At 64.9% G+C, this 45,571-nt stretch carries 40 protein-coding genes; 23 read left to right on the top strand and 17 right to left on the bottom strand.

From position 1 onward, the window contains the following. The 3 genes from QW379_08225 to QW379_08215 form a co-directional block, all read left to right on the top strand. Positions 1-355: hypothetical protein (locus QW379_08225; GenBank protein ID MEM2870387.1), on the top strand; the 355-nt coding region annotated here is incomplete at its 5' end. Positions 356-415: 60 nt separating this feature from the next. Next, on the top strand, positions 416-667 hold the full coding sequence (locus tag QW379_08220; GenBank protein MEM2870386.1) for an antitoxin VapB family protein: 252 nt from the start codon (positions 416-418) through the stop codon (positions 665-667). After that, on the top strand, positions 664-1,062 hold the full coding sequence (locus QW379_08215; protein MEM2870385.1) for a PIN domain-containing protein: 399 nt from the start codon (positions 664-666) through the stop codon (positions 1,060-1,062). The genes QW379_08220 and QW379_08215 overlap by 4 nt, the downstream gene beginning before the upstream one ends. A 736-nt stretch (positions 1,063-1,798) precedes the next feature. Here QW379_08215 and QW379_08210 read toward each other — a convergent pair. After that, on the bottom strand, positions 1,799-3,028 hold the full coding sequence (locus tag QW379_08210) for an HD domain-containing protein (protein ID MEM2870384.1): 1,230 nt from the start codon (positions 3,026-3,028) through the stop codon (positions 1,799-1,801). A 4-nt stretch (positions 3,029-3,032) separates the two neighbouring features. After that, positions 3,033-3,563: a hypothetical protein gene (locus QW379_08205; protein MEM2870383.1), complete on the bottom strand. Its 531-nt coding sequence runs from the start codon at positions 3,561-3,563 to the stop codon at positions 3,033-3,035. A 155-nt stretch (positions 3,564-3,718) separates the two neighbouring features. Between QW379_08205 and QW379_08200 the strand changes: the two genes are divergently transcribed. The 7 genes from QW379_08200 to QW379_08170 all read left to right on the top strand — a co-directional run bounded on the left by QW379_08200 (position 3,719) and on the right by QW379_08170 (position 12,020). Then, positions 3,719-4,987 (top strand): 2-hydroxyacyl-CoA dehydratase family protein, encoded by a 1,269-nt coding sequence (locus QW379_08200; protein ID MEM2870382.1) that lies wholly within the window; start codon positions 3,719-3,721, stop codon positions 4,985-4,987. A 127-nt stretch (positions 4,988-5,114) separates the two neighbouring features. Then, positions 5,115-5,882, top strand: a complete 768-nt coding sequence (locus QW379_08195) for an acyl-CoA dehydratase activase (protein MEM2870381.1) — start codon at positions 5,115-5,117, stop codon at positions 5,880-5,882. A gap of 266 nt (positions 5,883-6,148) precedes the next feature. Beyond that, the gene (locus tag QW379_08190) at positions 6,149-7,984 is read left to right on the top strand and encodes an aldehyde ferredoxin oxidoreductase family protein (protein MEM2870380.1); all 1,836 of its coding nucleotides are present in this window, start codon (positions 6,149-6,151) and stop codon (positions 7,982-7,984) included. Beyond that, positions 7,981-8,430, top strand: coding sequence for a 4Fe-4S dicluster domain-containing protein (locus tag QW379_08185; protein ID MEM2870379.1), 450 nt, complete (start codon positions 7,981-7,983; stop codon positions 8,428-8,430). Before QW379_08190 ends, QW379_08185 begins: the two co-directional genes overlap by 4 nt. Before the next feature lie 64 nt (positions 8,431-8,494). Beyond that, positions 8,495-10,612 (top strand): heterodisulfide reductase-related iron-sulfur binding cluster, encoded by a 2,118-nt coding sequence (locus QW379_08180; protein MEM2870378.1) that lies wholly within the window; start codon positions 8,495-8,497, stop codon positions 10,610-10,612. A gap of 209 nt (positions 10,613-10,821) precedes the next feature. Next, complete coding sequence (locus tag QW379_08175) at positions 10,822-11,730, top strand: class I SAM-dependent methyltransferase (protein ID MEM2870377.1); 909 nt, start codon at positions 10,822-10,824, stop codon at positions 11,728-11,730. A gap of 80 nt (positions 11,731-11,810) precedes the next feature. After that, positions 11,811-12,020 carry a hypothetical protein gene (locus tag QW379_08170; protein ID MEM2870376.1) on the top strand — a complete coding sequence of 70 codons (210 nt, stop codon included), beginning with the start codon at positions 11,811-11,813 and terminating at the stop codon, positions 12,018-12,020. A gap of 83 nt (positions 12,021-12,103) precedes the next feature. Here the strand turns inward: QW379_08170 and QW379_08165 are convergent, their stop codons facing one another. The 3 genes from QW379_08165 to QW379_08155 form a co-directional block, all read right to left on the bottom strand. Beyond that, complete coding sequence (locus QW379_08165; GenBank protein ID MEM2870375.1) at positions 12,104-12,376, bottom strand: MoaD/ThiS family protein; 273 nt, start codon at positions 12,374-12,376, stop codon at positions 12,104-12,106. A gap of 159 nt (positions 12,377-12,535) precedes the next feature. Further along, positions 12,536-13,675, bottom strand: coding sequence for an acyl-CoA dehydrogenase family protein (locus QW379_08160; GenBank protein MEM2870374.1), 1,140 nt, complete (start codon positions 13,673-13,675; stop codon positions 12,536-12,538). Positions 13,676-13,802: 127 nt separating this feature from the next. Further along, a complete protein-coding gene (locus tag QW379_08155) occupies positions 13,803-17,936 on the bottom strand; it encodes a DUF4129 domain-containing protein (GenBank protein MEM2870373.1) in 4,134 nt (1,377 codons plus the stop codon). 210 nt (positions 17,937-18,146) lie between these two features. On the opposite strand from QW379_08155, the gene QW379_08150 reads away from it, so the two are divergent. Genes QW379_08150 through QW379_08140 form a run of 3 tightly spaced genes read left to right on the top strand, consistent with a single transcriptional unit; the run spans position 18,147 to position 21,759 of the window. Then, a complete protein-coding gene (locus tag QW379_08150) occupies positions 18,147-18,890 on the top strand; it encodes an ABC transporter ATP-binding protein (GenBank protein ID MEM2870372.1) in 744 nt (247 codons plus the stop codon). Further along, on the top strand, positions 18,890-20,194 hold the full coding sequence (locus QW379_08145) for an ABC transporter permease (protein MEM2870371.1): 1,305 nt from the start codon (positions 18,890-18,892) through the stop codon (positions 20,192-20,194). The genes QW379_08150 and QW379_08145 overlap by 1 nt, the downstream gene beginning before the upstream one ends. Positions 20,195-20,220: 26 nt before the next feature. Further along, positions 20,221-21,759: a phenylalanine--tRNA ligase subunit alpha gene (locus QW379_08140; GenBank protein ID MEM2870370.1), complete on the top strand. Its 1,539-nt coding sequence runs from the start codon at positions 20,221-20,223 to the stop codon at positions 21,757-21,759. A gap of 28 nt (positions 21,760-21,787) precedes the next feature. Here QW379_08140 and QW379_08135 read toward each other — a convergent pair whose 3' ends face one another. Beyond that, positions 21,788-22,090 carry a hypothetical protein gene (locus QW379_08135; protein ID MEM2870369.1) on the bottom strand — a complete coding sequence of 101 codons (303 nt, stop codon included), beginning with the start codon at positions 22,088-22,090 and terminating at the stop codon, positions 21,788-21,790. 142 nt (positions 22,091-22,232) lie between these two features. On the opposite strand from QW379_08135, the gene QW379_08130 reads away from it, so the two are divergent. The 5 genes from QW379_08130 (at position 22,233) to QW379_08110 (ending at position 25,674) form a co-directional block, all read left to right on the top strand. Then, positions 22,233-22,433, top strand: a complete 201-nt coding sequence (locus QW379_08130) for a hypothetical protein (GenBank protein MEM2870368.1) — start codon at positions 22,233-22,235, stop codon at positions 22,431-22,433. A gap of 190 nt (positions 22,434-22,623) precedes the next feature. Beyond that, a complete protein-coding gene (locus QW379_08125; GenBank protein MEM2870367.1) occupies positions 22,624-23,178 on the top strand; it encodes a tetratricopeptide repeat protein in 555 nt (184 codons plus the stop codon). Further along, on the top strand, positions 23,162-24,250 hold the full coding sequence (locus tag QW379_08120) for a radical SAM protein (GenBank protein ID MEM2870366.1): 1,089 nt from the start codon (positions 23,162-23,164) through the stop codon (positions 24,248-24,250). The genes QW379_08125 and QW379_08120 overlap by 17 nt, the downstream gene beginning before the upstream one ends. Beyond that, complete coding sequence (locus QW379_08115) at positions 24,240-24,443, top strand: hypothetical protein (GenBank protein MEM2870365.1); 204 nt, start codon at positions 24,240-24,242, stop codon at positions 24,441-24,443. The genes QW379_08120 and QW379_08115 overlap by 11 nt, the downstream gene beginning before the upstream one ends. A gap of 7 nt (positions 24,444-24,450) precedes the next feature. Then, positions 24,451-25,674 carry a glycosyltransferase family 4 protein gene (locus tag QW379_08110; protein ID MEM2870364.1) on the top strand — a complete coding sequence of 408 codons (1,224 nt, stop codon included), beginning with the start codon at positions 24,451-24,453 and terminating at the stop codon, positions 25,672-25,674. 69 nt (positions 25,675-25,743) lie between these two features. Here QW379_08110 and QW379_08105 read toward each other — a convergent pair whose 3' ends face one another. Together QW379_08105 and QW379_08100 are read right to left on the bottom strand one after the other, a co-directional pair. Next, positions 25,744-25,911, bottom strand: coding sequence for an orotate phosphoribosyltransferase (locus tag QW379_08105; protein MEM2870363.1), 168 nt, complete (start codon positions 25,909-25,911; stop codon positions 25,744-25,746). 9 nt (positions 25,912-25,920) lie between these two features. Then, a complete protein-coding gene (locus QW379_08100; protein MEM2870362.1) occupies positions 25,921-26,241 on the bottom strand; it encodes a hypothetical protein in 321 nt (106 codons plus the stop codon). Between the two features lie 120 nt (positions 26,242-26,361). On the opposite strand from QW379_08100, the gene QW379_08095 reads away from it, so the two are divergent. Then, entirely contained in the window at positions 26,362-26,685 is a 324-nt protein-coding gene (locus QW379_08095) for a DUF5611 family protein (protein ID MEM2870361.1), read from the top strand. 89 nt (positions 26,686-26,774) lie between these two features. Here QW379_08095 and QW379_08090 read toward each other — a convergent pair whose 3' ends face one another. From QW379_08090 to QW379_08075, 4 genes are all read right to left on the bottom strand, one after another. Continuing rightward, positions 26,775-28,058, bottom strand: a complete 1,284-nt coding sequence (locus tag QW379_08090) for a serpin family protein (GenBank protein MEM2870360.1) — start codon at positions 28,056-28,058, stop codon at positions 26,775-26,777. Positions 28,059-28,483: 425 nt separating this feature from the next. Next, positions 28,484-29,092: a DUF99 family protein gene (locus QW379_08085; protein ID MEM2870359.1), complete on the bottom strand. Its 609-nt coding sequence runs from the start codon at positions 29,090-29,092 to the stop codon at positions 28,484-28,486. A gap of 187 nt (positions 29,093-29,279) precedes the next feature. Further along, the gene (gene pth2 / locus QW379_08080) at positions 29,280-29,642 is read right to left on the bottom strand and encodes a peptidyl-tRNA hydrolase Pth2 (GenBank protein MEM2870358.1); all 363 of its coding nucleotides are present in this window, start codon (positions 29,640-29,642) and stop codon (positions 29,280-29,282) included. Positions 29,643-29,814: 172 nt separating this feature from the next. After that, on the bottom strand, positions 29,815-30,708 hold the full coding sequence (locus QW379_08075) for a DUF1616 domain-containing protein (protein MEM2870357.1): 894 nt from the start codon (positions 30,706-30,708) through the stop codon (positions 29,815-29,817). Positions 30,709-30,825: 117 nt separating this feature from the next. Between QW379_08075 and QW379_08070 the strand changes: the two genes are divergently transcribed. After that, the gene (locus QW379_08070; protein ID MEM2870356.1) at positions 30,826-35,103 is read left to right on the top strand and encodes a CARDB domain-containing protein; all 4,278 of its coding nucleotides are present in this window, start codon (positions 30,826-30,828) and stop codon (positions 35,101-35,103) included. A gap of 43 nt (positions 35,104-35,146) precedes the next feature. On the opposite strand, the gene rpiA is transcribed toward QW379_08070, so the two are convergent. Continuing rightward, positions 35,147-35,890 (bottom strand): ribose-5-phosphate isomerase RpiA, encoded by a 744-nt coding sequence (gene rpiA / locus QW379_08065; GenBank protein ID MEM2870355.1) that lies wholly within the window; start codon positions 35,888-35,890, stop codon positions 35,147-35,149. 212 nt (positions 35,891-36,102) lie between these two features. On the opposite strand from rpiA, the gene QW379_08060 reads away from it, so the two are divergent. From QW379_08060 to QW379_08050, 3 genes are all read left to right on the top strand, one after another. After that, complete coding sequence (locus QW379_08060; GenBank protein MEM2870354.1) at positions 36,103-38,721, top strand: hypothetical protein; 2,619 nt, start codon at positions 36,103-36,105, stop codon at positions 38,719-38,721. Positions 38,722-38,823: 102 nt separating this feature from the next. Then, positions 38,824-39,690 (top strand): C15orf41 family protein, encoded by an 867-nt coding sequence (locus QW379_08055; protein MEM2870353.1) that lies wholly within the window; start codon positions 38,824-38,826, stop codon positions 39,688-39,690. Next, positions 39,609-40,586 carry an HAD-IB family phosphatase gene (locus QW379_08050; GenBank protein ID MEM2870352.1) on the top strand — a complete coding sequence of 326 codons (978 nt, stop codon included), beginning with the start codon at positions 39,609-39,611 and terminating at the stop codon, positions 40,584-40,586. The genes QW379_08055 and QW379_08050 overlap by 82 nt, the downstream gene beginning before the upstream one ends. Here the strand turns inward: QW379_08050 and QW379_08045 are convergent. The 4 genes from QW379_08045 to QW379_08030 form a co-directional block, all read right to left on the bottom strand. Then, positions 40,469-41,881, bottom strand: a complete 1,413-nt coding sequence (locus QW379_08045) for an MFS transporter (GenBank protein MEM2870351.1) — start codon at positions 41,879-41,881, stop codon at positions 40,469-40,471. The genes QW379_08050 and QW379_08045 overlap by 118 nt on opposite strands. 167 nt (positions 41,882-42,048) lie before the next feature. Then, positions 42,049-43,086, bottom strand: coding sequence for a UbiA family prenyltransferase (locus QW379_08040; protein MEM2870350.1), 1,038 nt, complete (start codon positions 43,084-43,086; stop codon positions 42,049-42,051). Between the two features lie 122 nt (positions 43,087-43,208). Further along, positions 43,209-44,585 carry an NAD(P)/FAD-dependent oxidoreductase gene (locus tag QW379_08035; GenBank protein ID MEM2870349.1) on the bottom strand — a complete coding sequence of 459 codons (1,377 nt, stop codon included), beginning with the start codon at positions 44,583-44,585 and terminating at the stop codon, positions 43,209-43,211. A gap of 572 nt (positions 44,586-45,157) precedes the next feature. Then, a partial coding sequence (locus QW379_08030; protein MEM2870348.1) for a hypothetical protein occupies positions 45,158-45,571 on the bottom strand: 414 nt, incomplete at its 5' end.

The following is a 45,571-nucleotide window of genomic DNA, read 5'->3' as shown; positions in this document are numbered from 1 at the left end:
GGAGGGCATATCCACCGTCGCCCTCCCGTTCCTGGAGGAGGTCGCCGAGTGCGTCCCCGCGCCAGACCGGCATCCGGGGCCGGTATTTTCCTGTGGGGGCCTCTCGACGGAATGGGCCGCCACCGCCCTGCAAGCCTTTAACTCCCTCACATCATCCCCCGCCCCGGGGTCCGCGATGCCCGCCGCCCGCGTCGAAATAAAAGCCTCTGCCGAGCTCAAGAGGGCCATGGCCGCCCACTACGAGGAAATCCGCCGGGCGGCCGGGGAGGGGAGGGTGGCCCGGTGCACAAGCGCCGGCCCCGCGGAGATTCTCTGCGCGTTCGGCTTCAGGGTCCGCTTCCCCGAGTCGGCATGAACTGAAAAAATAATAAATATAGATATGTTTAAATAATTAAACACATCTAAACATACAATCATGGCATCCAGAACGATAACCGTCACGACCGAGGCCTACGAGGCCCTGAAGGCCGCCAAGGGCCCCAACGAGAGCTTCAGCGAGGCGATACTGAGGGTGTTCGGGAGGCGCTCGCCGAGGGAGTTCTTCGGGGCGCTCCCCGCCGGGACCGCGGACCGGTTGGAGAGGGCGGTTCGGGCCGGGAGAGCGCGGCACGCCGCCGAGAGGAAAAGAAGGATGCGCAGGGTCGCCGAAGGGCTCCGGGCGGGATGAGCGTGGCCATCCTCGAGACGACCTTCCTGATAGACATCCTGAGGGGCCGGGAGGCCGCCGGGGCCGTTCTTACCGAGCTGGAGAGGAGGTCGGAGCCCCTGTTCGTTTCCGCCCCTTCCGTGATGGAGCTCTGGCAGGGGGCGCTCGAATCTGGAGTTCCGGCAAAGGCGCGGGAGAAGGTGGATGAGTTTCTCTGCGCGATGCCCGTGCTCCCTCTCGACGGCGAGGCCGCGAGGAGGGCCGCCGAGGTGCTTCACGAGCTGGCGCGCGGGGGCGAGCCCATCGAGACAGAGGACGCCATGATCGCGGGCATCGCGATCGTCCGCGGACAGACGGTCGTCACCAGGGACGCGCACTTCGCCAGGGTACCGGGGCTGAGGGTTCTGAAATACTGAAGTTTTCCACGGGCACCGCGGTCATCTTCACCCGCCCCAGGATGGCAGTGCCCGAGCACGACCTCACCACGGAGGGCCATATGAGCCCGCTGGGTTTTGTGAGGGCCCCGCGAGCATGCAAACCATAGTCCCTATTCTCTCCCGTGATATCCCATAAATACCTGCTCTCGGAGAAATTACCCGGGGCCATGAGCAGGCTTTTATACAGAGATATCCGAGAAATCATCAGGCGCTCCGATAAAGGTGTAATATCCCGAAAGTAAATGCTCTCATAAAATCCGGGCGCTTCCAACCATTATGCTCGCCTCTTATCTTCCGGCTACCGGGCTTCATTGCGATGGCCAGTTGACAGGGAAGAAAATGAGTTCAGGGGAGCAAGGGCCGCGCATCCGAGCCGTGACCGGCGAGAAGAGCCATTGAAGACCCACCGACAGTCGCCGCCCCGGGGCGAAGCGCCCCGGCCCCCAGATGCCCGCCCATTCCGGCTCGCGCCCCCGAGGATCGGCCCGCGCAAGGGCGCCGACCTCTCTGTGGCTATGCGCGTCGGAGCCAACAGCACCGGCACCTTTGGCTGCTGGCACCGGGCCGACCTCTCTGTTGCTATGCCTGTCAGAGGTTCCCGGAAGAAGGCTGCCACACAAATCAACCCGTGCTCCCGGGAACCGGGATCACTCTGGATAGTGTAACTATGAGCGTCACATCCTGGGAGGTCCGGAGGTAAAGCCCCCGAAGAGCATCACAGCGCTGCCAGAACCTCCTCCGCAGCCCGTCTCACATCGTCCCGGAGTGCCGACGGACAGAAAACATAGAGGCGTTGCTGGGCAGTTTCGATGGGGCGGAAATCGACCACCTCATGGAGTTCCATGACGCGTTCCCCCGCCTTCACCAGTGGCTCTCCGACGGCGCCGTCGGGAGAGAGCGGGTTGTCGATTCGCATTAGATAACATATTATAGACTCGGGGCTCACCCCGGCTTTCTTAGATATCATTTCTTCGAGCTCGCGCGGCCTCTCCCTGAACCACTCCACCAGCCTTCTCCGCCTCCCGGCCTCCTCGATTTCCCTCGGCGCCCTGTCATACGCCCTCTTGAAAAGCTTTCTCTGGCCGATGCACTCGAATATCTCCCTGACCGGTCCACTGCCCCCGCTGATGCCCTCGCGCGCGATTTTCTCGTCATTGTACTCAAGAAATATGTCCAGAAAATCCTTTGAGGACGTATCAAACAGGCTCTCCGGAAACACGCCGCACTCCTTTCCGAGCGTTATTCCCCTGACCAGCATATTGTCTGTGATCGCCCGGACATGATGCTGATAGACCTGAAGGTGCATGAAATACCTTGCGAGGACGAAGCTCAGCAGCGCGTCCCTCCCCTTCGCGGAGGTGCAGAGATTGTCCTTGTAGCCGTCATGGTATCTCTCAAGAGTCCAGACCAGCCTGTGATAGTCGAAAAGGCCATACGCCACACCGGCGTGGTAGGCGTCGCGGAGCAGGTAATCGATTCTGTCGGCGTCAAGCGGGGACGAAAGTAGCTCATGGGATATGGATGTCCTGTCATCGAAGATATCCAGAATCTCATCGGGCTCGGTTCCGCAGCCGGCCAGCGCCTCTCTCACTTCTTCGTTCTCCTTTATTATTTTGTGAGTAATCTCTTCATGGGAGCCCCTTCTCAGGACATTATCAAAAACATGCGAGTAGGGCCCGTGACCTATGTCATGCAGCAGGGCCGCGATTCTCAATCTCTTCAGCTGGTCATCATCGAGTCCCAGCCTCTTCCCCATCTCCGAGGCCACATGCATCACCCCGAGAGAGTGCTCGAAGCGCGTGTGGACCAGCGAGGGATAGACCAGGTCAGCGCGGGCGAGCTGTTTTATGCCCCTGAGGCGCTGGAACGGTCGTGTGTCTATCAGTGAGATTTCATGGTCCAAGAGCTCGATATAACCATGAATCGGGTCCCGGAGAACTTTCATCGTATCATGGCTCTGTTGCCACAAGCTCCAGATCCTTGAGGTAATCTATCACTTTGAAGATGTCGGCCTCCTCGAGCTCCCATCCGAGCCGCCCGGCCCTCTCGCGTATTTTCTGTGGCACCATCGGCTCGTGGGAGCTATCAAGGATGAAGTGCACCTTTGCAGCGGTGGCCAGAAGCCGGGGGTTGAGGGAAAGACGCGAGACCGCGGACGACACGATGGCCCTGATGAGCTTCTTCTGTCCATTCCCGCCGGGAAGTACCTGACGGCCCTCCTCCGTGAGCCTGTAAACGTAGCCCACATTGCCGCTGGCGTACACAACGCCGGCCTGCTCTTCAAGGAAATTCAGGTCAACAAGACTGGCGACCTCGCTGGCGACCTCCTGCGAGTAAGGGCCGTAATAGTGGGCGCTGAACTCCGCATCCACAACACCTCGCCGGGAAGCGAAGTACATCAGCTTCTGGAGGGCTGTTCGGCCGACGTGGGCTGGCTCGCAGGCCTCGACCGCCAGAAGAATTCCATCGTCCAGTCTCATGCTTCGGTAATTTATTTGTTGGTACATATAAATAGCGCGAGGAGAGGAGGGCGAAAGTGGAGGAGCGCTCCATAATCATACCCGAACTTCTGCTCCGAGCCGCCCCCCGGCAAGCATTTAATCCCCTCACATCATTACCCGCTCCGGGGTCCGCGATGCCCGCCGCGCGCGTCGAAATAAAAGCCTCTGCCGAGCTCAAGAGGGTCATGGCCGCCTACTACGAGGAAATCCGCCAGGCGGCGGAGGAGGGCAAGGGGAAGGTGGCCTGGTGCACTAGCGTCGGCCCCGCGGAGATTCTTTACGCGCTGGGCTTCAGAGTCTACTTCCCCGAGAACCACGGCGCGATGCTCGGCGCGGCGAGGCTGAGCAGCTCCCTCATCCCCGCGGCCAATTCCATCGGCTACTCCCCGGACATCTGCTCCTACCTGACCTCGGACATCGGGGCCTACCTGAAGGGCGAGACGCCCCTCAAAAAGGCCTACGGCCTGAAATCCATTCCAAGGCCCGACGTGCTGGTCTACAATACAAACCAGTGCCGCGACGTCCAGGACTGGTTCTCGTTCTACCAGCGCGAGTTCAATGTGCCCCTCGTCGGCGTAAGCACGCCGCACCCCGTGCCAGAGCTCGGGGAGGCCCATGTCAGGGCGGTAGAGGCCCAGCTCGAGAGTCTCATCGAGCCCCTTGAAAAGGTCGCCGGCACGAAGCTCGACACGGCCGAGCTCAGGAAAGTCGTTGCGCTCTCGCGAGAGTGCAGCGACCTGTGGGGGAGGGTTCTGCGCACCGGGGCCCACATTCCCTCCCCCATCAGCTTCTTCGACGGCTGCATCCACATGGGCCCCGCGGTCGTGCTCAGGGGCAGGAAAGAGGCCGTGGAATACTACAAAATCCTCCTTGCCGAGCTCGAGGGGCGGATAAAGGACGGCGTCGCGGCCGTGCCGGGCGAGAGAATAAGGTTATACTGGGAGGGGATGCCGGTCTGGGGGAGGCTCAGGGACCTGTCGGAGCTCTGCATAAGCCTGAGGGCCTGCTTCGTCGTCTCGACATACTGCAACAGCTGGATATTCGACGAGCTCGACCCCTCGAGGCCCCTGGAAAGCATGGCGAGGGCCTACACGAAGCTCTTCATCAACCGGACAGAACAAATAAAGGAGGCCTATATCAGGGAGCTAGTGAGGGAATTCAAGGTCCACGGTGTTGTTTTCCACGACTCAAAGACCTGCCCCAACAACGCCAACTCTCGCTACGGGATGCCCCGGAGGCTCGCCGGGGCCGGGATACCGACCCTCACCTTCAACGGGGATCTCTGCGACCTGAGGCTCTACTCGGACGCGCAGGTCAGGACGAGTCTGGAGGCGTTCGTCGAGCAGCTCACGGGCTCAGCGGGGGCGCAGGAGGCCAAGGGCCGGGGACAGGAGCGGCCGTGAGCCCCCGCCGCGGTCGCCCGGGACGTGCGGTCCTGCGCGCGTGGAGGGGGCTCGGGACGGGTGGGGCCGGGAGGAAGAAGGCAATGGATGGAGCGTGGCGTGAAATGAAGACGCGGGGGTGGGGGAGTTGAGGGAGCTCTACCTCGGGGTGGACGTGGGCTCCTGGAGCACAAAGGCGGTTCTGATAGACGGGCAGCGCAGGCCCGTGGGAAAGGGCATAAGGAGGAGTGGGGTGGACCTCGCGAGGGCGACGGAGGAGTGCCGGGCCGAGGCTCTGGCGGCGGCGGGGGCGAGGGCGGAGGACATCAGGCGCGCGATAGCGACCGGCTTCGGCCGCGACGCGGTCGCCTTCGCCAACGGGTTCAGAACGGAGATATCCTGCCACGCGCGCGGCGCCTTCCACCACTTCCCGGGCGAGATGACGGTCGTGGACATCGGCGGCCAGGACAGCAAGGTGATTCGCGTGGGCGCGCAGGGCCGGCACATGAGCTTCAGAATGAACCGCAAGTGCGCCGCCGGCACGGGCGCCTTTCTCGAGGAGACCGCGATCAAGCTCTCCGTTCCCTCCGAAAAGCTGAGCGAGCTCGCGGCCCGCTCGACGAAAAGGATCCAGCTCGGCTCCTTCTGCACCGTCTTCACCTCTACAGAGATTCTGGGGCTGATTCGCAGGGGCGAGAGGGTCGAGGACATCGCGCGGGGCCTGCTCGCCTCCGTCGCCGCGCGCATAGTCGAGATGGAACCGCTCTCGGGGACCGTGGTCCTGACGGGAGGCGTCATCGCCCACCAGCCCTTCCTGAAGGAGATATTCGAACAGGACCACGGCCTCAGGGTTCTGGTCCCGCCGGACCCGCAGTTCATAGGCGCGCTGGGGGCGGCGCTCTACGCCGCGGATTGAGGGCCAGCCCGGACAAGGTACCGCTTTTCAACACCCGGTGGCGACGCCACGCGCCGCCGTTTGAGGGCCGGGCGCGGAGGAGGTCCCGCGCTTCAATGCCCGGCGTGGCCCTCCGCGCTGCGGACCGGGACCGGGCGGGGAGGAGGTTATTCGCATTCGCGGACCGCGCCCGGCTGCCAGCGGGGTAGATATCATACATGCCAGCGCCCCTCCCCTCAATATTTAAATATGGTCAGGATGTTGCCCGCCGGCGGGAGAGTGCTCGCTTGGTCCTTAGGAGAAAGCTCGCGATAGTGGACCTGAGCAAAGAGAAGGTGACCGTTCAGGATGTGCCCAACTCGCTGAGGAAGGCCCTCTTCGGCGGGAGGGGGATGAATGTATACTACCTCTACAAAATGCTCGGCGACAATGTTGACCCCCTCTCGCCCGACAACATCCTGATATTCGGCACGGGGTTGATGACCGGGACGCTCGCCCCCTGCTCCGGCCGCTTCAACACGACATCGAAGTCCCCGGAGTCCGGCTTCCTGGCCGACACGAACTGCGGGGGCTACTTCGCCCCGGAGCTGAAGTACGCGGGCTTCGAGAGGCTCATAATAAAAGGAAAGGCGAAGAAGCCCGTCATCCTCCACGTCACAGACAACAATATTGAGATAAAGGACGCGAAGGACTACTGGGGCCAGACGACAAACGAGGCCCAGAAGCGCATCAGGCAGGACCTCGGACCGGTCGAGATGGTCCTCTGCGGTCCGGCGGGCGAGAATCTTGTGCGCTTCGCCTGCGTCCGCACCGGTGTGAAGAACGCGGGCGGAAGGACCGGTCTGGGCTGCGTCATGGGCTCCAAGAACCTGAAGGCGGTCGCGGCCTACGGGACGCAGGGCCTGCAGGTCGCCCATCCGGACAGGATGATTCAGAAGGTTGAGGAGCTGAAGAACTACCTGATGAGCTCCAAAATCACGCCCATTCTCGGCTCCGTTGGCACGCTCCTGCTATACGAGGTCTCCAACGCCTTCGGCGGCATCAGGACGAAGAACAGCACCCTGAACGCCTGGAGGGACGACCACAACGCCGCCTTCGCCGAGCCATTCATCGAGAAGATGATCGCGTGCCAGGCCTGCCCGGTGCACTGCAGGCACAGGAACGTCTTCGGGGGCGAGGGCCCGGAGTACACGACCCTCGTGCTCCTGGGCGCGAACATCGGGATGGAGAAGTACGAGGAAATCATAAAGCTGGGGAATCTGGTCAACGACCTCGGACTGGACGTCTCCTCCACGGGCACCTATCTGGCCTGGGCGATAGACCTTTACCAGCAGGGAAAGCTGGATAAAAAGCTGACCGATGGCGAGGAGCTCCGCTGGGGAGACTACGAGCAAGCGGTTCGAATTATCAACAAAATCGCGCGCAGGGAGGGCTTCGGAAACATTCTCGCCGAGGGCAACAGGGCGGCGGCGAAGCTGGGCGACCCGAACAAGGACTATCTCATAGCGGTCAAGGACATCCCCCAGTCCGACCCGCATGACGTTCGCTACATGAAGGCTTTTGCGCTCGGCATCGCCACCGCGTCGCGCGGCGCGGACCACCTGCGCAGCCGGCCCACGCTCGAGATATTCTTCAAGCTCCCACTTGAGGTCAAAGAGAGGATATATGGGAAAGGAGTGACGGCCGACCCGACCTCGTACGATGGGAAGGCGCTCGTCGTCACGTGGTCCGAGAGAATATTCGCGACCATCGACTGCCTTGAGATGTGCAAGTTTATATGCCACGGATTCAACAGCCCACACTTCGTGGACTACTCGTGGATGAAGGAGCTGGTCTATTGCGTCACGGGCTGGGAGATGAGCGAGGCGGAGGTGAGCGAGGTCGGGCGCAGGACAGTTGACCTGGAGAGGCTCTTCAACTTCAAGCAGGGGATGACGGAGGCTCACGATACCCTCCCCCGCAGGTACTTCGACGACCCGAGTCCCCTGAGAGCGGCGAGAGGCCATCATATAGACAGGCAGAAATTTGCGAAGATGAAGGCCGAGTTCTACGCCCTCCATGGCTGGACGGAGGACGGGAGGGTTCCGGAGGAGCGCCGGATGGAGCTGGAGGCGATTCAATGAAGTACCTATACACCTACCCCGAGAAGTGCACCGGCTGCAAACTCTGCGCCCTAGCATGCTCCCTGAAGCACTTCGGCGAGTGCAATCCGAAGATGGGCGCCATAAACATAGTTCGCGACGAGTTCGAGCGCTACGAGATTCAGTTCGTTTGCCTCCAGTGCGACGACGCCGAGTGCGTGAGGGTGTGCACGAAGAAGGCCCTGAGGAAGGAGGGCAATGTCGTCATTCGCGACGAAAAGAAGTGCATAAGGTGCAGGATGTGCGTAGTCGCCTGCCCCTACGCCGGCGTCCACTCTTTCAAAGGGAAGATAATCAAGTGCGACACCTGTGGTGGGGACCCCCTGTGCGTGAAGTTCTGCTCAACGGGGGCGCTCAAGTGGGAGGAGGAGAGCATGGAGATAACCGAGCGAAGGAAGAGGCTCGCCTCCGCTCTGCTCAAGAGATAGGGGTGGTGGCCTGCCCCGGCCGCTCCTCTTCACGGTCGAGCCATCCGCGACCCATAAGGTACTCATGCTCGCGAGGACCCGAGCCCTCTCAGAGCGGCCCGTTTTCGAGCTCGATGGGATAAAGAAAAAGCTCAGGAGCATCAGGGAGCTCTCGCTGGAGGAGAGCAAGAGCCTAATTATGTCCTTTGCTCGGGCCGCGAAGGCGGCGGGCCTGCGGCCCCACATCGCGAGGGACGGTGCAGACGCCGCGAGATACATAAAGAGGGCCGCGAGGGGCTGCAGGTACTTGCTCGTGAACAGCTCCTCGACGGTCGCGGGCCTCGCCGAATATCTGGAGAGGGAGGGCCTGTCACTCATAGACACCTATGAGACGGAGCTCGGGCTCGCGGCCGGGGCCGGTGTATTGAAGCCCGGGGACGCCGCGCAGCACCCGCCCCCCTCGCGCTCAGCCCAATCCGGAGTCGATACATGGAAGCCCTGGGAGGCTGCGGAGCCGGAGCCGCGCGTGATATGGGAATCGTTCATGGCCGTCCCCCCCTCCCGGCCCTTCTACGGGACACCCCTTCCGCTCCCGGAGGGCAGGTGGGCCGCGGCCGTCGGCGTGAGCGCCGTCTCCGCCTCGGACGCTTCTCTCTTTTTCGTCCAGCACACCCACAACATTTCCAAGCTCCTCTTCTCTGCAGAGAAGCTCTTCGTCGTCGGCGGAATCGAGAGACTCGTCGAGAACAGAGAGGAGGCGCTTTTCCAGTCGAGGTGCGCGGCGCTCTTCGGCCTCGGCGCGCTCCTGGAGGACGGCGGCGCCGGCCAGTCCGCACCGGCAGCTCCTCATGTTTCGGGCGGGACCAGTCTGGGGGCTCGGGAGACGCCCCATGCCTCAGTGGGGAGCGCTCAGTTATCGCGGACGCCTCTGATTTCTTCTGATGGGGCCGGTGAAGAACCGGGGGCCGCGGAGGTCCTCTTCCAGCCGTCGATTCCGGGGGAGATTCACGTCGTCCTCATCGACGGTGGCAGGAGATCCCTCCTCAGGTCCGAGAACAGGAGAATTCTCGAGTGCATAGGTTGCAGGGCCTGCAGGAGGGGCTGCATGATGGGAGGTTTGGGACTCGTCTCGCCACGTGAGTTCTTCCTGAGCGAGCTCTCGAGAGGCCCGGCGCGCCCGGAGCGCTCCGCCCTTTATCAGTGCACCCTGTGCGATTCCTGCAGGAGCTGCTGCCCGCTCGAGATACCGCTTCCCGACTACGCCCTCCGCCTCAGGGAGAGAATAGGCCGGAAGCGCTGGTCCCCAGATGTCTTCAGGCTCCAGAGCGAGAGGGTGCTAGCGGCGGGGAACCTGTTCGGCGAGCCGCAATCGGCCAGGGGGCAGTTCTACCCCTCAGCGCTCGGGGGGGGCTTGCCCCTTGGAGCCCACCTCGGCGGAAAACCCTCGCTCCTCCTTTACCTCGGCTGCGTCGCCTCTTTCCAAAGGCAGAGAATCGTCGAGAGCGCATTCCGCGTCCTCTCCGCGTCCGGAAGAGAGTTCTCCGTCCTCGGCAAGGAAGAGCTCTGCTGCGGCTACCCCCTCTACGCCGCCGGTCTGGGGGAGTTCGAGGAGGCCGCGAGGCGCTGCATCCAGGCCATCCGCTCCTTGGGGGCAAAAACTGTCGTCACCACCTGCGCCGGCTGCAACAAGACCCTCTCCAGAATCTATCCGCAGCACTTCGAAATAGAGTTCGAGACGTTGCACATCGTCGAGTATCTCGCGCGCCTGGTTTCTGAGGGATGCCTCGAACTCACGTTGCCTCCATTGAAGAAGGCCGGCGGGGAGCGGGGGGAGCCCCTGGCCGTGGCCTACCACGACCCTTGCGACCTGGGGAGGGCGATGGGGGTCTACGAGCCCCCGAGGGCGCTGCTCGCGGCCATCCCGGGCATCAGGCCCGTCGAGTTCCGTTTCAGCCGGCAGGCCTCGCGTTGCTGCGGTGCAGGCGGCGGCGCGAAGGGCTTCGACCCGGCGCACAGCGAGGAGATGGCCCTCAGGCGCATGCTGGAGGCCGTTGACATGGGAGCTGAGCTCGTGACCTCGGCCTGCCCGGCCTGCCTGGCCAACCTGCAGATCGTGATTCCAAGGGTGAAGAGGGAGACAGGAGTGGCCCTCAGATTCATGGACATAACGGAGCTGGCGGCGAGGGCCCTCGGGCCCGGGTAGTCCCGTGGAGACGGAGGGTGAAGGGGAGGCGATGGCGCAAGCAGCTTTCGCTCCGTGGGACGAAGGCTCCCCCCAGCGCCCAGGCCGTCACGAGCAGCCGGAGCCTCGGGGTATGGGAGCGATGCGAACCGGGAAGGCTGGAAAGAGCTGGCAATGTCTGGCCACCTGCTGCTCGTCCGGAGCGCTGGCCGCCTGAGCGGAGGCGAGGAATGGAGCCCGAGAAGGCAGCGGCGATAAAGAGGGCTATTCAGGCGAATTTCGACGCCTCGGCCGCGAGCTACGACGATTTCGAGGGGGCCACGGGCCTCTTCTCTTTCCTCGCCCGCGAGCTGGCGCGCGAGGCCGGCGTGGGGCCGGGTATGAGGGTCATAGACGCAGGGTGCGGCACGGGCATATCGACGGGAATTCTGGCGGCGCTCGTCGGAGCCGGGGGACGTGTCCTCGGAATCGATATCTCGGCGGGAATGGTTGATGCAGCGCGCCGGAGGCTCGGGGGCGCCGTGAACGTGGAGCTCCTGGTCGGCGACGTCGAGGAGCTGGAAGCGCTGGTCTCTGGCCCGGGTGAGGGCGAGGGGGGCTCATTCGATGCTGGAGGGGGACTCCAGGCTGAGGCTCCGCGGCCGTGGAGGGTGGAGGGCCCGTGGGACGCGGTCCTCTACACAGCCTCGATTTTCCTGTTGCCCGACGCAAGAAGGTCCCTGCGAGGAGCGCTCGCCGTCCTGAGGCCCGGCGGGGTTGTGGGGGTCAACTATATTGAGGGGAGTTATGTTGAGGGAAGGGAGCTCTTCCGAGAGCTCCTGCCGGAGTGGAGCGGCGGGGAGCGCTTCCCTGCTCCTCGCTTTCCCTGCGACGTATCTCTCCTCCCGGAAATCCTGAGGGAGTGCGGCTTCTGCGAGCTCAGGGAGGGCACGGTCGAGACTGAGCTCGGCCTCGAAGGTCTCAGGCGCTTCTATCAGGTGCCCGCTCAGTCGGCCTCGCTCTATCCGAAGCAGCGCTATGAAGAGAGGAGGGAGGCCGTGGGCAGGCTGTTCCGCCTCGCGGAGGAGAGGGGCGTGAGCAAGGGCTCGATGAGGTGGAGGTGGGTGGTCGGGAGGAAGCGGGCTCCGGCGCCCGGCTAAAGGTAACTATAGAGAATATTTTGAAAGATATAGTGTCAGTAATATATTTCGAAAAGCTCCATATAGCACGCGCCCGATGATTGCCCGGGAAAGGGAGGAGCATGATAAGACTGGAGCGGAGCTTGAGGGAGGCTCTTGAGGCCCGAAGGGTCCACCCGCGGGAGACCTACGAGGAGCTGATTGACGTGCTGTACGACGAGCTGACTAGCGCCCCCGGAAGGGCGGGAATGGACGGGGAGCGCTTCCTCGAGGCGCTGTTCGAGAGCTATCGCAAGAGAATGCCGGCCTGATTTCTGTCGCCGCCCCGGGCCCTCCCGGTCCCATTCGCCAGCGGGGCCGGGGCTCTGCCGCGCGCGCAGGTCCGCGCGCCCCATCAGCCCCCGCTGACGGGGAAGAATATGAGGACCTCGTCCCCGTCCCCGAGCGCCTTACCGGCGTCCGTCACGGGCGCGTCGTTCAGGAACATGGTCAGGTACTCGCTCATCCTGCCGTCGCTCTCGTAGGCCTGCTCCCTGAAGCGCGGGTGCTCCGCCGCGAGTCGCTCTACGAGCCCCGTCACCGTCGTTCCCTCGGGGAGCTCGAGCTCGAGCTCGGAGCGCCCGATGGCGTCGCTGAACGGCCTGAGCAGCCTGACCCTGACCTTCATGCCATCTCCCTCCCGCCCCCCTCATCCACCGCCGCATTCACCAATCCTCACCATTGCGCGGAGCCTTCTTGCCCCTGGCAACGGCACAGAATCGTCGGAACTCTTCCGGTCATACGGTCCCACCGCCTCAGTCAGTCCCCAGCGCATCCTCCAATTCCATCAGGATAGCAGCGCGTTCGATATCACGATTCTCTGGACCTCCGATGTGCCCTCGTATATCTCAAGGATCTTGGCGTCTCGGTAGTGGCGCTCGACCGGGTTCCCCTTCATATAGCCCGCGCCCCCGTGTATCTGGACTGCTCTCTCGGTCACCCACCTGCAGGTCTCGGACGCGAAGAGCTTGCACATCGATGACTCCTTGCTGAAGCGCTGGCCCGAGTCCTTCATCTCGGCCGCCCTCAGCACGAGAAGCCTCGAGGCCTCGATGCGCGTGGCCATGTCCGCAAGCATCCACGATATCGCCTGGAAACGCGCGATCGGCTGGCCGAACTGCACGCGGGTCTTCGCGTAAGCTATCGATTCCTCCAGCGCCGCCCTCGCGATTCCGACGGCCTGCGCACCTATGCCGATTCTCCCGTGGTCGAGCAGCGTCAGGGCGATTCTGAAGCCCTGCCCTTCCTTCCCAAGCAGATTCTCCTTCGGCACCCGCGCGTCATTCAGTTCGAACTCCGCCGGGCAGCAGCCCCTGACGCCCATCATCTCGTGCCTTCCAACCATCCTCAGGCCCGGCGTCTCCCTTTCCAGAATAAAGGCGCTCATTCCCTTCGAGCTGGCCGATTTGTCCGTCATGGCGAACAGGATGAAGGTGCCGGCGTGCGTGCCGCTCAGGATGTAGCGCTTCTTCCCGTTGACTATGTAATGGTCCCCCTCCAGCCGCGCCGTCGTCGAGAGGTTGCCGGCGTCCGAGCCCGCCCCGGGCTCCGTTAGCATGAAGCCGCCGACCTTCCTGCCCGACGCGAGGTCGGGAAGGTATTTCTTTTTCTGCTCCTCCGTGCCGAAAAGATAGACGCCCAGAGCGCCGAGCGAGTTGTGCACCGCCAGAATCACCCCCACCGACGCGCAGGCGCGGGATATCTCTTCGATGGCGAGGGCGTAGGAGGGCCCGTCCACCTTCCGGCCTCCATACTCGACGGGAATGTTCAGGCCCGCGTAGCCTCTCTCGCCCGCCTTTCTTATCGTGTTCAGCGGGAACTCGCCCGTGGCATCCACGGCCTCGGCCCGCGGCGCGACTTCCCTCTCGGCCCACTCGCGAACCTCGGCCTGCAACTCGAGCTGCTCCTTTGTGAGACCAAAGCCCATTCTTCCACCAGGGCGCGGAATGGCGTGGGGCGATAAAAAATTAGGGGTGCGGCGGGAGGTGGCTCGCGGCCCCGAAGAGCCCCCGGTCTTCCCACCTCAGGCTTATCTCCTCTCCCCATGGACGTTGCTACTGGGTGCCCCCGCCCCCATCACTACCGGGCTTGCCGGCGCCACCGGTGGTGGGCTCCCGAGGACGCCGGTCCTCTGGCGGCTCCACGGGCGTCCCCTCGACGAGCGGGATATCGATGTCCTCGGCCTTCTTCAGGCCCTCCTCGCTCTGGATGTATATGTCGGGCTCTGCCTCCTCGGGCAGCGCCTCGGCCTTGTCCTGAATCATTGCGAGCTGCTCCTGCGTCAGGATGACCTTCTCGAGCGAGTACTGGACCGCCCTGAGGGCGTTTATCGCCCTGTCCCTGTCCGGCTCGCCCATCTCGTGCTGGCTGTACCGGGCCTCCTCCAGAACCGTCAGGAACTCGTTCATCGCCTTCTGGTCTATCGGCAGGGCTATCCTTATCGCCCTCTCGAACTCGCGGAATGTCTCGCTGTCGCGCCTCATGTAGCCGTACCTCTTCATGCTGGCGGCGAGCTTCCTGTAGGCCTTGAAGATGACCGCCGCGTACTCGTTCCCGGCGACGAGCTGGTCTGCGGCCCTCCGGATGATCGTCTGCATGCCCCTGAGAGCCCTCTTTTTGTTGATTTCGTAGAGCACCCAGCCGGTGATTATGGAGCCGACGGCGATGATGACCAGGACGATCAGCCATCCCCACTCTGGGACCCTGACCCTCGCCGGGATGATGTAGGTGAGGGAGTAGGTCCCGGTCGAGTTCAGGTACTTCATCTTGACCTCGCCGTCGGGCATGACCTCCGTCTGGCCCGCGTACTTAGCCCACAGGTGGAGCTTCCAGGTCTGCTGGCTGTCGAGGTTCTCGCCCATTCTGAAGGTCACGTTGAAGCTGATGTAGCCCTGTATGTCCGTGTTGGCGACGGCGATTCTCTTGTCCCTCTTCTCCTTCTCGATCTCGGGGTTCTCGATGTCTATCGAGCTCTTCTCGATTGTGAAGAAGACCAGCACGGTCTGGTTCACCAGAGGGACGTAGGCGTCGTCGACGAGCCTGAGCCTGCCGCTGAGCCGCCTCTTCTGCTGGAGCGTCTCGTTGGGGTAGACGTCCTGGAACTCGATGAGCGTTCTCCCCTGAACGAAAATCATCGATGTGTTCTCGGTGGGGAGGTAGTACTGGCTGCCGTTGTACCTGAGCGATATCTCCCTCATCCCCACGAGCGTCTTGGAGCTGATAATCGAGCGGAACGAGACCTGGCCGCCGCTGTCGGTCATGTTGTTCGTGAGCGGCTGGCCGTCGAGCGAGAGTGTGACCATCTCGTATTTTATCTCGTACCCGGGGGCGCCGTTCCAGTCCTCGTAGAGGAGCGCCTGAACGTTCAGCGTCCCGCCGCGCGCGACCTCGGTCTGAGTGTCGATTCTCTCGATGGAGGTCCTGACGCGCACCGTGTAGTTGGTCATGTTCGTGGACCTCGTGTACTTGTCGTCGCCGGCGAATGTGGCGATGAGCGTGAGGTTGCCCACGGGGTCCTCGAACCTGACCGTGAACGGATAAACGAACACGCCGTCCGGTCCCGTTATCAGGTTGCTCTTCAGCGTCTCCTCGGTCCCGAGTCTGAGCCTCTTGAGCGTCACGGGCACGCCGCCGATTCTGTCGCCCTTGTCGTCCCTGAGAACGCCGGCGATTCCCAGCCTCCGGACGCCGTCTATGTAGACGTCGATCGGGACGCCCTTCATCACCGTCTGCGGCTCGAGCGTGATGAATGTCTGCGACTTGACGGAGTAGTTCACGTCCGCCGCGCAGGGCTGGTACCTGTCGTCGCCGTCGAATTTGAAGCTCACGGGGACCAGCCCGAGGGCGTGCGTGCTCGACACATGATACGACATCGAGAATGTGCCGTCGAGCTCGGTGATGACCGTCCTCCCCTCCTTCGTCTGCTCCTCGCCCGCCCAGAAGATTCTGATGTTCTTCAGCTGCACGGGGTCCCCGCGGATGGTGTCGAACTGGCTCTCCTCCGGCCTCACCTTCAGGACGCCGTAGAGGTTGACCGTGCTTCCCCTGAAGACGGTCCTCTCCTCCGGCGGCGGGGGCTCGATGAAGGTGTGCGCCATCACCGTGTAGGAATCTGTGGCCTCGCCCGGGGAGTAGTACCTAGTTCCGCCGAAGCTGAATATCACATAGACCGGCCCCAGGGGCTGGTCGTTCGGTACCTTGTACGCGATCGTCAGCGAGCCGTCCCAGAAGTTCTCCGTCATGTTCAGCGGTCTCGCGTTCCCAATCAGCTTCGGCTGGTCGCGCGGGTCGAGCGGCGTGGCGTCCCAGTAGACCTTGACCGTGTAGTCCTGCCTGATCTCCTCGCCCTTCTCGTCCTTTATCTTCATCATCGGCGGGTCGCCGCGGCTGTCGACCAGCCTCGCCCTGAGCTCGATGTACTTCTGTATCGAGCCGTCCGCGCTGCTACGGTATGCGATGTGCGCCGCGGGGTTTGTGGGGAAGACGAAGGTCGTCGGCCTCTTGACCGGGAAAACCTTCGAGACGGAGCCGTGGGCGTACAGGAGGGAGGCGGGGTGCGTCACCGTCAGGTTCTGCTCTCCGGGAAGCGTCTCGTCCGGTATCCGGTACCTGAAGGAGTATTCTCCGCCGGAGGTGTAGACGGAGAAGGTCCGGCTGACGAGCCTGAACTTGATGTGCACCCTCTCCGACCCCACCGCCTCGAAAACGCCGCCGCCCCTCGTGAACTCGCTGAAGTCTATGGTCCTCTGGGCCCACTGGGGCCTGCTCCCGTTCACCTCGATCGCGTCGCTCTCGATCCACAGGCCGCCTATCAGCGCCTCCAGCGAAACGAGTATCGAGTCCTCTCTGGCGAGGTCGTACCACTCGAAGAAGGAGAGCTGCGCGCTGAACGCCATGCTCAGGTTGAAGTCGGGGCTGACCAGAACGCAGTCCGCGAGCTGCTGGTACGAGCCCTTGAGATTGGTCCCGGCGCACCTCTGGCCGCTGTTCGCGCTCGTCGGGCCTATCGGGCTCGCCGGTATTCCAATCATCCAGTCGTCGCCGACGCCGCCGTGCGTCCAGCCCGTGCCGCCGGTCTCGAAGTTCTCCTTCAGGACCGTCCTGAGGGTGTCGGCGACGACGGTGACGTCGTCGATGTACCAGCCCGCGGGCAGCGGGGCGCCGATTCTTGTCCCCGCGAACGAGACCAGGAGGCCCTCGTTGTCCAGCGAGACGCCGTCCGTGCCCCTCGCGGTCCCGGTTATCGTTATGTTCCCGCCCGCCTCCGGCGCCGCGGGCGAGACCTCGACGGTGAGCTCCACTGGGAACTGGACCGCCACGAGGAACTCCTTCCTGCAGGGCGGGTAGATGTTGTATATCGTGCCGCCGATCTCGACCGAGGCGCCCTCGAAGTAGAAGACCATCGGGTAGAGCCCGGCCTTCGGAACATCGGGCGCCCACTGCTGAATCACGAAGGTCCCGTTGATGTCGGTGTCGTTGATGTCGTCCGGGTTCTTCCACGCCAGAGCGAGCGGCGTCTGGGGCTCGTGGTTGAACTCCCAGTAGACCATCTCAACAATGTTTGCGATTCCGTGGTTCCTCATCGCCGCGCCCGCGCCGCCCGCGCCGAGCTCGGTGTAGTTTCCGTCAACGAGCTGGCCCGTGATGTCCACGGGAACGCCCTTCTGGAGCGTCCCGATGTTCGTCTTCGGGTCAGGGAAGTAGCGCAGGGTGGTGCTGAAGGTCCCGAGCGCGAGGGTGATGTTCGTGGCGTTGGATATCACGACGAGCCTGCCGTCGCCCGCTCCTTCATGAGCGTCAGGAAGTGCAATCCCCGCCGTTTTGTCCTCTTTCTGCGCGGACGGAGAGGTCCCTTTCCCTTCCACCTCCATTTTGGCCGAGGATTGCGCACCCCCCGGGCCCCGTGAATCAGCGCGCTCAATCTCTGGAGCCGGCTCTTCGTTCTCCGGACTTTCTCGGCACCGGGCGTTATGCCCCGCCGCGCTGGCGTGGTTTCCGGAGGCGCACGCTTCCTCAACCGTCTCTGCGGCAGGCTCATGCAGCGGCCCGGAGCCCCGCTCCCCGGTCAGGGTGGCTCCCGGGTCCCGCGCGCGGTCGGGGCCGGCCGGCGGGTTCTGCGAGATACTTGGGCCATGGGCAACCGGGATGGTCAGTAAGAGGCAAAGCGCAATCGCGACGGCTCTCGTCATCCAGCTCACCGCGAGAGCTTCTGCGCCGGCGATATATAAAATCAATAGTACTTTTTTTGCGTGATATTTAAGCGTTGTGATAAGAGATTTTGCGCATTTTTTCCCTCTGCCGGAGTTGACCCCACGGCAGCCTCGGCGTCCGGAAGCAACTCGGCAGACCACCTACGATAGTTATTTATCGGCGGCCCATGCTGGTGGTCCCGTGGGTCCATGCACGCACTCGAGATGTGCGGACTGGTCAAGGACTACCACTCCGGCGTGCGGGCGCTGGACGGGGTGGACCTCACGGTCGAGGCCGGAGAGATATTCGGCCTCATCGGCCCAAACGGGGCCGGAAAGAGCACTGCGATTCGCATCGCCGCCACCCTGCTAGTGCCCACAGCGGGGAGGGCGGAGGTCTGGGGCCACGACGTCGTGAGGGAGAGGGACGAGGTCAGGAGAATCATATCCTACCTCCCCGAGGAGGCCGGGGCCTACGAGAACCTCACGGGCGAGGAGTACTTGCGCTTCATGGCCCGGTTCTACCCCGGCGACCCCGAGGAGGCGGTTCGGCGCGGGGCCCGAATCGCCGGTCTCGGCGATAGAATTCGCTCCCGGACGAAAGAGTACAGCCGTGGCATGAGGCGGCGCCTCCTGATCGGTCGGACGCTGATGACCGACTCCCGTCTCTACATCCTCGACGAGCCGACCTCCGGGCTCGACGTCCTGCACGCCCACCACATCCGCAGGGTGATAAGGGAGAGGGTGAGGGAGACCGGGACGGCCGCGCTGGTCTCGAGCCACAACCTGCTCGAGGTGGAGTACCTCTGCGACCGCGTCGCGATTCTGCACGGTGGAAGAATAGCGTGCACTGGCGCGCCGCGGGAGCTGATGGAGGAGCGCGGTGTGAGGAACCTCGAGGAGCTGTTCATCACAGTAGTTGGTGTGGAGCGCGCGGCCGGGGGTGGGGCGTGATGGGGCCTCTGGCGAACATCGCGGGGAAGGAGCTCAGGGAGATGGTGCGGGACCCGAAGCTACTAGTGGGGATGGTTCTCGTCCCAATGCTCATATTCCCTGTGCTAGGAGGCGCCATCGGCTCTTCGCGCGAGGCGGCGGAGCGGGGCGTGGAGAGCGCGGCCGTGGGCCTCTTCTCTACGGATTCCCTCGATGGCAACGAAACCTACTCCACTCTCCTGGGCGCGGTCCTCGTTGCGTCCAACCTCACCGTCCGGAACATCAGCGCGGCTGATGAGACCTCGGCGCTCCGGAGCGCGCTCGAGGGCGGGGAGATTGCGCTCGTCGCGGTTACCCCCGACTTCTCCGAGAGGCTCGAGGCGCTGAAGCCGGCCGAAGTCAGGATCTACGGAATCATGCGTGACTATTCCATCGCCGAGAGCACGGTGCACCAGAGGCTCTTGTCTGCCGTCGAGGTCTTCAACGACGCGGTCGTGACCGAGAGGCTGCAGAGGGCCTACCCGAACGAGAGCGCCCCAAACCTGACCCGGCCTCTGGTGACGAAAGCGCTCAGCGTGATTCACGGCGAGCCAAAGGATGCCGACCCCACTCTGGTCGGTGCCGCGATAATGGGCTCCTCGTTCTCAATGCCGGTGGCCCTGATGATTCTTTTAATAATGGCCGGACAGCTCGCCGCGACCTCTGTGGCGATGGAGAAGGAGCAGAAGACGCTCGAGGTCCTCCTGACGCTCCCGGTGAGGAGGGTGAGCATCCTGCTCGGGAAGCTCGCGGGCGTGGTTCTGGTCTCGCTCCTAGCGACCGCCTCCTACCTCGTCGGGTTCTCTTTCTATTTCAGCAGCCTCGGAATCGGCGCGGGCGACCTGGACCTGGCATCGCTCGGCCTCGCTCCGCCTGCCGAGGGCATAGCCCTTCTCGGTGCGTCGCTGCTGCTCTCGTTCGTCTCCGCCCTCTCGCTCGCGGTCCTGTTCTCCGTGTTCACGAAGGACGTGCGCAGCGCCCAGTCCTTGATGGGCGTCCTCTACATACCCATAATGATTCCGGCCATCGTCCTGATGTTCTCGCCGGTGGAGTCCCTCCCGGGCTGGCTCCAAGCGGTGATTCTGGCGATTCCGTTCTCCTACCCGATAATCGCCTCCCGCGCCCTCTACACGCACCAGTACCTCGTCGTGGCGCTGGGGATACTGTATCAGGCCCTCTTCACCGCGGGAGTCCTGGCCCTGGCGGCGCGCGTTTTCTCGACGGAGAAAATCCTCACCGCAAAGCTAGAGCTCGGGAGGGGGCGTCGGATGTCTGAAAAGCTTTAAGAAAACCGGCCCCGATACCCGCCCCGATGGCTGCGGAGGAGCTCTCGAGGAACGAGAGGAGGGTCCTGCTCGCGATCTCAAGGCTGGGGAGCGCGGCCCCGGAGGACGTGGTGAGGGAGGGAGGCTTCCGGGAGCTGGTCGAGGTGATGAGCGCGGCCTCGTGGCTCAGGTCGAAGGGGCTTCTGGAAATCCACGAGCGAATTCAGACCACCTACTTCCTCGATGACGAGGGGAGAAGGTACGTGGAGAGGGGCGAGCTCCCAGAGTTCACCCTCCTGAGGGTGCTGGAGGAGCTGGGGAGGGGCGGGAGGGTTGAGATGGGCGCGCTGAAGCCCCCTGGAATGGGCTCCGAGGAGCTGAGAGTCGCCCTTGGGTGGCTGAGGAGGAATGGCTGGGCCAGCATCCTGAAGGAGGCGGGGAGGAGCTGGATATCTCTCACGGATGAGGGCCGCGAAGCCCTAAGAAGGGGGCCGGAGGGCGAGGAGCTTGCGCTCCTGAGGGCCGCGGGGCGGGAGGGCGGTCTGCCGGAGGACGAGGCGCGCAGAATCGGGGCCAGCTCGCTCCCTCTCCTCCTGACGCGCAAAGGCCTGCTGAGGGCGAGGGAGAGGCGACTGAGGACGCTGGTTCTCACGGAGAGGGGCAGAAAGCTCGTCGAGGCCGGGCTGGAGGTCGGCGAGGAGCTGACCCAGCTCACGCCCGAGCTCATCACCAGCGGGGCCTGGAGGGGTGTGGAGCTCAGGCCCTACGATGTAAATACCTATGCCCCAGCGGCGCAAGGTGGCAAGCCCCACATCCTGCGCGAGGCGATAAAGAGAATTCGGAGCATATTCCTGCACATGGGCTTCACCGAGATAGAGGGCGACTTCGTCGAGTCCTGCTTCTGGGACATGGACGTCCTGTTCATCCCGCAGGACCACCCCGCTCGGGACGCGCAGGACACCTTCTACCTGAAGAATCCACCGAGAATCGAGCTCCCGCCCCGACTCCCTGAGCTGATAAGGCAGATACACGAGACCGGCGGCGACACCGGCTCGGACGGCTGGCGCTACAGATGGTCGGAGGAGGAGGCATCGAGGGCGCTCCTGCGCACCCACACCACCGTCAACACCATCCGCTACCTCTCAGAGCACCCGGAGCCGCCCGTCAAGGCCTTCTCGGTCGGCAGGGTGTTCAGACGCGAGGCCACCGACGCGACGCACCTGGCCGAGTTCCACCAGATCGAGGGTATAATCATGGAGGAGGGAGCCTCCTTCCGAATGCTCATGGGGACGCTCAAGGAGTTCTACGAGAGGATGGGATTCACCGGTATTCGATTCAGGCCCTCCTACTACCCCTACACCGAGCCCTCGCTCGACGTCGAGGTCTTCTTCGACGGCAGCTGGATGGAGCTCGGGGGGGCTGGGATTTTCCGCCCTGAGGTGACCGCGCCGTTTGGCATAAAGCACCCTGTTCTGGCGTGGGGTCTCGGGCTCGAGAGGCTGGTGATGAAGCGCTACGGCATAGACGACATGCGCCGGCTCTACCTCCCGGACCTCGAGTGGCTCAGGAACACGCCGATACTTTGAGAGGGCCGGCGCCCCGACCCGAGGACGCTCATCGCACCTTTTCGACCGGAGGGGGCCAGCGCGGGTAGTTCGGAGAGTTCGGCGGCTCCAGTGCCCCCCCGGGCCAGTATTCATAGTATCTGGCCAGCATAAGGTTCAAGGCGCCGCAGATGGAGGCGCCAAAAAAGAGGGCGATGCCAATTGGAAACAGGAAATAGGACAGGAAGAAGGCCCCTGAGAGAATGAAGAAAATTCCGGCGGTCCCACCGAGATAGGGGTGACCCATATGGAAGCGGGAGACGATATGGGAAACGCCCATCAGTATCGCGCAGACACCGAAAAAGAAGAACATTGCCGCTCCCCACCCAAAGACATCCCAATAATAAGTCAGTCGGATTTGCGAGGAGGACAGGAGAAAATCCATAAACATCAATGTTGCCGGAACTAGGGAACCTCCTGTGACCGCGCCTATGGCCGAGCCGTAGTGGTGTAGTTTGCTGAAGTACCCCACCGCCGACAGAAGGGAGCCGCAGCACATCAGGGCAGGGATGAACGGAAACCAGCGCTCTGCGGTTGACGGATCCGTCCCTGGGCGAAAGAGAGTGTGTCCGATGAGGAGGAGGGCTGCAAAGCTGGCCGCGGCCATCAGGAGCAGACCGATGGCGCCGACCCTGAAAAGGAGGGGCAGTGGATGACCCTGGGGACGCGGGGGCGGGGGAAGGTACTCCTGAGGCGTCCAGCCGGTATCATGCGGCGCGATTTGCAGCAGAACCGCCGGAGCACGCGGCCAGAACAAATTTATTCCTCAATGCCTCATCCTCCAGTGAGCATTTATTATTTTCGAAGGGTAGTGGGGCGTGGACGGAAGAGAACAAGATTAATATCGTGGTCCACGATTGGCTCCCCCGGGGAGCGAGGATGCCCGAGGACGCGTCGAAGGAGGTGGCCGCGGGCCAGAGGCTTCTGGCCGCGGGGGACTACAAGGGGGCCCTGTCACGCTTCAACCGCGCGATAAAGCTCGACCCCTCCAACGCCGAGGCCTATCTGGGGAAGGCGGAGGCTGCCGCGGCTTTGCCTGACATTGAGGCGGGAGAGATAGTGGCGAGCTATCAGAAGGCTATAGAACTCCAGAAGGAGCCGGGCGAGAGGGCGATGACCCAGACCCAGCTCGGCGCTTTCTGCTTGCGCGAGGGAAAGACGGAGCTGGCCGAGGAATGCTATAAAAAAGCCGCGGAGCTCGACCCCGAGAACGCGCCCTACTATTTCTCCGACCTCGGAATCGAGCTCTACATGGCCGTGTTAAGAGGAATGGAGGATGAGGTCTCGCGAGAGGAACTCGACCGCGCGCGCGGAAAGGCCCTGACTTATTTCGCTAGGGCCCTAGACCTCGAGCCGGCAGAGGCCGCGAGGCTGCTGCAGTCCCATGCCCCCGGCAACTGAGCTCCCGCAGGACAGGAGGCTCTTCGTCCTCCAGTGGCACCTGACCGCGAGATGCGGAGAGAGGTGCAGGCACTGCTACATGCACGATTCCCCAACCTATGAATCGGAGCTCAGGAACGAGCTCGGCCCCGAGGAGTGCGTGAGAGTTCTGGAGGACTTCGGAGAAACCCTCGAGGCCTGGGGGGTGAGGGGGAGGGTAAGTTTCAGCGGCGGCGACCCCCTGCTCAGGAAGGACCTGACGGACCTTTGCAGGAGAGCCAGTTCGATGGGCATGATGGTCGGCATTCTGGGGAACCCGCGTCTTTTAACGAAAAAGAAAGCGAGGGAGCTCAGGGACGCCGGCGTGGTCAGGTACCAGATAAGCATCGACGGGCTTGAGAGGACCCACGACGCCTTGCGGGGCCGGAGGGGGGCCTTCAGGGACGCTATTCGGGCGATACGCATCCTGAACGCTGTGGACCTTCCGTCCGTAGTCATGTTCACCGTCAGCCGCCTGAACGCGGCCGAGCTTATACCCGTGATTCGTCTCTGTGCGAGCGAGGGCGTCAGGGTCTTCGACTTCGCCCGCCTCGTTCCGACAGGGAGCGGGAGGGCGCTCAAAAACCAGCTCCTGGCGCCGGAGGAGTACCGCGAGCTGCTCCTCCAGGTCCTCGAGGAGTACAGGCGCCTCCGGGCGGAGGGCTGCGGGACGCACTTCGGCCGCAAGGAGAACCTCTGGACCCTCCTCTACCACGAGCTCGGCCTTCTCCCGCGGCTCCCACGCGAGAGGGGCGTGATATACTCGGGGTGCTCGGTGGGCTACAGAATTCTCACAATCCTCGCCGACGGGACCGTCCTGTCCTGCCGGAGGCTGCCCGTAATAATCGGGAAGGTGCCCGGGGCCAGCCTCAGGGAAATATTTATCTATTCCGACGGGCATCGAAGCCTCCGCTCCTACGAGAGGATGAGGAGGTGCTCCCGATGCAGGCTGCTGCCGTTCTGCCGGGGCTGCATGGCGGTGGCCCACGGGGTCTCCGGGGACCCAATGGCGGCGGACCCGCAGTGCTGGAGGGTGGTGGGAATTGCCGACTGAGGAAGAGCTGAGGGAGCTCCGCAGGTTCGCCTTCTGGGCAGGGTGCCGCGCCCGGCGCGCGCGCGGCCCGCGCCGCGCCGACCACGGCTGCGGCGGCTGCGACGGTGGCTGCGGGGGCTGCGGCGGCGGCTGCGGGGGCTGCGGTGGAGGGTGCACCACCGTCTGCGGGAGCTGCATAGGCTGCGTCCCGTGAGCCATCTATGAAGCTCGTTCTTGTCTCCAAGTACCCGCCCATCGAGGGGTACGTATCATCCTGCACCTACTGGCTCGCGCGCGGGCTGGCCTCGAGGGGGCACAGGGTGACCGTCGTGACGAATGCCTTCGAGGTCGAGGACCGCCACCGCGAGGAGCTGCACGGCCCGGATATCGATTCCTATCAGGGCCGCGGGGTCAGGGTGAGGAATACAGACCCGTTTCAGGACCACCAGCTGATTCCCGAGTCGAACCCATTCTGCGAGAAGCTCGCCTCGGCCGCAATCGAGGAGGCGGAGGGCGCGCAGGTGCTGGACGCGTGGTACCTCATCAGCTACGGTGCTGCGGCCGCGCTGGCGAAGCTCGCCACGGGGCTGCCCCTCGTTCTGAGGCACGCCGCGAGCGACCTGGTAAGGCTCGGGAGCAGCCCCCACTTGAGGCCACTCGTCGCCGCGCTCCTCGGTACGGCCGACGCGGTGGTCGCGCAGCCCGGCGCGAGACCCCGGTTGGAGGCGCTAGGGGCAGCGCCCTCAAGAATTCATGAGATCCCGCTCTCGGTCGACACCTCCGCCTTCAGCCCGCGGGCGCGGCCCGAGAGGCTGGACGTACCGGAGGGGGTGCCATTGCTCCTCTACGCTGGCAAGCTGACGAGGGGGAAGGGGGTTCCCGAGCTGCTGGCCGCGGCCGCCAAAATTCCGGAGGAGTTCAGGCTTCTTATCGTCTCCTCGGACGCCGCCGGCCTGCGCGCCCTTAGAATTCCAAGGCGCCTCCGTCCCCGAGTAATAACCAGAAGGTTCGTCCCGCCGTGGAGGATGCCAGGGCTGATCCGGGCGGCGAGGTGCGTCGTCATGCCCGAGCACCGCTTCCCTGTGCGGACCCACACGCCGATTCTGGCCCGCGAGGTTCTGGCCTGCGGGACATGCCTTATCGTCAGTGATGAGCTCGCGGCCAAGGTCGCCGGAGGGAGGCTTGTCGATGGCGAGAGCGCGGCCGTGGTCAGGCCGGGGGACACGGAGGGCTTTGCGCGGCGGCTGCGCGAGCTTGTCAGGGACGAAGGTCTGGCGCGCAGAATCGGCTCGGGCGGCCTAAAGCTATCGAGAAGCATAGAGGACTTTCCGGGACACATAAGAGCCACCGAGCGACTCTATAGGGACCTGAGAGCGGACACTAGGGCCCAGCGCGCTCCTCGCCACAGCAGCGGGGGGCGCAGGCCCTTTCGTAGAACGGTGTAACACTCGCCGACACACGCGTGGAAACGCTTGGGCTCTGGCGCCGTCAATGGTCCAGCCGGATTCCAAGCCTCATCCCATTATGTCGTCGGAGTTTAACTGAGAATCCAGCTTCCTGCGGCACATCCTGCAAACCCTGCCGCCGGCGTCAAGGCATTGGTTGCAGACAACCCGCCCGCAAAGGGGGCAGGAGAGCATGGCCGGCCGGCCGCAGAGGTGGCAGGTCCCCACAATGCTCATGACACCTATTCACATCTGCTGGAAAATAATGTTTGCGGTCGCGCGGGCGGGCCCGGACGAGCCGCCCGAGGCCCCCGCGGGCCATGCCGATTCCAATTCCGCCTTCCCATCCGCAATCTCCTGCACCCCACTCTCCCCCATTACTTCCACATCCTCATCCGCCTCTCTCTCAACCCGCCCGTGAACTTTTCCTTCCGCATCCCCATATCCATCTTCACCCACCCGCCTTCTCGCGAACCTGTCCGCTCCATCTTCCGCCTCCACGCAAACCCTCCGCTCTCTCCTCCGCCTACCCGCGAACCTGTCTGCTTCTTCCCCCTCCGCCTCCACGCGCGCCCGCCGTCCCGGCCGCCGCCCCCCGTCCCTTCTGCCCGCCCGCGGAGCCAGTCCTCCGGCCGCCCGCCGCGACAGATATTTCTACGGGAGCGGAGATTCACCGCCGGTGCGCGGATGCAGGACTACGAGATTCGGCGTGGGCACCAGAAGAATCTCGAGGCCGGGGGGCTGAGGGCGATGATGCAGGAGGCCTTCGGCAATGTGACCAAGGAGGGCGGGGCCCTGGTCTCGAGCTACGGGGCCATTGAGAGGCTGACGGTGGTCTGGGACGGTGGGGGTGTGCTGAAGGTCGAGACGAAAATGAACCCCTCCGTCCCGCCCGACGTCGCCTCGAGCACGATAAAGGCCTACAACGCCTTCCTCGAGCGCGCCACCGGCTTCACGGCGAAGGAGCGCGCGAAAAAGCTTCAGAAGAGGGCAAGGGAAGGGAAATTGTAGAAGACCGGAAATCTGGAGTTCCATCGCAAGAGAATTCCGGGAGAGCAGATGGGGGACCTGTCCCGCAGGGCGGGGAGTGGAGGAGGGCGTCACTTCGTCGGGTCAACCACCTTCCCCATGAAGAGGATGCTGCCGGTCTCCCTGTCCTGAATGATGAATACGAACGGGTGGTCGGCGTTGAATACGGGAACCGCGGGCTCGACGGGGGCGTTCCTGTACTCGATGACCACCGCCGTCGCCCCCGCGGCCTCCGTTCCCCTCTCATCAACGGAGACGAAGGCCTGATGAATCACCGCTGCTATGTAGAGGTCCTGAGCGCCGTCGATTCCAGAGAAGTCCGAATCCATGCTGAAAGCGGTCGGCATGCCCATTCTCGAAAGATTATCATTCAGGAAGTACCTCCTCTCGAGCCTGAACTTTGGGAAGAAAACGTCGACGCGCCGCTCCCTCAGCTTCGACCTCCACTCCTCCAGCTTCCGCGGGCTCAGCTTTGCCTCCAGCCCCTCCATCTCTCCCGGCCCGGGTAGGAGGACGAGCATGGATAGTTTCCCGCCGGCGTAGGGCATCTCGAGAATCTGGATGCCGTCCACGGAGGTGTAGTTGAAGACCGATTTCTCGTCCTTCCGCGCCATCATATCGACCCTGACGCTCTCGCCCGGCCGGGGGTGGAAGTCCTTTTCCTCAGTCAGGGACTCGTTGAACCGCTTCAGCCAGTCGCCCCTGAAGTAGATCGCGTTCGTCAGGACTAGGCGCGTGAGCGGGTTGAGGATGCCCTGAGGAATCAAATCCTTTATTCTGCCGCCGGTCTGGTCCTCGACCCACGAGTTGATTCTCTGCCTCGCCTCCTCCGCGGCCCGGGCATAATCAACGCTGAATGCGCTGGCCCTATAGTAGGTCTGGACCGTGTTCACATAATCGCTTAGGATATTGAAGTCCCGCTGTATCCACATCGCGTTTGCGGTGGAGAGGTTGCAGCCCGCGCCCCCGGCGCTCAGGCGCTCGATGAGCGCTTTGAAGAGCGACCAGCGGGTCTGGTTGTCCGCGGGGAGGTGGAGGACGGCGCGAATCTCTTCCGCCGTCCTGTTCCGCGCCCCCTCATAGGTCATCCCGAGCGCGGTGAAGATGCTGTATGGCGAGAAGAAGATGTTTTCGCCGCCATTGCTCAGCCCGGCATATAGCTCCAGCGCGAACCGGTTGCTGGCGTTGACCAGCTCCTGCAGGTTCGCCGGGGAGGGCAGGTCATTTTCCGGCTCCGCGGGCCCCGCAGGCGCTTTTCCGGTCCTGGCCTGCGGCCGCAGGAAGGTATAGGTCGCCCCGGCGGTCAAAAGAACTCCGCAGACGAGGATGGCGAAGAGGGCGGTTTTCAGGCTCATGACGGCGAGCTATGGATAGGAAGAGATATATATGTTTAGATTACAATTATTTTACAAGTTCAGTTGTATTATTTTTATTATATTTTCTATTAATATTTTAGGCGAAGGGTAGGGGAGGCGAAGGGAAGGGGACGGCTGGGGGATGAGAGGGGTCCGGGACCCCGGCCAGTGCCTTCCCCTCAGGCCCGGCCGCGGCTCAATCCTCCGGGACATCGTGCTGGACCCGGAAACACGAGTCCGCGCTGAGCAGTCTCGCGCGTTCGGCTCGCGCTGTTGCGAGCATTACCGCGTCCGCCAGACTGGTATCCCGTCTGGTCTTTCGGAGCTCGACCAGCCAAATCCCGGAGGCCCTCGCCACCACCCTCGAGACCGGGAGAACCTCGTTCGCAGCCTCCACGGCCCGGAGGGGGGTTCAGGGCTTTGCCTCACGTTCGTGAGTGCATCCGGCCCGAGCTCCCCCGTGCGATGGCCCTCGCTATCATGTGCGCAAGCCTGAGCGGCTCCGGGAGCGCGCCCCTGACGACAGAGGCGCGCACGAGCCCCTTCGCCTCCGCCTCCCCGACGCCCGCGAATCCGATGAACAGGGGCCTGTGCCCCGTGCGCACCTCGACGAGCCTCGTCCTCTCGAGCCTCTCGAGCCTCTCCCTCCAGTTCGCGGCGCGCCTGCGGCCGCGGCCGGGCGAGGTCCCGAGCTTCCCGAGAGCCTCCCTGATTTTCTCCATGTCGGGCCTGTCGCGCGTGACTGTGATGACAGGGAGGGAGGTTCTCCTGTGCAGCTCCTCGATATCAACCACATTGAAGCCGCCCAGACATGCCCCATCAATCATGACGGCCTCGAGCTGGTCCGCGTAGCCCGAGCCGAGAACGAGCTCCGCTAGCACGGAGGTGGCGTCGTCGCCGTCCACGGCCACGTCCGTCCTCAGAACGGCGTCCACGTATCCCTTCCTCGCCACGACGCCGACGACCACAGCCCTCTCGTCGGTGAACGCGAAGGGCCCGTCGTCGATGCCAAGCACTCTGAACTGGGGCTTCATTTCCCCCCTCACGCCTCAAGGCCCGGAGGGTCCCGCGCATCACACGCCCGCCCACGCGATCTCATCACACTCCCTCGCCCATCATACCCGGGGCCGGTCCCGCGCGCGTGGCGCGGCAGCTGCGCGCCGGTCAGGAGGGGGACGACGCGCAGTCGTCTCCCGCTGGAGCGCTCGATGTCCGCGCCCGTCAGAGCAGCGCGAGGCTCCCCGTGACCCTGTCCACCTCCTTCTCCTTCGCCGGCCCGATGCCCAGCACCGTCACAGTGCCCGGCGGGACCTCTGTCAGGCCCGCGTCCGTGACCAGACAGGTGACGAGCCCGAAAGCCTCGGCCTCGAGCTTGAGCTCCTGCAGGGCCTTCAGGTCCGGAACCTTCAGCACAACCTTCCTCTGGCCCTCGTCGTACCACGCCTTGAATTCTTCGGGCGAGTACTTCTTCGCCTGAAGGGCGCAGCTCACAGCGGCGTGTGCGACCTGCACCGCCAGCTTGCCCGCCGAGAGCCTCAGGTCCTGCCTCGCGACCACGACCATCTTGTACTGGAAATCCGCCATTTCCTCTCCTCCCGCTCCGTCTGACCTTTCTCAGCCCGTCCATCATCACTGCCCGGCACGGGCCCCTCAGGCCCGGTCCCATCCCCGCGCCGCATCCACCGGCGCCCCTTTCTCCCGTCTCTCTCCCCTCGCCGTCTCCACCGGCGCCCAGTTCTCTTGGCTTCCCGCCCCGCTACTCTTCCTCCGCGGCCGGCGGGGCGGCCCCGCCCGGTTCAGACGCGGCCCCCTCCTCCGCCCCTCCGGGGTGGGCCGCCGCTCCCGCCGCTTTTCCGTCGGGGGTCCCCTCCCCTCCTCCGGGGCGGGCCCCCTCCTCCCTTTTCCTCTCCTTGCGCGCCCCAAGCCACGGAAGCCATCTCCCCCGCCTCCCCTCAGTGGTATCACCGCGCGCGCCGCCGCCCAGCGCGCTCCTCTCACCCTCCTCCGCCTCTCCCTTCTCGTCCTCCACGCCCGCGAGCTCCTGAGCGCGCTGCTCCTCGAGCTCCCTCATCTCCGCGTCCACCCTCGCCAGCCTCTCGCGGGTCTCCTCGAGCTTCTTCTTATAGTGCTCCCTCATCCTGCGCCCGTGGCTCCTGTACCTGCGCTCGCAGAGCCTCACCTCCCTCCTAAGCCTCTCCCTCTCCTTCGAGAGGTCCCAGAGCTTGAGAATCAGGGCGTCCATGCGCTTCTTGCGCGCCTCCGGCTTCTCGGACGCCGGGACCCGGGCGAGGACCGGGTGGAGCTTTCCCATCCATGGAAAAGCGCCCCGGTACCAAGCGGCGACGAAGAGGAGCAGGCATATAAGGAGGAGGCTGGCGACGATGTAGGGCGTGTCGAAGTAGCCCTTCTCCTTCCCGTCAACGTATCTGAAGCCGATGAGCTGGTGCAGGGAGCCGAGAAAGAAGCCGACCAGAATCGCGATGACGATGCTCAGGCCCATGCCCAGCCCGATTTCATAAATAATGTTATATTCCTTGTCCAGCTCGTTCCTGCCGGGGAAGAGCGACTTGACGAGGAGGTAGCCCGGAAGGAAGAAGATGAGCAGGAGGCCGAATATTATCCGCAGCACCTCGACGGGCCCGAGCTCCATGGCGGATGATGCACGGCGGCGAGACTACTTAAAGATTTCTTAACGGCGCCCGTCCGCGCGAGAGCAGCCGGCAACTTTAATATACTCTCAATCAGGTGATGATGGCGGTGGGTGTGCATGAACGGTTCCCGCAGAATTTCCGTGGCGGCCGCGCTTCTGATTCTGCTGCTCCTCCAGGCGCCCGCAGCGGCTCCGCTTTCGGCGGATGGAGCCCTCTCCGGCGCGGTCCCGGTTGAATGTCACCCAGCTCCCTCCGGAGCTTCTGGCGGCGGACGCTCCGCGGCGCCGGGCGCGCTCGCCGGTTCGCCTCCCGGCGAATTCCCCGCGGCGGTCTCCTCGGGCCAGCCACCCCTCTCCGCTCGTCTAAAGGGCGCGCAGGGCGCCGGGAGGGCCGGCGAGGGCGCCTTCACCCCGGGCGGGCCCGCGGGGCCTTCTTCTCCCGGCAACAGTGCGGGCCAGTGCGGCTCAAGGGATGTTGAGAGCCGGGAGGCCGGCGGCCCCGCAGGGACGTCGGGGACAGGCGGTGCGTCGGCCGCCGTCAGCGGCCCAGCCGAGGTCTGGAGCGGCGCAAGGCCGGCGGGGGCCGCAGGCGCGCGAGTCCCGGCCCCGGAGGAGCAGGCGCGCGCCGCGCGCCGCGAGACGCGCGCCCCGGGCCCGGACGTCGCCGTCGTGTCCATATCTTTCAGAGGCCCCAACCCGGCGGCGGGCATCTACGGCGCCGCTATGGCCGGGAGGCCCACGGAGCTCGTCGTCACTGTCAGGAACGGCGGCCCGGACCCAGCGCCCGCGACTGACGTTTATGTGAGAATTCTGGACTACTTCGGAAACCTGATGAACGAGCGCTCCTCGACCATTCCCGCGATTCAGCCTGGCGCGGAGGAGGAGGTGTCGTGGGTCTGGACCCCGGCCTACGTGACGACGGTCAGCGTCAACGCTACCGCGAGCACCGCCGGCGACACCAACACAAGCAACAACGGGCTCCTGCTCACCGGCGTCCCCGTGGCGCTCTGGATTGACCCCTGTGACGCGCAGGGCGGCTGGAGCGGCGACATTGGGCCCGGCAGGTGGCAGCTGGTCAGCGAGGTCGTGAACGACCCGGACCCGTCGGCCCACAGCGCCCCGACGGCGTGGTACTGCGGGGGCACGGGGGCCTACTCCAACAATCTCGATGCCTCCCTCATCACCCCCCCTCTCGACCTGACGAGGATGAACCCGAACTACTACATCCTGTTCAACTTCAACTACTACGGGAGGTCCCAGCCGCCCGACGGGCTCGAGACATACATCACTGACGACGGCGGCGCCACTTGGTACCCGCTCTTCGCCACTCTCAGCGGCACGCGGAATTCCGACGGCTGGTACGACTGGGTCTCGCACTGGTCGGACTACAACGGTAACGGCATTGCGGACCCGGGGGAGCCGCACGAGAAGGGGCTGGACATAATGAAGTTCTGCGGTAAGGTGGTCAGAATAAAGCTCAGGTTCGTCTCCGACCAGAACTTCAACGACCTCGGCTTCTATGTGGACGACTTCGTGCTCAGGGGCACGGGCAACCTGAACGACGTGGCGCTCCTGAACATCTCGGCCCCCGACGTCGACAGGCTGGGCGCCGCACAGACCTTCAGGACCGCGATCCGGAACATCGGCCAGAGCCAGCAGGAGCCGTTTACAGTGTACTTCAACATCAGCGACGGGACGACGATGAGTCGCGAGGCCCCCGCGCTCGCTCCCGGGGAGACGGCGGTGCTCGAGTGGGGCTGGACCCCATCGCAGCCCGGCGACTACACCGCGAGGTGCACCATCCTCCCCTCCCCCGACGAGGTGCCCGGCGACAACTCCCTCTGGAGGCCCATCCACGTTTCCTCACGGCCTACAGGCATCCTCCTCGTGGACGATGACAGCGGGCCTGGGAACAACGGCGCCCTCAGGACCTATCTCCAGGCGGACGTCGAGAGGGCGATGATGGACGCGCTCGCGCCCCTCGACTTCGATGTGTATCTGGTCGCCAACGACGGCGACGGCCCCGGTGCCCACATTCTCTCGAGGTACGGCGCGGTGGTCTGGCTCACGGGCTTCGACGACTGCTACACCAGCAAATCGGGCACGCTCTCGGCGCAGGACCTCTCCAGCCTATCGTCCTATCTTGATGCCGGGGGCAAGCTATGGCTCGTCTCCTTCGAGGCGATGTGGGACGTCTGGACGGTGATGGGCAGGAGCGACTTTGGAAGGAGCTACCTGCGCGTCACCTCTTTCTCGAACCTCGAGGACGACCGCGGGCTACCCTCCTATCTCGAGGGCGTCGAGGGGGATCCCATCACCGGCGGCCTCTCCTTCCAGACGTCGGGCGCTCCGGCGGGCCTCTGGGACAAGTCCGACATTCTCATGAACGCCTCCGACTCTCCGGGAATATTCTACCAGAGCCAGTACGACAGGCACCCCATCACGGGCCCCTTCAACGCCCTCCGCTATTCGGGGCGGTTCAGGCTTGTCTTCCTCGCATTCGAGTTCTCCTTCCTGACGGACCCTTCGGAGAGAAGCCTCCTCGCGTCGAGAGTGATGGAGTGGCTCTGGAGCGGCGCGAGGCTCGAGCCCGGCCCCGGCGGCCTCGAGAAGACGGTCCTACCCGGCGAGTTCGTCCGCTACAACCTAAGCCTAGTCAACCCGGAGCCCCGGGGGTTTCTCATCGAGTTCCTAGCACCCTCCCCGCCCTCTCCTGGCTGGAGCGCCCGGACCATACCTCAGGTCACCGGGGGCGAGCCGGTGGTCGAGGTCCCGGCCTCCGGCTCCCTCGATATCGCGCTCGAGGTCGGCGCGCCGGCTAGTGCGCCGGCGGGGAAGCTGGAGCTCGTCACGGTCCAGGTGCGTCTCCTCCAGAACCCCTACACCCTCGCGATAACCGCCCGGACCACCGTCCTCGGCGTAGCCGGCGTGAACCTCTCCTGCGAGAGGCCAGTGGCGATTGCCGCGCCCGGCGATGAGGTTTCGTTCTCCGTTCTGGTCAGGAACACGGGTAACCACGACAGCATGATCAACCTCTCCCTCGGCGGCGAGGCCGCGGGCTGGAGCCGCCTCTCGAGGTCACAGGTCTTCGTCTCCGGAGGTGGGACGGCCTATGTCCAGCTCACCGCCGCCGTCCCGGGGGACACGCTTGCGGGTCAGCACACCGTGACTATGCACGCCCGCGCGCAGCAAGGCGGGAGCTACGCCGAGGCCTCACTGGTCCTGACGATTCAGGTCAACGCCACCCGTCTCCTGAAGATAGAGAGGGTCGCAGGCGCGGCGCCCCTGAACACGGCCCTCAGCCTCCAGACCTTCCTCAGGGTCGAGGTCGGCAACTACGGGAATGTGAGGGAGTGCGCCACAGTCTCGCTCAGGGCGGGATTTCAGGGTGCCTCCGGCTGGAGCCTGCCGCCCGAGAGCGTCGAGCTAGCGCCCTTCGAGAGGGGCCGCGCGGTCTCCCTGTCCATCGGAGTCCCGCGCGAAGCGCCCGCGGGCTACTACGAGCTGACCGTCCGGCTCGAGGCCCCGGGCGACGTGAGGGACGAGCGCCCCGTCACGCTGGGCCTCGTCCGCCCGGACCTCCGGATATCCCCGGAGGACGTCGCCGTCTCCCCGCCCTCGCCCGTCGTCGGGGAGGAGTTCGAGGTCTCCATCACGGTCCACAACGGCGGCGGGGGCGAGGCGCGCGTGGTCCCCATCGCCATCCTGCTGAACGGAGACAGAATCTCATCGCTGGTCCTGACGCAGCCCATCCTGCCGGGCGGCGCGGCCACGGCCTCCACGTTCCTCACGGCGATCAGGTACGGCGAGAACGAGCTCGAGGTCGTGCTCGACCCCGGCGACGAAGTCCTCGAGACCGACGAGACCAACAACGCTGCCTCGCTCCGCTTCTATGGCCGCCAGCCCGACCTCTCGCCCGGCGCCATGGCGCTCAGGCCCGTCGGAGGCCCCCCCTCCCCGTCGAACAGGAGCGTGGTCCCCGGGCTGGTCGAGATAGCTGTTCAGATTATGAACACAGGCCCCTACTGCAGCGACGCGCGCAGCGTCGAGGTGAGCTTCAGCGTGGACGGCCAGCCCCTCGAGACGGTGACCGTGTCCGTCCCCGCCGGCGGCCGGACGGAAGCGAGCGTGATATGGAGCGCGAAGAGGGGCACCCACACGCTGAAGGTCGTCATCGACCGCGCGAACAGGGTGGCGGAGCTCTCGGAGGACAACAATGAGCTGGAACTCACCGTGAGCGTCGCAGAGCCCGGTGCAGGACCCGCTCCGGACATCACGGGATGGCTCCTCCTCGCCGCGGGCGCGTTGGCGCTCCTCATCGTTCTCTCGGCTATAGCGCTCCGGAGCCGTAGTGCCCGTGAAATGGAGTGGTGGGGGCGGGGCGAGGAGGAGTAGGGGCTCTTGGGAGGCGCGGACATCGCGCAGACCGGGGCCCCTGTCACTCCTCCGGCCTGCGAATCTCCCTGACCCCCTCCGCGGAGGCCACAATCACCAGATGCGCCAGCCCGACGAAGATTCCGCTCTCCACAACGCCCGGAACGGCGCGCAGCTCCCTCTCGAGCCGCGCCGGGTCTGGGATGCCGGCGAAGCGGCAGTCGTAGATGAGGTTCCCGTTGTCGGTCACGTATGGGCCCCCGGCCGCGGACCCGCCCCCCGCCATCCTCAGCGCGGGCGCGCAGCCCAGCGCCGCCAGCCTGCGCGCGGTCAGCGTGTGGCCGAACCTGACGACCTCGACAGGCACGGGGGCCCTGGTCCCTAGCCTCTCAACGAGCTTGGAGCCGTCCACGACGATGACCTCCCTCCTCGTCGCGAGGGCCACGAGCTTCTCGCGCAGGAGGGCGCCTCCGAGGCCCTTGACGAGGTTCAGCCGCGGGTCCACCTCGTCCGCGCCATCAATTGTGACGTCGATTTCGGGGTGCTCGTCGAGGGTGGTCAGCGGTATGCCGCACTCCCGCGCCAGCCTCTCGCTCTCGAGCGAAGTGGGGACGCCAACAATCCTCAGCCCCTCCCTCACCCTCTCGCCGAGGGCCAGAATCGCGTGTCTGGCGGTTGAGCCCGTCCCGAGACCGACCACCATGCCGTCGCGAACCAGCCCCGCGCCCCTCCGGCCCGCGAGGGCCTTCAGCTCCTCGATTGATGCGCCGGGTTTCACGGCCGCCAGCCCCCCTCCTCGACCGGCCATATCGCCGTGACGCTTATATTGTTTCGCCTCCCAGGGGCCCCGGGGTCAAGAAAGGCCCCGCGCGGGCACTCCCATCGCCTCCGGAAACCGGATGGGAGGGGGGCCCGGGCCTCCACGCGCCGCCGGTGGAACGCGGCTGAAGAGAAAAAAATAAAGATTATATAAGATTAAATTCGTTCAAGTATAACTATACTATCTATGAAGGTGTCACCATGCACGGAAAGAAGCTTCTACTGCTCTGGGTCGTGACCGCCATCCTGACCGCCCCGCTGCTCGCGATAGCACCCTCTAGTGAGGGCAGCGAGCCCCGCATGAGAACCTCTCTTTCGAGAGCGCACGCGTCGTTCCGGGGAGAGAGCTCCTACGACTACTCGGGCGTCTCCGTGGCCATCGCGGGCGACGTGAACGGCGACGGCTACGACGACATCCTGATCAGCGCGCCCAACAACGACGATGGCGGCACAAATGCCGGCCAGACATACCTCATTTTCGGGAAGGCCTCCGGGTGGGCGATGGACATTAGCCTCTCGTCAGCCGTCGCGTCGTTTTGGGGCGAGAATTCATTTGACTATTCCGGCCGCTCTGTCGCGGGCGCCGGGGACGTGAACGGCGACGGCTACGACGACATTCTGATAGGAGCGCCCTCCAACGACGAGGGCGGCGGAAATGCCGGCCAAACGTATCTCATATTTGGCAGGGCATCCGGCTGGTCAATGGACATGAAGCTCTCCAGCGCAAACGCCTCGTTCTGGGGAGAGGCCTCGGATGACAACTCCGGTTTTTCCGTCGCGGGCGCGGGCGATGTTAACGGCGACGGCTACGACGACATCCTGATAGGAGCGCCCGACGACGAGGACGGCGGCTCGTACGCTGGCCAGACATACCTCATCTTCGGTAAGGCCTCCGGGTGGGCGATGGACACGAAGCTCTCCTCTGCCTCCGCATCATTCTGGGGAGAGAACTCGTACGACTATTCCGGCTACTCCGTCGCGGGCGCGGGCGATGTTAACGGCGACGGCTACGACGACATCCTGATTGGGGCGTACGGCAATGACGACCGCGGCTCGACCGCCGGCCAGACATACCTCATACTGGGCAAGGCCTCCGGGTGGGCGATGGACACAAAGCTCTCCTCCGCCTCTGCGTCATTCTGCGGAGAGGACTCGGATGACGACTCCGGTCTTTCCATCGGAGGCGGGGGCGATGTTAACGCCGACGGCTACGACGACATTCTGATCGGCGCCTATGGCGACGAGGACGGCGGCTCGTACGCCGGCCAGACATACCTCATCCTTCCTAACGTCAGGCCCCCGGGGCCGAAGAACCTGAGGGCATCCAACGCCCAGAATCAGGCCCGGGTCACGCTGAGCTGGGACGCCGCGGACTCGTGGGCCGCGCCGCTCGAGTGCTACAGAATCTACCGCTCCGTGGACGGCTCTAACTATGTCTACCTGACCTTCAGGGCTCCAACGGACAGGACCTATGTTGACACGAACGTCAGCCTCGGCCGGACCTATTACTACAGGGTCGAGACCGATTTCGATGAGGGAACCGAGCTCAGGGGCGAGGCGCTGGTGAGCATCGTCTGCGACCGCGACACCGACCTTGACGGCATCGGGGACACTGCGGACTGGGACGACGACGGCGACGGGGTGCCGGACGGACAGGACGCCTTCCCGCTCGACCCGACCGAGTGGCTGGACACCGACCGGGACGGGAAGGGGAACAGTGCGGACACGGACGACGACAACGACGGCATCCCGGACGCGAGCGACCCCGAGCCGCTCAACCCGCAGAACGCGCTCCAGTACCACCTGAGCTATCTCAACACGACGCTGCAGGGCGTCCAGACGACGGTGGCCGGCATCTCCTCGACGGTCAGCACGATGAACACGAACCTGAACGCGCTCTCGAGCACCGTGAGCTCGATGCAGACCTCCCTGACGAACCTCATCAAGGACATCGACGCGGACATAGCGGCTCTGGGTGCGCAGCTCAGGGGCGACATCTCGGGCCTGAACACGACCCTGCGCGCCGACATCGCGGCCGTCAGGAGCTCCCTGAGCGCGGTGAACTCCTCGCTCCAGTCTAGCCTCGAGGGCATCCGCGCGCTGGTGGGCGGAGTCTCCTCGGACCTGTCTGCGATGGACGCGGAGATCAGGGCGATGAACCGGAGCCTCTCGGCCGATATCGCGGGCATGGAGGCGCGGCTCGCGCTGGACGTCGAGGCTCTGGGCGTTGCGCTGGAGGCGGTGAACGCCTCGCTCCGGGCAGAGCTCAGCGCGCTCGAGGCGGAGCTCGAGGACTTCAGGGCGGACCTGCTGGCGGAGCTCGGGGCGATGATGGCGGCGATGGAGGGCGCGAACCGCACCCAGACGGAGAGCTACAGAAGGCTCGAGGGGCTCGTCAGGGACCTGAACTCGAGCACCCTCGCCGGAATTCAGGCCGCCGTTTCGGAGCTGGACGCCGGGATGGCGGAGGTGGGCGGGAACCTGAGCGCCAGAATTGAGGGCTTCCGGAGCGCGGTGATGTTGCGTCTGGAGAATGTTTCAAGGCTGATGGCGACCGTGGACGATATAAAGAGCCTGAGCTCTGAGGTGAAGGTGGTGCAGGGCGGCCTGAGCGGCGTGAAAAGGGAGCAGGAGGAGACCTCGAGGGGTGTGGCCGGGCTGGCGATGCCCGCGTGGGGCTCGCTCTTGCTGATAATCATCGTGCTGGTGGTTGCGGTGCTCGCGCTGCTTGTTGCGCGAGGAAGAAAGGGCCGCGCGAATTCCGCGGCTCCCGGCGCGGGGTACGCGCAGCCGCCGTTGCCGCCGCCGGAGACTCCGTAAATTTATCACAAAGTGGGCCGGGCGTGGCGGAAGAAATTATAAGTTGGGTCTCCTTGCAGGTATCTGTTACACAACCCCATAGGGGGCGCAGCGGGGAGTCCAATGAACCAGGACGAATACCGTCAGATCGCCGCCCGCCTGAATGATGTTGACGACATAAAGAAGGTGGCGCGTGAGGTCGGGATACCTGAGGAGCTGGCGCTCGTGATATACACCCAGCGCGTCACGAGGGACGCAACGAGCAGGTTCTACGTCATCAAGAATCAGATCGGGAGAATTGCCCAGCAGTACGATCGCGGCGTCCCTCTGGTCGAGCTCGCGCGGAGGCTCAGGTTCCCGCCAGTGCTCCTTGCCTACCTCCTCTTTCTGCACAAGGGCATGCCCCGGAAGCAGTTCTGGAGCCTTGTGCACAAGCCCGAACTCGCTTGCGACCCGAGGATGAGGCGGGAGCTCGCCGCGGCCCTCGAGAAGGACGTGGTCTACTCCCCGAAAGGCGAGGAGCTCCAAAGGCTCAGGGGGCAGGAGGGGGAGAGGAGGCTCTTCGAGTGGCTGGATAGGCGGGGGATAAAGTACATGACCGAGAAGGACCTGAAGAAGCTCAGGGACCGCTACACGAAGACGCCCGACGTCCTCTTCATGAAGCCCGTGACCATAAAGGGCAGGAGGGTCTCGTGGATAGAGTCCAAGGCCAACTTTGGCGACGTCGTCGAGCTCAGGAGGAACCTCAGGAAGCAGCTTCTCCCCTATGTCAAGCTCTTCGGCAACGGGATGGTGGTCTACTGGTTCGGCTTCGTGTCGGACGTCGAGGCCCCGCCGGGCGTCCTTGTTGTGGATGGTACATTCTTCTCCGAGGGGCCCGGCGGGAAGGGCGGGGGGCCGGAGGAGAAGTGCTTCCCCGCGGAGGCGATACCGAGGCTAGGGAGGTCTCGCGGGGAGCGTGGCCGGGAGCCCCGGAGGACGGAGGATTAGGCTGGCCCTGTCTCGCCCAGCTCCGGATGGAGCTGAGAGATGTTGAACAGCCGACGGAAATCGCCGGGGTGCGATGGGACGGGGGGGTTATGGAAACGGAGCGGGCCCGCGGGCAGGTGCGCGAGCAGAATCGCGCCAGAGGGGCAACTCCCCGGCCTGCATGCCGGTCCCGTCCTCAGGGAATAGGGCAGCCCCGCCTGGCCATTCTCTGCGACTTCGATGGAACCGTCACGGTCGAGGAGGTCTCTGTATCCATCCTGGAGAGGTTCAGCGGGGGGCGCTGGAGGTCCGCAGACCGGGCGCTGCGCGAGGGGCGCATCACCCTGCGCGAGACGATGGAGAGGGAGTTCTCGCAGGTCAGGGCGACCCCAGGGGAAATCGGAAGGTTCGTCCGTGGAATTCACCTGAGGCCGGGCTTCGGGGAGCTGCTGGAGTGGGCGCGCGCGGAGGGCGCTCCCGTGGTCATCGTGAGCGAGGGCTTGGACTTCTACATCAGGAGTTTTTTGCGCGAGAGGGGCCTGAGGGTCCCCTTCATGGCGAACCGCGCGGTTTTCACTAAAATCGGGATACGAGTCCAGCACCCCCACGCCAGCCCTCTTTGCGGCCTCTGCGGGAATTGCAAGAGAGCTCATATCGAGGCCTTCAGGAGAGGGGGCTTCCGGACCGTCTTCATCGGCGACGGAATCTCGGACCGCTGCGCCGCGCAGCACGCGGACGTCGTCTTCGCCAGAGGAAACCTCCTGAGGCACTGCAGGTCCTCCGGAATCGGCTGCGTCCCCTACGACGACTTCTTCGACGTCCTCTGGGCGCTCCGCAGAATCACCGCGAGGGGGAGGAAGGAGGCGGCCGCCGCCGAGAGAACGAAGACGAAGAGGAGCGGGAGGGACAGGGAGTAGAGCAGACCCGCCACCGAGGAGCCGGCGAACATGCCGAATCCATAGAGCCCATGGAACAGGCCGAAGGCGGACCCTTTTCTCTCCGGGGGAGCCATGTCGGCGACCGCCGCCCTCATCACCGTCTCGTGAGCGCCCATCACCGCGCCCCAGAGGGCCGCGCCCGCCAGGGCGCCCCCCAGCCCGCCCGCGAATGCGAGGAGGGGCACGGCCGCGGTCATTAGAGGAAGCGGGAGGAAAATTCTGAGGCCGGCGCCCGCGCCCCCCCCGCAGGCTTTGAGCCGGTCGTAGGCCCTTCCAATGACCGGGGCGACGAAAGCATCTACGAGCATCGCGAGGGCGTAGACAAGCGGAACCCCCGCGTCCCCTGTCACTCCTCCGGCCCTCAGGTGGTAGCCGACGAGGGCGAAGCTCATGAGGCCCAGCGCGCTCAGGAACACGAAGCCCAGAAAGATTCGCAGGCTCCCCGGAGCTCCAGCCCCCTCAGCCGCCCGACCCGCCCAGACCGCTCCGCCTCCTGCACCTCCATCCCCTCCCTTATTCCCTCCCCCACCTCCACCGCTCCTTCTACCTCCATCTCCCCCGGCATCAGCCTCTCCATTTCCCTCCCCCGCTCCCCCGATGGGCGACCGGGGAGCGCCGCGGCCCGCCCCTCCGGAGGAGCTCCATGTTGCGACCAGCACGGCCATCATGAGGGCGTAGGGCACGGCCAGCACCGCCAGTCCCGCCCTGTAGTCATCGGCCGCTCCGGCCCCTCCCGCCGTTCCCCTGAGGATGAAAAAGCCCGCGAGAATGAGCGGCCCGAGAATCGCGCCGAGCTGGTCGAGCGCCTCGTGGACGCCGAAGCCCCAGCCCGTCCCGACCCTACGGGCCGCGTCCGACATCAGGGCGTCCCTCGCGGGGCTGCGCAGGGCCTTGCCGATCCTCTCCATGAGAATCAGGAGGGCCGCGGACTGCCACGCCCCCGCGACCGCGAGCAGCGGAATGGCCCCGATGAGTCCGTAGCCGGCGAGCGTCAGCGCCCAGCGCGCGCCCCTCCTGTCCGAGGCGAGGCCCGAGGCCACCCTCAGGCCGTAGCCCAGCAGCTCCGCCGAGCCCGCGACGATGCCGACGAGCCCCGCGCCCGCCCCGAGCAGGAGCAGGAACGGGCCCGTCACGCCCCTCGCTCCCTCGTAGACAATGTCCCCGAGAAGGCTCACGACTCCAAAAAGGAGGATGAGCCTCATCGCCCGGGCCCGGGTGGCTCCATCTCCAGCCTCTTCACCGCGCGCGCGCCCCACGGAATTCCCTGCCGCCATCACCCGCAGCTCCCCTCTATTCCCTCGCTCCCCCGCCGTCCATCCCCGCTCTCCCGCGCCCGCTCACGCCGCCCGGCGCCGGCTGTCCCTCCCCTCTGCCGCGCCGCGGGAGCACCCGCCCGCGCGGGCCCATCTCCCCGGGCCGGTCGGGAGCCCGCCGCCGCGTCTCACATCGTCGCGGGCCTCATCGCCCCGCCCGAGAGGGCTGCATTGGACAGCACGAAGCCCAGCGGCGGGACCACCGAGAGCACCAGTATCCACGGTTCCAGCGCGACGAGCATGACGGGAACGAGTATGTAGTTGAGTATGTAGTGGGTCCCTATGAGCCTTCTCATCCTGTCCCGCACGAAGCGCCTCTGGTTGAGGAGGAGGCCTGAGACCGCCAGCATGGCGGCCGAGCCCGCGAGCAGAACGGCGAGGAGCACGGGCAGGAACCACCCCGGCAGGGGCCAGCCCTCCCGCGGGAGGAGGCCCAGAACGAAGGGCGAGAAGAGTGCGATGATGAAGAGGAGCTGGATTGTGTAGGCGAGGGCCCTGAAGAAGCCCGGAATCTCGAGCCTGTTGTCCCGGCCCACGACCCTGCAGCCCATCGCCACCGCGAGCGTCCTCGCCCCTCCCCTCGAGTCGTGGTCTATGTCCTTCAGGCCGCCGGCGACGACGTTCATGAAGAGCACCTGAAGCCCGCCGAGGCCGCAGACAATCCAGGCGAGCCTGCTCACGTAGAGGATGTCCCTCGCCACCGTCACCGCCCCGAAGACGCACAGGAAGAACACGGCGGAGGCCACGAATATGTCCATCCCGGGTAGGTGCTTGCTGATAAGGTTGTATATCGTGGCCAGAAGGACCGCGATGAGGAGGACGACGAATGCGCGCGGGTAGCCGGCGACCATCGCCCAGCCGAGGCCGAGCATCAGCCCGAGGCCGGAGAGCGCGAACGCGAGCGCGGCGCCGGGGCTCACGGAGCCGCTGACGAGCGGCCTCTCCTTGAGGTCCTCGGAGAGCCTATCGATTTTCATGTCCAGGTAGTCGTTCAGAACGAAGCCGTAGATGTGCGCGCCCGCGCCGACGACGAAGAGCTGGAGGAGGGGCAGGAGCGAGCGCTCCCCCATCGCCAGCGCCCCGAACACGGGCGCCACCGCCGTCAGGGCCAGGTTGAAGGATCGCGCGAGCTTCAGGTACTCGGCCACCCTCGAGCCCCACGCCATCGGACTGGCATCGGCGTCTCCGGTAAAAAAGTATCCTCCGGGACGCGGCGCATCGAGCGGGCCGGTCCACCGGCGCCGGCGCGGCCGCGCCCGGGCGGCAGTGGGGGGACCGGCGCGCCCGCTCAGGGCTCCCCGAGAATTCCCCTCGCCGCCAGAATTCCTGTGGCGGCGGCCTTCACGATGTCCCTCGAGAGACCCGCGCCGTCGCCCGCGGCGTAGAGGCCGGGTAGTGAGGTCTGCATGTCCCTCCCGACCTCGATTCTCATCCCGTAGAACTTGACCTCGGGGGCGTAGAGGAGGGTGGAGTCGGCCGCCACGCCCGGGATGATTTTGTCGAGAATCTCGAGGCCCTCGATAATGTCCACGACGACGCGGTGTGGCAGAGCCATCGAGATGTCCCCAGGCGTCACATCGGTCAGGGTCGGGGGAACTCGGGAGCGCCTTATCCTATCCGCCGTCGAGCGCCTCCCCCTCCGGAGGTCACCCATCCTCTGAAGGATAGGCTTCCCACCCCCGATGTTGGTCGCCATCCGGGCGATGTAACGGCCGTACTCGGTCGTGTCCTGCACGGGCTCCGTCAGGGATATCTGGACGAGGAAGGCGAAGTTCGTGTTCTCGGAGCTTTTGTCGGTGCGCGAGTGGCCGTTCGTGGCGACGAAGTCGCCGTGGTCCTCCTTCACCACATAGCCCCTGTCGTTGCAGCAGAAGGTCCTGACGAAGTCGTCGTAGCTCTTCGTTCTTATGTGAAACTTGGGATCCCGGTTGATCTTCGTCACGGGGTCCATCGTGACCGCCGGAACTTCGACCCTGACGCCGAGGTCGAGGGGGCCGTGGTGGGCCCTGATTCCGTATCTGCCGACCATCTCGCGCAGCCAGCCCGCGCCCACCCTGCCGGGCGCGGCCAAAACCGCGCTGGCCCTTATTTCGCCCGCGTCCGTCCTGACGCCCGCGCATCTCCCGCCCTCGACGATGAGATCCGTGACGCGCGTCCTGAGCATGAAGTCCACGCCTTTCGACCTCAGCTCCCGCTCGAAAGCCCCCATCACCGCGGGCGCCCTGTCGGTCCCGATGTGCCTCTGGCGAATCTCGATGAAGCGCGCCCCGACCGACGCGGCCCTGCGCTCGAGCGCCTCGACCTCGAACCTTGGGGGGTCGATGAGCTGCGCCGGCGCCCCGTAGCCAACGAAGGCCCTGTCCACCTCCGCCACTAAAGCCCAGGCTGCGTCGCCGCTCCCCGTCAGGGCCTGGAGGTCCCCGCCGACGTCGGGCCTTAGGTTCAGAATTCCATCGGAGAAAGTGCCGGCGCCGCCCACTCCGCAGAGAATTCCACAGGGCTGGCAGTGCCTGCAGAGGGCGAAGGCCTCCATCGGGCAGGAACGCTCCGGAATCCCGCGGCCCTCGTCAACGACCACAACCCTCTTCCTTCCGGCGAGCTCGCGCGCCGCGAAGAGCCCGGCGGGCCCGGCGCCGACGATGGAGACATCGTAGTCCTGAGCCATCGTAAAAAGTAATGGCGTCTGCAGTATTAAATCAAGCGGCCGCGTCGACGCGAACCTTCCGTCGGTGGTGGACGGACGATAGCTCGGGGCGGGGATGCCGGTGAGGGACAGTGGCGCCGCAAGGACCAAGTGAAATCGCCCGAGGCCAACGCGCTTCGAGCTCGGGGTCCGGGGCGGCTGTGTGAGCTCGTGACCTCAATGGTGGGTGGGTCGGCGGCGCGGGCGGAATATCCGGGTCCTCTATAGTTCGGGAGAATGGGACGAACGAATTCCTTATCGAGGCCCGCGACGGAGCCCAGAATATCGACACAACGGAGCTCGGGCTGAGCTAGTCGATACCGGAAATGCCGCAGGTCTCCACACTCCGGTGAGGGCGGACCCGAGCGGCATGGGGCGTTGCCGGCGTGCAGCCGTCCGTGAAGCTTTCGCCCCACCGTAGCCCTACGAGTTCCCATTCCGCCGCTCCACTCCGCCCCTCCCGCCTCCCGCAGCCGCTTCCCTAGCCACGGACCCGCGCTCCCTCACCCCCGCTGTCGCCGGAATCGCGGCGGGCCTGAACCAGCCCGGCGGTCCTACCTCCCCTTGGCTCCCCTCCTCCGCAGCCACCGGCAGGAGACGAGGGCCTCGAGCGTCACGAAGGAGACGGAGGCGATGATGAACGCCACGAAGGGCCAGTCGGGGCCGGGCGCCGCGACGCCCCCGCCGTCCCTCACCGCGACTCTCTCGACCGTGATTGTCGTCTCGTTGGCGTTCCCGGCCGCGTCCACCGCCCTGACGATTATCCTATTGACACCGCTCCCCAGCCGCACCTCCTGGGTGAACGCGCCGCCCGAGCCCACGGGCGTCCGCTGCCCGGAGACGAAGAGCCGGGCACCGGGCTCCGTCTTCCCGACGACATAGACCGAGGCCCTCACGGTCCGGGAGCGGTCCGCCGGGGACTCGATGTGGATGACGGGGAGCACCGTGTCCAGCACAACGCGCCTGAC

The sequence above is a fragment of the Thermoplasmata archaeon genome (genome assembly GCA_038851035.1).
In the GTDB taxonomy this organism is placed as follows: Archaea; Thermoplasmatota; DTKX01; order VGTL01; family VGTL01; genus JAWCLH01.
This window is presented reverse-complemented; position numbering and strand designations above follow the sequence as displayed.

What these genes read in the sequence shown, in the direction of transcription:
- QW379_08220 (MEM2870386.1), top strand. Translation starts at nt 416, where the DNA reads ATGGCATCCAGAACGATAACCGTCACGACCGAGGCCTACGAGGCCCTG.
- QW379_08215 (MEM2870385.1), top strand. Translation starts at nt 664, where the DNA reads ATGAGCGTGGCCATCCTCGAGACGACCTTCCTGATAGACATCCTGAGG.
- QW379_08210 (MEM2870384.1), bottom strand. Translation starts at nt 3,028, where the DNA reads ATGAAAGTTCTCCGGGACCCGATTCATGGTTATATCGAGCTCTTGGAC.
- QW379_08205 (MEM2870383.1), bottom strand. Translation starts at nt 3,563, where the DNA reads ATGAGACTGGACGATGGAATTCTTCTGGCGGTCGAGGCCTGCGAGCCA.
- QW379_08200 (MEM2870382.1), top strand. Translation starts at nt 3,719, where the DNA reads ATGCCCGCCGCGCGCGTCGAAATAAAAGCCTCTGCCGAGCTCAAGAGG.
- QW379_08185 (MEM2870379.1), top strand. Translation starts at nt 7,981, where the DNA reads ATGAAGTACCTATACACCTACCCCGAGAAGTGCACCGGCTGCAAACTC.
- QW379_08180 (MEM2870378.1), top strand. Translation starts at nt 8,495, where the DNA reads ATGCTCGCGAGGACCCGAGCCCTCTCAGAGCGGCCCGTTTTCGAGCTC.
- QW379_08175 (MEM2870377.1), top strand. Translation starts at nt 10,822, where the DNA reads ATGGAGCCCGAGAAGGCAGCGGCGATAAAGAGGGCTATTCAGGCGAAT.
- QW379_08165 (MEM2870375.1), bottom strand. Translation starts at nt 12,376, where the DNA reads ATGAAGGTCAGGGTCAGGCTGCTCAGGCCGTTCAGCGACGCCATCGGG.
- QW379_08160 (MEM2870374.1), bottom strand. Translation starts at nt 13,675, where the DNA reads ATGGGCTTTGGTCTCACAAAGGAGCAGCTCGAGTTGCAGGCCGAGGTT.
- QW379_08155 (MEM2870373.1), bottom strand. Translation starts at nt 17,936, where the DNA reads ATGACGAGAGCCGTCGCGATTGCGCTTTGCCTCTTACTGACCATCCCG.
- QW379_08150 (MEM2870372.1), top strand. Translation starts at nt 18,147, where the DNA reads ATGCACGCACTCGAGATGTGCGGACTGGTCAAGGACTACCACTCCGGC.
- QW379_08145 (MEM2870371.1), top strand. Translation starts at nt 18,890, where the DNA reads ATGGGGCCTCTGGCGAACATCGCGGGGAAGGAGCTCAGGGAGATGGTG.
- QW379_08140 (MEM2870370.1), top strand. Translation starts at nt 20,221, where the DNA reads ATGGCTGCGGAGGAGCTCTCGAGGAACGAGAGGAGGGTCCTGCTCGCG.
- QW379_08135 (MEM2870369.1), bottom strand. Translation starts at nt 22,090, where the DNA reads ATGTTCTTCTTTTTCGGTGTCTGCGCGATACTGATGGGCGTTTCCCAT.
- QW379_08120 (MEM2870366.1), top strand. Translation starts at nt 23,162, where the DNA reads ATGCCCCCGGCAACTGAGCTCCCGCAGGACAGGAGGCTCTTCGTCCTC.
- QW379_08110 (MEM2870364.1), top strand. Translation starts at nt 24,451, where the DNA reads ATGAAGCTCGTTCTTGTCTCCAAGTACCCGCCCATCGAGGGGTACGTA.
- QW379_08105 (MEM2870363.1), bottom strand. Translation starts at nt 25,911, where the DNA reads ATGAGCATTGTGGGGACCTGCCACCTCTGCGGCCGGCCGGCCATGCTC.
- QW379_08095 (MEM2870361.1), top strand. Translation starts at nt 26,362, where the DNA reads ATGCAGGACTACGAGATTCGGCGTGGGCACCAGAAGAATCTCGAGGCC.
- QW379_08090 (MEM2870360.1), bottom strand. Translation starts at nt 28,058, where the DNA reads ATGAGCCTGAAAACCGCCCTCTTCGCCATCCTCGTCTGCGGAGTTCTT.
- QW379_08085 (MEM2870359.1), bottom strand. Translation starts at nt 29,092, where the DNA reads ATGAAGCCCCAGTTCAGAGTGCTTGGCATCGACGACGGGCCCTTCGCG.
- pth2 (MEM2870358.1), bottom strand. Translation starts at nt 29,642, where the DNA reads ATGGCGGATTTCCAGTACAAGATGGTCGTGGTCGCGAGGCAGGACCTG.
- QW379_08075 (MEM2870357.1), bottom strand. Translation starts at nt 30,708, where the DNA reads ATGGAGCTCGGGCCCGTCGAGGTGCTGCGGATAATATTCGGCCTCCTG.
- QW379_08070 (MEM2870356.1), top strand. Translation starts at nt 30,826, where the DNA reads ATGAACGGTTCCCGCAGAATTTCCGTGGCGGCCGCGCTTCTGATTCTG.
- rpiA (MEM2870355.1), bottom strand. Translation starts at nt 35,890, where the DNA reads ATGGCCGGTCGAGGAGGGGGGCTGGCGGCCGTGAAACCCGGCGCATCA.
- QW379_08060 (MEM2870354.1), top strand. Translation starts at nt 36,103, where the DNA reads ATGCACGGAAAGAAGCTTCTACTGCTCTGGGTCGTGACCGCCATCCTG.
- QW379_08055 (MEM2870353.1), top strand. Translation starts at nt 38,824, where the DNA reads ATGAACCAGGACGAATACCGTCAGATCGCCGCCCGCCTGAATGATGTT.
- QW379_08045 (MEM2870351.1), bottom strand. Translation starts at nt 41,881, where the DNA reads ATGGCGGCAGGGAATTCCGTGGGGCGCGCGCGCGGTGAAGAGGCTGGA.
- QW379_08040 (MEM2870350.1), bottom strand. Translation starts at nt 43,086, where the DNA reads ATGGCGTGGGGCTCGAGGGTGGCCGAGTACCTGAAGCTCGCGCGATCC.
- QW379_08035 (MEM2870349.1), bottom strand. Translation starts at nt 44,585, where the DNA reads ATGGCTCAGGACTACGATGTCTCCATCGTCGGCGCCGGGCCCGCCGGG.